We start from the raw sequence: 55,719 nt of genomic DNA, 5'->3' as shown, positions 1-55,719 counted from the left end.
GTCCCGCTGCTCGCCGAGAACGGGCTGGCCCCGCTCTACGACCGGGTGGTCGTGGTGGACGCCGACGAGGAGGTCCGGCTCGAGCGGCTGGTCCGGCTGCGCGGGATGACCGAGGACGAGGCCCGGGCCCGGATGGCCGCCCAGGCCACCCGCGAGCAGCGCCTCGCGGTGGCCGACCTGGTGGTGGAGAACAACGGCACCCCCGGGCAGCTGGCCGAACGGGTCAGTCGGCTGTGGGAGCGGTTGACGAAGGACTGAGCAGGTCCCAGCGGTTGCCGTAGAGCTCCTCGAAGACGGCGACCGTGCCGTACCGCTCGTGCCGCGGCTCCTGCGGGAAGCGGACCCCGGCGGCATGGGAAGTGCTCGGGCCGCTACGGCTTGCGGGCGACGGCGGACCAGATGGCGACCCGGCTGTCGGTCTCCTCGGCGGGCCGGTCGGGGCGCCACTGGGCGGCCGTGACCAGGCCCGGGTCGAGCAGCTGCAGGCCGTCGAAGAAGCCCGCCACGTCGTCCTTGCCGCGCAGGGCGAGCGGGGCCGAGGTGGCGCGGTAGATCGCCGGTCCCCGGCCGCGCTCACGCTCCGGCACGAAGTCGCCGGTCGCGTGCGAGAGCGCCAGGTAGCTGCCGGGGGGCAGGGCCTCGACCAGCCGGCGGACGATCGCCCGCGGGCCGTCCGCGTCCTCGACGAAGTGCAGCACCGCGAGCAGCAGCAGCGCCACCGGCCGCCCCTCGGCCAGCAGAGCTCGGATCCGCGGCTCGGTGAGGAGCGCCGCCGGGTCGCGCAGGTCGCCCGCCACCACCGAGGCGCGGCCCGGCGCGGACCCGGCGAGCAACGCCCGGCTGTGTGCCAGGACGATCGGGTCGTTGTCCACGTACACGACCCGGGCGTCCGGGTTCACCTCCCGCGCCACCTCATGGGTGTTCCCGGCGGTCGGGATGCCGGTGCCGATGTCCAGGAACCGGTCGACCCCCAGCTCGGCGAGCTGCCGCACGGCCCGCCGCAGGAACGCCCGGTTCGCCCGGGCGCTGATCCGCACCATCGGCCCGAGCGCCAGCACCCGCTCGGCGGCGGCCCGGTCGGCCGGGAAGTGGTCCTTGCCTTCGAGGTAGTAGTCGTACATCCGGGCCGGGTGCGGGATCTCCGGGTGCAGCTCGGCCGGCGGCGGGGTGTCGTCGTCCCATGACATCCAGTTCTGATGAAGCGTCAGCACAGTTTCCCCCCGTGGTGATTGACGTTCGGAACACGAGACTAGGGCCTGTCGGGCGCGGGCGGGAGGAGCTTGCGGGCACCTGGTCCGTCGGCACCCAGCACGTCCCGCGGGTTGTAGAGCGCGCAACTGCCCTGGGAGAGACAGCCGCAGCCGATGCAGCCCGTCAAGTGCTCACGCAGGGTGAACAGTTCGGCGATCTGCCGATCGATTCGGGCCTGCCAGGTGGTGGCCACCGCGCTCCACTCGGCGGCGTTGGGCGAGCGGTCGGCCGGCAGCCGGCCGAGGGTGTCGCGAACCTCCTCCAACGAGAGGCCGACCCGCTGGGCGGCCCGGACGAAGGCCACCCGGCGCAGCATCTGGCGCTGGTAGCGGCGCTGGCCGCCGGCCGTGCGCTCGGCGTGGATCAGTCCGAGCTCCTCGTAGTAGCGCAGTGCCGAGGTGGCCAGACCGCTGCGGGCCGCGAGTTCACCGATGGTCAGCCGGTCGTGCCGAGTGGGTGTCATGGGGCCTCAGCATAGGGCTTGACTTCAAGTCCGCTTGAAGTCGCAGACTCGTGCCATGATCTCCACCGAGACCGACCGGTACGGCTACCAGGACCTGGCGGGCCTGATGAGCCAGATGACCGGCGACGAGAAGCACGGCCCCGCCGCCACCTCCACCCTGGACGCGCTCTGGGTGCTCTACGACCGGGTGCTGCGGATCGACCCCGCCGCGCCCGGGGCCGCCGACCGCGACCGTTTCCTGCTCTCCAAGGGCCACGGCCCGATGGCCTACTACGCGGTGCTCGCCGCCAAGGGCTTCCTGCCGGTGGAGTGGTTGCCCGGCTTCGGCGGCTACCGCTCCCCGCTCGGTCACCACCCCGACCGGCTGCTGGTGCCCGGCGCCGAGATCGGCTCCGGCTCGCTCGGCCACGGCCTGCCGCTGGCCGTCGGCACCGCGCTCGGCCTGCGCGCCCAGGGCCGGCCCGGGCCCGCCGTGTGGACCCTGATCGGGGACGCCGAGTTCGACGAGGGCAGCAACCACGAGGCGCTGGCCTTCGCCGGGGCGGTCGCGCTGGATCGGCTGCACGTCCTGGTGATCGACAACTCCTCGGCCACGCACGGCTGGTCGGGCGGCATCGCGGAGCGCTTCGGCTCGGCCGGCTGGTCGACCGCCACCGTGGACGGCCGCGACCACGACGCGCTGTACGCGGCCTGCACCGCCGAGCACCCCGGCCGACCGCACGCGGTCGTCGCCCGGGTCGAGCCCAAGAGCTCCTGAGTACCAGCCGAACCGCCCAGCTCCGTGACGCCCCAGGGGGAACCACCGATGGACACCATGCGCGACCGCTTCACCACCGTCACCACCGAACTGCTCGGCGCCGACCCCAGGACCGCCCTGGTCCTCGCCGACATCGGCGCCACCCCGTTCGCCGCCGCGGCCCTGGCCCACCCCGACCGGGTGGTCAACGTCGGGATCCGCGAGCAGCTGCTGATCGGGGTGGCCGGCGGGCTGGCGCTGGCCGGCCTGCGGCCGATCGCCCACACCTTCGCCAGCTTCCTGATCGAGCGCCCCTTCGAGCAGGTCAAGCTGGACCTGGTGCACCAGGGCGTCGGCGCGGTGCTGGTCAGCGCGCTGGGCTCGTACGACTGGCCCGCGGGTGGCCGCACCCACATGTCCCCCGGCGACGTGGCGCTGCTGGACACGTTGCCCGGCTGGCAGGTGCACGTGCCCGGTCACCCCGACGAGGCCGAGCTGCTGCTGCGGCACGCGGTGGCCGACGGGGACAGCCTGCAGTACGTCCGGCTCTCGCTGCACCGGAACGCTGCCGCCCAGCCGGTCCGCCCGGGGGAGTTCCGGACGGTCCGGACCGGCCGGCGCGGCGTGGTGCTGGCCGTCGGCCCGATGCTGGACGGCGTGCTGGCGGCCACCGAGGGCCTGGACGTCACGGTGCTCTACGCCGCCACCGTCCGCCCGTTCGACGCCGCCGCGCTGCGCGCCGCCACCGAGGCGGCCCGGGCGGACGTGGTGCTGGTCGAGCCCTACCTGGCCGGCACCTCGGCGTCGCCGGCCGGCCAGGCGCTCGCCGACCTGCCGCACCGGCTGCTCGGCCTGGGTGTGCCGCGCGAGGAGCACCGGCACTACGGCTCGATGGAGGAGCACCTGGCGGGCTACGGTCTGGACCCGGCCGGCCTGCGCGAGCGGATCAGCGGCTTTCTGCGCTGACGTCCGGCCCGGCCAGGGCGATCACGCAGGAGCGCGGCCCGAGCCGCCCCGCCGCGTGCTCGCCGTACCCGGCCAGCACCCGCCCGGCGGGCAGGTCGTGCGGCTTGTCGGAGAGATTGACGCTGACCAGCAAGCGCCCCCGGTGGACGGTCAGTTGGCGCTCCTCCTCGTCGAACTCCACCCGCACGGCGGTCAGGTCGGGATCGGTGAGCTCCGGGTGGGCCCGCCGCAGCCGGATCAACGTCCGGTACCAGTCCAGCAGTTCCGCGTGCACCGGCTGCCGGGGTTCGCTCCAGTCGAGCACCGAACCGAGCACGGTCTGCGGCGCCTGCGGGTCCGGCACCTGCTCGGGGGTCCAGCCGTGGGCGGCGAACTCCCGCCGCCGGCCCTGTCGGACGGCCTCGGCCAGGCCCGGATCGGTGTGGTCGGTGAAGTACTGCCAGGGCGTGCTCGCCCCCCACTCCTCGCCCATGAAGAGCATCGGGGTGAACGGTGAGGTGAGCACCAGGGCGGCGGCCAGGGCGAGTTGGTCCGGGGTGAGCCGGTCGCCGAGCGCCCGGTTGCCGATCTGGTCGTGGGTCTGGCAGTAACCGAGCAGCCGGTGACCGTAGTCGAGGGGGAAGGGCCGCCCGTGGTGTCGCTCGCGGAACGAGGACCAGGTGCCGTCGTGGAACCAGCCCCGGGTCAGCGTCCTGGCGACCGCCGCCAGCGGCGCCCGGCCGAAGTCGGCGTAGTAGCCCTGTGCCTCGCCGGTCACCGCGGTGTGCAGCGCGTGGTGGAAGTCGTCACTCCACTGCGCGGTCAGGCCGAGACCGCCGGCCTGCCGGGGGGTGGTGGTCCGCGGGTCGTTGAGGTCGGACTCGCCGACCAGGAAGAGCGGCCGGTTGACCGCCGCGGCCAAAGCGTCGACGGCGGTGGCGAGTTCCTCCAGGAAGTGCAGCGCCCGGGTGTCGGCCAGCGCGTGCACCGCGTCCAGCCGCAGGCCGTCCACCCGGTAGTCGCGCAGCCAGGCCAGCGCGCTGCCGATCAGGTAGGCCCGCACCTCGTCCGAGCCGGGGGCGTCCAGGTTGACCGCCGCGCCCCACGGGGTCTGGTGCCGGTCGGTGAAGTACGGGCCGAATCGCGGCAGGTGGTTGCCGGACGGCCCGAGGTGGTTGTGCACCACGTCCAGGACCACGCCGAGCCCCTTGCGGTGCGCGGCGTCCACGAAGTGCTTCAGCCCGTCCGGGCCGCCGTACGGCTCGTGCACCGCCCAGAGCGACACGCCGTCGTATCCCCAGCCGTGCCGGCCCGGGAACGGGCAGACGGGCAGCAGCTCGACGAAGTCCACGCCCAGCTCGACCAGGTGGTCCAGGTGCTGTTCGGCGGCGGCGAAGGTGCCGGCCGGGGTGAAGGTGCCGACGTGCAGCTCGTAGATCACCGCGCCGGGTAGTGGGCGGCCCTGCCAGGGGGAGTCGGACCAGCGGAAGGCGGCGTGGTCGACCAGCCGGCTCAGCCCGTCCGGGCCGTACGGCTGGCGCGCCGAACGCGGGTCGGGCAGCGCCGGGCCGCCGTCCAGCCGGAACCCGTAGTCCAGCCCGGCCGGCGCCTCGCCCCGCCACCAGCCGCCGTCCTCCCGGGCCAGCGCGTGCGGAGCACCGTCGACCTCGACCTCCACGCGGTCCGCGATCGGGGCCCAGACCTGGTACTTCACGATGACTCCCGGATGAGCAGGGCGACGGTGTCGACGGGGCCCTCGTGCTGACGACCGGTCAGTACGTCGCGCCAGCGCCCCGGCAGGTCGAGGGTAACCCGCGCGCCACAGCGCGCCAGGGTGTACGGCAGCCGGGTCACCGCGACCGCGAGGTCCTCGCCGCGCTGGAACGCGACCAGGTGCTCGCTGGTCTCCAACGGCCGGTACGGGCCCAGTGGCCTGGGCAGACGCAGCGCGGCCCGGGTCAGCCGGAGCTTCTCGCGGGCCGTCCCGGAGAGCTCCTCGGGCGCCCGGCCGAGGGCCACCGGCGCCCGGTTGTCCGGATCGACCAGGGTGTACAACGTCAACTCGCTGCCCTGGTAGAGGTCGGGCACGCCGGGCACGGTGAGGTGCAGCAGCGCGGCCGAGAGGCTGTTGCTGCGGGCGAACGGCGCCAGGAAGTCGACGAACCGCCCGATCCGCGCGCTCAGCTCCGGGTCGGCCAGCACGGCCCGGGCGTAGTCGGTGACGGTGGCCTCGTAGCCCGGGTTCTGGTCGATCCAGCTGGTCGCCAGCTTGGCCTCGCGCAGCGACTTGACCAGCACGCCGGCCAGCCGTTCCGGGGCGATCGGCCAGGCGGCCACCAGGGTCTGCCAGAGCAGCCATTCGGCGTTCCGGTCGGCCAGCCCGCCGGCCAGCTCGGACCAGGCCGTGCACTCGGCCAGCCAGCGCTCGGGCAGCTCGGCCAGGACGGCGAGCCGGGCCCGGGCGTCGGCGCTGCGCTTGGTGTCGTGGGTGGAGAGCGCGGTCATGCTGAGCGGCCAGTGCGCCTCGACATGGGCGCACCACTGGTGGAAGTCGGCCGGCTCGACGCCCGGCGTCCCGGGGCTGCCGCCCACCTCGTTCAGGCTGAGCAGCGGGTACCAGCGGTAGAAGGCGGTGTCCTCCACGCCCTTGGCGGCGACCGCGGTGGCGGTCTGGGCGAACCGGGTGCGGAACTCGTCCTTGGCCGGGTCGCCCCCGAGCTCCCCGTGCGCCAGCAGCTCGACGAACCGCTCGGTGCTCTCCGGCGTGCTGACGGTCCGTTCGACCGGCTCGGGGTAGCGCCGGTAGACCGGGTAGTCGCTCAGCAGCTCGCACAGCGCGGCGCGCACCGCCGACGGCCGGTGGTCGGCCAGCGCGGGCTCGGCGGCGCAGATCCGGTCGGCCAGCCGGACCAGCCGGTTCAGCTCGGCGGACAGCTCGCCCTCCGGCGCGACCAGCTCGGCCCGGGCCCGCCGGGCCTGCTCGGCGGCGGTGGAGAGCAGGTCGGTGTAGCCGGCGTAGAGCGAGGCCAGCCGGCGGGCACCCGGGCCGTCGGTCAGCACGCCGTCGATCCGGCGCAGCGCGTCGTAGCCGGTGGTGCCGGCGCACGGCCAGTCGGCGGGCAGCCGCTCGTCGCCGGTGAGGATCTTCTCCACCACCAGGTAGGCACCACCGGTCGCCGCGCTCAGCCGGCGCAGATAGCCGCCCGGGTCGGCCAGCCCGTCCGGGTGGTCCACCCGGAACCCGTCCAGCACGCCCTCCGCGTGCAGCCGCAGCAGCACGCCGTGGGTGGCCTGGAAGACCTCCGGGTCCTCCACCCGCAGCGCGATCAGCTCGTTGATGGTGAAGAACCGGCGGTAGTTCAGCTCGCTCCGGGCGAGGCGCCACCAGGCCAGCCGGTACCACTGCCGCTCCAGCAGCTCGGGCAGCGGGAGCTGCTCGGTGCCGGCACGCAGCGGGAGGACGTGGTCGTAGTAGCGCAGCGCGTCCTGATCCACCTTCAGCTGGGGCAGCTCGGCGCCCAGCCGGTCGCCCAGCACCGGCAGCAGCACCCGGTCGCCCTGGGCCGCCCAGTCGATGTCGAACCAGTGCGCGTAGCGGGACCGCGGCCCGTCCCGGAGCACCTGCCAGAGCGGGTCGTTGAGCCGCTCCGGGACCGGGACGGCCATGTGGTTGGGGACGACGTCGGCGATCAGGCCGAGCCCGTGCGCCCGTGCGGTGGCGGCGAGTTCGCGCAGCGCCGGCTCGCCGCCCAGCTGCGCGCTGATCCGGGTGTGGTCGACCGTGTCATAGCCGTGCGTCGAGCCGGGGCAGGCCTCCAGCAGCGGGGAGAGGTGCAGGTGGGAGACGCCGAGGTCGGCCAGGTACGGCACCGCGCGGGTGGCGTCCGTCAGGGTGAAGGAGGGCTGCAGCTGGAGCCGGTAGCTCGCCGAGGGGACGGATCTCGATACGAAAGTCACACCACATGCCTACCCGGTGTAACCGGACCCTACGACCCAGGACCGGCGGACGGGCGAAGCGGCGGCAGCTCAGGCCGGTCGTTGCAGCACCAGCAGCGAACGGTCCGTCAGCCACAGCCCGTCGCCCGCCTTCACCCGCAGCCCCGTCCCCGGCGTGGGCAGCACCGGCTGGGTGGTGTCCACCACCACCTGCCACTCCTCGCCGTGCTCCTTGGGCACGGTGAACTGCAGCGACTCGCTGTGCGCGTTGAACAGCAGCAGGAACGAGTCGTCGATGATCCGCCCGCCGCGGCGGTCCGGCTCGGAGATCGCCGCGCCGTTCAGGAAGACGGTCAGTGACTTGGCGTAGCTGGTGCCCCAGTCCCGGTCGGTCATCTCGTCGCCGGACGGGGTGAACCAGGCGATGTCCGTCAGGTCGTCGTGCGTCCCGGCGACCGGGCGGCCGCGGAGGAACCGGCGGCGCCGGAAGACCGGGTGGTTGCGGCGCAGCCAGACCATGCCCTGGGTGAACTCCAGCAGCTCGGACCTCTCCGGCCAGGCCACCCAGGAGAGTTCGTTGTCCTGGCAGTAGGCGTTGTTGTTGCCGAGCTGGGTGCGGCCCAGCTCGTCGCCGTGCGAGAGCATCGGCACGCCCTGCGAGAGCAGCAGGGTGGCGATGAAGTTGCGCTGCTGGCGGGCCCGCAGCCGGAGCACCTCCGGATCGTCGGTCCCGCCCTCGGCGCCGCAGTTCCAGGAGCGGTTGAACGACTCGCCGTCCCGGTTGTGCTCGCCGTTGGCCTCGTTGTGCTTCTCGTTGTAGGAGACCAGGTCGCGCAGGGTGAAACCGTCGTGGCAGGTCACGAAGTTGATGGAGGCGAGCGGGCGGCGGCCGTCGTCCTGGTAGAGGTCGGCGGAGCCGGTCAGTCGGGAGCCGAACTCGGCGAGCGTGGCGTTCTCGCCACGCCACAGGTCGCGCACGGTGTCCCGGTACATGCCGTTCCACTCGGTCCACAGCGGGGGGAAGTTGCCGACCTGGTAGCCCCCCTCGCCGACGTCCCACGGCTCGGCGATCAGCTTGGCCTGGGAGACGATCGGGTCCTGCTGGACCAGGTCGAAGAACGAGGAGAGCCGGTCGACCTCGTGGAACTGCCTGGCCAGGGTGGCCGCGAGGTCGAACCGGAAGCCGTCCACGTGCATCTCGGTGACCCAGTAGCGCAGCGAGTCCATGATCAGCTGCAGCACGTGCGGGCTGCGCATCAGCAGGCTGTTGCCGGTGCCGGTGGTGTCCATGTAGTACCGCGGGTCGGTGGCCAGCCGGTAGTACGAGGCGTTGTCCAGGCCGCGCATGGAGAGGGTCGGGCCCAGGTGGTTGCCCTCGGCGGTGTGGTTGTAGACCACGTCGAGGATCACCTCGATCCCGGCCGCGTGCAGCGCCTTGACCATCGACTTGAACTCCTGCACCTGCGGGCCGCGGTCGCCCACCGAGGAGTACGAGCCGTGCGGGGCGAAGAAGCCGATGGTGTTGTAGCCCCAGTAGTTGGTCAGCCCGAGGTCGCGCAGTCGGTGGTCGCGGACGAACTGGTGCACCGGCATCAGCTCGATCGCGGTGACGCCGAGCTTGGCCAGGTGCTCGATCAGCGCGGGGTGGGCGAGCGCCGCGTAGGTGCCGCGGATCTCCTCGGGGATCCCGGGGTGCAGCCGGGTCAGCCCCTTCACGTGGGCCTCGTAGAGCACCGTGCGGTGGTACTCGGTGCGTGGGTGGCGGTCGTTGCCCCAGTCGAAGTACGGATTGATGACGACCGAGTGCATCGTGTGCGGGGCGGAGTCGAGGTCGTTGCGGCGCTCGGGTGCGCCGAAGTGGTAGCCGTAGACCGACTCGTCCCAGTCGATGGTGCCGCTCATCGCCTTGGCGTACGGATCCAGCAGCAGCTTGGCGCTGTTGTGCCGGCGGCCGCGGACCGGATCGTAGGGGCCGTGCACCCGGAACCCGTAGCGCTGGCCGGGGTGGACACCCGGGAGGTAGGCGTGCCGGACGAAGGCGTCGGTCTCGCGCAGCTCGACGGCGGTCTCGGTGCCGTCCTCGGCGAGCAGGCAGAGCTCGATCCGGTCGGCGCTCTCGGAGAACACGGCGAAGTTGGTGCCCACCCCGTCGTAGCTGGCACCGAGGGGGTACGGCTGTCCCGGCCAGACCTGCATGAGCGTTCAACTCCCTGGAATCACGGGAGCGGCTGCCCCCTGGGACGTCGGCGCACCGCTGGGTGCGGTATGCCCGGGTGGCGCGTACCACATGTGTACACGCCACCCATCGTGACGCACGGCACAGGACCGGGGTACGCGCTGTCATGGCATCGTTGCCGCTCCGACCCCTCCACTGACGCCCTTTCAGCCGTAGTTCGCCCGAACGGGTGTCCGTCCACCGCGACTCCGGGGCGTCGACCGGGACTCTTTCGGATGGCGTGCCGGCGCAACGGGCTGCCGGGGCGAGGGGCCGGGCAGTATCCTTGATCGTCACGCCCTCCGTGCGGGAGCGGCGCCGAGAGGTGAGGTATCGCATGGTGTTCCCCGCCGACGACTGGCCCGACGGGCTCGGCGGTGCGGCACCTGGCGGGCGGACGGAAGCCCCGACGGTCGTGCTGGGCTCGCCCGGTGGCGGCCGGCTGGTGCCCGCCCAGACCGCCCCCGACCCGGCCGCGCCGGGCTGGAGCAGCGAGCAGTGGCAGCGCGCCTACCAGCGGGTCCGGCTGACCGGCCGCGCCTACGTCTGGCTCAACCTGGTCGAACAGCGGCTGCGCTCGCTCCTGGACGACCTGCTGCGCCCGGTCTACGCCCCCGCGCACGGCGCGGACTGGGTGACCGCGGCGGCCGGCCCGGTCGGCGAGGAGTGGGTGCAACGGGCCACCGCCGTCCGCGAGGTGAGCCGCCGCAAGGGCTACCTGCTCGACCCGGCCGACGACGATCCGCTGGTCTTCCTGACGCTTCCTCAGCTGCGCGAGCTGATGGTGCAGCACTGGCCGTGCTTCGAGCCGTACCTGGACGACCGCCGGGAGATCGAGCTGGCGCTGGACGAGCTGGAGGTCGCCCGGCACGTGGTCTCCCGCAACCGCAGCCTCTCGCCGACCGTGCTGGCGCAGACCGAGCGGGCCGCCGCCCGGGTGCTCAGCCTGCTGGACGGGCGCTCGGCCATGGCGGCGGGCCTGCCGGCCGACGTGATCGAGGAGCTGGTCGCCGGCCGGTACGCGGACGTCGCGGCGGTGCACGCGGACCGGGTGCGGCTGCAGCGCGACCTGCCGGTGGAGGACCTGCTGGAGGGGGCCCGGCGGCTCGACGCGCTGGGCATCGGGCTGGGCATGCTCTGCCAGAACTTCACCGGCAAGCGGCTGGTCCGGTTGGCCGCCGACGGCTGCCGGGTGCGGCTGCTCTTCCTCAACCCGGCCAGCAGCGCGGTGCGCCGGCGGGAGCGGGAGCTGGGGCTGGGGCGGGGTGAGCTGTCCCGGTCGATCGAGATGAACATCATGCACGTCCGCCGGGTCCGGGCCCGGTTGCGCGATCAGGGCGGTTTCGAGATCCGGGTGTTCGACGAGACGCCGCGGTTCACCGCCTACCTGGTGGAGGGGCCGCGGGTGCCGGGCTCGCGGCGGCGCGGCGGTGACCTCGGGGTGGTGCAGCCGTACCTGCGGCGAGCGCGCGGGATCGAGTCGCCGGCGCTGGTGCTGCGGGCGGTGCCGGGCGGGGACGAGGAGGAGGAGCCGGGGCTGCTCGAGGTCTACCGGGAGGAGTTCGAGGGGGTCTGGGCCGATTCCCGGCCGGTGAGCTGAGCGGTTCCCGCCCGTGAGCTGAGCAGTCGTGCATCCGTTCGACAAGGCATGGCAAAGCCTCGGTATACCCCCGGCATGGACGCGCCCTGGGGGTGTGACTAAGGTGTGCCTAAGCTAAGCGCAGCCGGCGCTGGCCGAACGCATGCCCTTGCGATTGTTCTCAGGTATGACCGGGTGGGCCCGGGGAGGAGTGCACTGTCCATGCTGGACGATGCTTTTCCAAGCTTTCTGATCGGGCTCAGGGAGGGTCTGGAAGCCGGTCTGATCGTCTCGATCCTGGTCGCCACCCTGGTCCGGTCCGGCCAGAAGGCCCGCCTTCCGCAGGTCTGGACCGGCGTGCTCGCCGCGATAGGCCTCGCGCTCAGCTTCGGCGCGGTGCTCACCTTCACCGCCGCCAACCTCTCCGGGACGTCCCAGGAGGCCTTCGGCGGCGCGCTGAGCATCATCGCGGTCGCCTTCGTCACCGCGATGGTCTTCTGGATGCGCCGCTCGGCCCGCAACCTCTCCTCGGAGATCCGGGAGAAGGTCACCGCCGCCCTCGGCATGGGCGGTGGGGTGCTCGTCCTGACCAGCTTCCTGGCGGTGGGCCGGGAAGGGCTGGAGACCTCGCTCTTCCTGTGGACCACCGCGCGCTCGGCCGGTGAGGCGACCGGACCGGCGATCGGCGCGGGGATCGGCCTGGTGCTGGCGGCGGGGCTCTGCTGGGGCCTGTACCGGCGGGTGCTGAAGATCAACCTCACCCGGTTCTTCACCAACACCGGCCTGGTGCTGATCGTGATCGCGGCCGGGGTGCTCAGCTACGGGCTGGGCGACCTGCAGGAGGGCGGGGTGCTGCCCGGCGGGCACGCGTACGCCTTCGACCTGAGCGGGTCGGTGGACGCCGGGTCCTGGTACGCCACGCTGGTGCAGGGCGTGTTCAACCTGACCGTCAGCATGAGCTGGCTCCAGGTCGTGGCGTACGTGCTGTACCTGGCGGTCGTGCTGCCGCTCTTCGTGACGGGGGTGCGGGCGAGCGAGCCGAAGCCGGCCGCCGGGACCGCCGAGGTCGCCGAGGCCACGCCGGCCGCCGAGACTGCTGAGACCACCGAGCCCGCGCCGGCCGCCGAGGCCGCCGGGCCGTCACGCCCGCGCTGGCTGCTGCCCGCGGCCCTGGTCGCCGTCCCCGCCGTGGTGGCCGGTGTGGTGATCGCCGTCAGCGGTGGCAAGCCGGCCGCCGCCGGCACGGTCACCGTCTCCGACGCCCAGTCCGACTGCGGCAAGGGCTTCACCGCCCCGCAGCCCGGCCAGCAGACCTTCCAGATGCACAACGCCGGCGGCAAGACCTCCGAGGTCTACCTGGTCAACCCCACCACCAACGCGGTCTACGGTGAGGTCGAGGGCCTGGCCCCCGGCACCACCCGCCCGCTCACCGCCACCATCGGCAACGGCGACTACGCCTGGCGCTGCGTCCCCACCGGCGGCCCCGCGGTCACCTCGCAGACCGTGCACGTCACCGGGGGCCAGAACGCCGTCCCGGCCGTCCTCCCGGTCTCCGAGGACGACCTGAACGGGCCGCTCGCCGCCTACCGGACCTACGTCCAGTCCGGCCTGGCCACCCTGCTGACGCAGACCCAGAAGCTGCAGGCCGACGTGCACGGCGGCGACCTCGACGCGGCCCGCGCCGACTGGCTCACCGCGCACCTGCAGTACTCCTCGCTGGGCGCCGCCTACGGCACCTTCGCCGACTTCGACAAGAAGATCAACGGACGGGCCGACGGCCTGCCGGACGGCGTCGACGACAAGGACTTCAGCGGCTTCCACCGCCTGGAGTACGGCCTCTGGCACAACCAGAGCGCCGCCGACCTCGCCCCGGTCGCCGACCAGTTGGTCAGCGACGTGGACGGCCTCGGCAAGGCGTTCCCGAGCCAGGACTTCGACCCCACCGACCTGCCGCTGCGCACCCACGAGATCCTGGAGAACACCCTCCAGTTCGAGCTGACCGCCGACACCGACGAGGGCAGCGGCACCAACCTGGCCACCGCGCAGGCCAACCTGGCCGGTACCCAGGAGCTGCTGACGGTCCTGCAGCCGCTGATCCAGGCACGCAGCCCGCAACTGCTCGGCACCGTCAACGCGGACGTCAAGCGGGTGGCCGACCTGCTCGCCGCCCAGCACCACCCGGACGGCGGCTGGACCCCGGTCGAACAGCTCGACACCACGGTCCGCGCGCAGCTCAACGGCGCCACCGGCCAACTGCTCGAAGACCTCTCCCCGATCCCCGACCTTCTTGAGATCCGGAAGTCCGCCTGATGACCAGCCAGCACGAGACCATCGGGTCCTGCCCCTTCCCGCACCAGGCCCTCGCGGCCGACAAGGCCGAGGCGGCCCGAGCCGCCCTCGCCCGACAGGCCGAGGCCGCGGGCTGCCCGGCCGGGCCCGCCCGGCGTGGCTTCCTGGGTGCCGCGCTCGGCGTCGGCGCGGCCGGCGCGGCGCTGGTCGGTGCCGGCGGTCTGGTCCTCGGCAGCGGCGACCGGGCCGCCGCGGACACCGGGACCCCGGCCAGCGCGGCCATCCCGTTCGAGGGCGTCCACCAGGCCGGCGTCACCACCGCGCAGCAGACCGCCGCCGCGTTCGTCGCGTTCACCGTGATCGCGCCGGACCGCAACGCGCTGGAGGACCTCTTCCACACGCTGACCGACCGGATCCGGTTCCTCACCTCCGGTGGCACCCCGCCGGACCTGGGCGTCGGCGCGCCGCCGTCCGACAACGGGATCCTCGGCCCGACCGTGCCCAGCGACAACCTCACGGTGACCGTCGGGGTGGGCGCCTCGCTCTTCGACGGGCGGTACGGGCTGGCCAAGGCCAAGCCGGTGAAGCTCACCCCGATGCGGACCTTCCCCAACGACAACCTGCAGGCCGCCGAGCTGCACGGCGACCTGTCGCTGCAGATCTGCGCCAACAGCCAGGACACCGTGCTGCACGCGCTGCGCGACATCGCCAAGCACACCCGTGGCGCGATGCAGGTCAAGTGGCGGATCGACGGCTTCCAGAACGCGCCGCGGCCGACCGGCGCGCAGCGCAACCTGCTGGGCTTCAAGGACGGCATAGCCAATCCGGACGTCAAGTCGTCCCGCGAGATGGACCAGCTGGTCTGGCTCCAGGGCGGCGGCGGGGAGCCGGCCTGGGCGACCGGTGGCAGCTACCAGGTGATCCGGATCATCCGGATGCTGGTCGAGTTCTGGGACCGGGTCTCGCTCGCCGAGCAGGAGCAGATGTTCGGCCGGCGCAAGGACACCGGCGCGCCGCTGGACGGCGCCAAGGAGACCGACACCCCCGACTACGCCAAGGACCCGCAGGGCAACGCGATCCCGCTGGACGCGCACATCCGCCTCGCCAACCCGCGCACCCAGCAGACCGACGACTCGCGCATCCTGCGCCGTGGCTACAACTACGACCGCGGCATCGACGGCGTCGGCAACCTCGACATGGGGCTGGCCTTCTGCTGCTACCAGCAGGACGTCCAGCGCCAGTTCGAGGCCACCCAGACCCGGCTGATCGACGAGCCGCTGGTCGACTACATCTCGCCGACCGGTGGCGGCTACTTCTTCGTCCTGCCGGGCGTCCGCGACGCGAACGACTGGCTCGGCCGCGGGATGTTCGCCGCCGCCTGACGGGGGTTCGGCACGACCCACGGGCGGTCGGGGCGGTCACGCTCCCGACCGCCCGTGGCGTTCCCGCTCCGCGCACTGTCACAGGTGGCGGCGATGATGGGCCCATGCGACGCGGCAGCTGAACAGAAGGGCGCCGGCGATGGACGGAGCAGAGCGGGCCAGAGCGATGAACCACGACACCCCCACCCCCATACCGCCCACCCCCATACCGCCCACCCCCGTACCGCCCGCCCCCGTGCCCTCCGCCGGTCCCGCCTGGTGGCAGCGCGGCCTGGTCGGCTTCGACCTGGAGACCACCGGGACCGACCCCGCCGAGTCCCGGATCGTCACCGCCGCCCTGGTCGACACCCTCGGCGGTACCCCCACCCGGGCCCGACACTGGTTGCTCGCTCCCGGCGTCCCGATACCGCCGGAGGCCCAGGCGATCCACGGCATCAGCGACGAGCAGGCGCGGGCCGGCGGTCGTCACCCGGCCGAGGCGGTCGAGGAGATCGCGGCGGCGCTGTGCGTCCGGCTCGCCCAGGGCCACCCCGTGGTGGCCTTCAACGCCCCGTTCGACCTCTCGCTGCTCGACGCCGAGCTGCGCCGGCACGGCCGGCCCGCCCTCGCCGAGCGGTTGGCCGGCCGGCTGGTGGTGCCGGTGCTGGACGCGCTGGTGATCGACCGCGCGGTGGACCGTGACCGGCCCGGCCCGCGCACCCTGCAGCACGTCTGCGAGGTGTACGGGGTCCCGCTCGCCGACGCCCACACCGCCGCCGCCGACGCGCTGGCCGCCGTCCGGCTCGCCGTCGCCCTCGCCGAGCGCTACCCCCGCGAGGTCGGTGACCTCACCCTGGAGGCGCTGCACACCCACCAGATCGGCTGGTACCGCGGTTGGGCCGAATCCCGACAGGCCAGGCTGCGCGTGACCACCCCCGACGCGGTCATCGACCCGCGCTGGCCGTTGCGCTGAGGGCCGGGGCGGTCACTCGTTGATCGCGGAGGGGGCGCTGGTGCCGGAGGCCGAGGCGTGCGCGCGGGGCGACGCGGCGGTGCTCGCCGATGCCGATGCCGTCGCTGCTGCCGACGCCGACGCCGATGCCGATGCCGAAGCCGTCGCTGAAGCTGTCGCTGAAGCCGAAGCCGAAGCCGAAGCCGAAGCCGAAGCCGAAGCCGAAGCCGTCGCGGAGGCGGAGCTCGTCGCGGAGGCGGAGCTCGACGGGGAGGCCGAGGCGGCGGGGGAGGGGAACATCGCCGGGAGGGTGTAGACGTTGCCGGGGCTGATGACGTTGGTGATGGCCTGCCCGAAGAGGGTGGAGACCTCGTTGCCCTGGTAGCCGACGTCGGTGTTGGCGAGCACCACCAGGGAGGCGTCGGCGCTCGGGAGGTACACGGCCAGGGTCTGGTAGCCGGGCAGCGAGCCGTTGTGGCCGACCCAGCCGTTGTCGGTGAAGACACCGAGGCCGTAGCTGGTGCCCGGGGCGCCGGTGGACCGCTCCTGGAGGCGCTGGGCCTGGGTGGCGGGGGTGAGCAGGCTGCCGGTGGCGAGGGTCTTGGCCCAGCTCTGCAGGTCGCTGAGGTTGGAGATCATCGCCCCGGCGGCCCAGGCCCAGGAGGGGTTCCAGTTGGTCGCGTCGGCGATGGTGCCGTTTGACGTCTGGTTGGTGTAGCCGTGGGCGTGCGGAGCGGGGAAGGTCGCGTCGGTCGGGAAGACCGTGTGCGACAGCTGGGCCGGCATCAGCACCTGCTGCTGGAGGTAGCTGCCGAGCGGCTGGCCGCTCGCCTTCTCGACCGCGAGACCGAGCAGGATGGTATTGGTGTTCGAGTACTGGAACCGGCTGCCCGGCGCGAATCCCGCGGGGTGCTTGAAGGAGTAGCCGAGCAGCTGCTGCGGGGTGAACTGCTGGTTCGGGTTGGCGAGCAGTGCGTGCACGAAGTCCTGGTCGGCGGTGTAGGGGTACAACCCGCTGCGCATACCGGCGAGTTGGCGAAGGGTGATGTTGTCGCCGTTCGGCACGTCCGGGACGTACTTGGAGATCGGGTCGTCCAGGCCGACCTTGCCCGCGTCCACCAGCCTGAGCAGCGCGGTGACCGTGAAGCTCTTGGTCTCGCTGCCGATCCGCATGTTCATGTCGGTGGACATCGGGGTGTTGTTGCCGGTGTTGGCGACGCCGAAGGCCTTGGTGTAGCTGCCGTTGTTCGGGCTGGAGATGCCGACGATGACGCCGGGCACGTTGGCCTGCCGGAGCACCTGCTTGATCGCGCCGTCGACCTGCGCGCTGACCGCAGGGGTCAGCGTCACCATGCCGGAGGCGGACGCGGAGGTGGACGGGTTGGCGGCCACCGCGGAGTCGGTGGCACGGTCGGCGGCGCAGCCCGAGCCGAGCAGCAGGGCGAGGACCGTGAGGGAGGCGGCCAGGGTCCGGCGGTGGGGCGCGCGGGGGTACGGGCGCTCGACTCGGTCCGTCATGTCGGGGTGCCTCTCTCGGCGGTCGGCGGGGGATCTGGCGCCGGTGAGGCCGGGCCATGGCCAACGTAAGGTCCGGGCGGTCCGGGCGCGCGGCCGTGCGGGCGGGGACTGATCCGTTCGGGTCTGTCGGCCCGGGGCCCGGGGTCCCCGGGCCGGGGTTGGGAGGAGGGAAGGGCGGTCAGTTCTCGGGGAAGTCGAAGCCGTAGCCCTGCCGGATCAACCAGGGGAGGAGCCGGCTCACGGCGGTGACGGTCTGGCTGCGGTCGCCGCCGCCGTCGTGGAACAGCACGATCCCGCCGGGCTGGAGCTCCTGCTTGACGGTGGTGACGATGCTGTCGACGCCGGGGTCGGACCAGTCGACCGGGTCGACCGTCCAGCCGAGCGGGCGCATGCCGTGCTCCACCGCGGTCTTCACGTTGGCGGTGGTGAAGTCGCCGCCGGGGGCGCGGAACCAGGTGACGCGGGTGCCCGGGCCACCGGCCTCGATGATGGTCGCCTTGGCGTCGAGGACCTCCTGGGCCTGCTGGGCGGAGGAGAGCGTGAACATCGGCTGCGGGTGGGTGAGGGTGTGGTCGCAGAGCCGGTGGCCCTCGGCGAGGATCCGCCTGTCGATGTCCGGGTAGTTGACGATCTCCTCGCCGACCTGGCAGAAGGTCGCCTTGACGTGGTACTTCGCGAGCAGGTCGAGGATCTGGCCGGTGGCCGGGCCCGGGCCGTCGTCGAAGGTGAGCGCGACGGTCCGGCCGCCGCCGGCGGTGTGGTAGGTGACCGAGGAGTCGGGCGGCGCCGGCGGTTGCTGGGCGGGTGGCGGGGCTGACGGGGTGTTGTCCCCGGGGACGGGTTTGGGCCGGGCCTTCCCGGCGGCGTCGTTGCCGGGGCCGGCGCTCCTGGCGCCGCTCGGGCTCGCCTGACCGTGGGTGCGCGGGCCGCCCTGGCCGTCGCCGAGCCCGCAGGAGCAGGCCAGGACGAGGGAGAGCAGGGCGCTGCAACCGGCGGCGGTGCGGCGGAGAAGGGGACGGTGGGTGGTGCCACGTTCCGGCATGGCGGCGGCTCCTGACGTGCGACCAGCCGTCCGGGGTGGATGGCTGCTGCTACGACCATGAACCTGGATGGAGCCACTCCGATGCGCTCATCCTTTGATCATATTATCTCCACGATATGGAGAAGCTGTGCGCGGCGCCGGAGTTGAGCGTCGGTCGGGGTGCCGAAACTCATTTCTGAGGCGGGCGTGTCGTGAGCCCGCGGCGGCTCGGGGCGTGCTGGGGGAGGGGTGGCGGTGGGGGTTTCCTCGGGGTTTCTGTCAAGGCCGCTCCGACCTGGGTATTGAGCGGAACTCCACCCTGAGGGGGAGGAGTCTCCACCCGGAGCACGAGGTCGGCGAGGGGGTGGTCGGGTCAGGATGGTGGCGGGGCAGCCGGACCGTGCCCCGGATGGCATCCCGGAGATGGGGGCACTTGCCGGTCGGCAAGTAATCTCGCGTAGGATGCCTCCACGTTCACTTACCTGCCGACCGGCTAAGGCGTGCCGCCCGCCGGTCTCCCAGCCGTCGCCCGGCATCCCGTCCCCCCAGGGCTGCGGTGAACCATGCCCAGGAGGCATCGAGCATGTTCCACCGAATCGGACAATTCGTTGTCAAACGCGCCTGGTGGGTGATAGTCGCATGGATCGTCGCCGCCGTCGCCATCGTCGCCACCGCGCCGAAGCTGACCGCGCAGACGGACGAGAGCGCCTTCCTGCCCTCGCACTACGAGTCCATCCAGGCGTCCGACCTGCAGACGAAGGCCTTCCCGGCCAACTTCACGCCGTCGGCGATCCTGCTGTTCCAGCGCAACGACGGCGGCAAGCTGGACGCCGCCGACCAGGCCGCGATGAACAAGGTGGTCCAGGGGCTGACCGCCGAGAACATCCAGTACGTCCAGACCATCGTGCCGGTCGGTGCCCGGAGCATCTCGGCGGACGGCAAGGACGCGCTGTCCATGGTGGGCTTCACCAAGGACGCCCCGAAGCAGGGCACCGGGACCACGGACACCGCCAAGAAGCTGCGTGACGACAGCAAGGCGCTGGCCAGCGGCACCGACCTCAAGGTGCAGCTGGGCGGCTCCGCCGCGCAGGCGCTCGACCAGCAGGACTCCTCCCAGCTGGCCAACGCGCTGATCGGGATCGGCACCGTGGTGATCATCTTGCTCACGCTGCTGCTGATCTTCCGTAGTCCGATCATCGCGCTGCTGCCGGTCATGTCGATCGCGGTCTTCTCGATGGTCGCCAACGGGCTGATCGGCTACGCCAGCAAGTGGTTCGGCCTGCAGGCGGACAACTCGGTCTCGGCGATCCTGATCGTGGTGCTGTTCGGTGTCGGCACCGACTACTTCCTCTTCCTGATGTTCCGCTACCGCGAGCGGCTGCGGGCCGGGGACGACCGGAAGACCGCCGTGGTCAACGCGGTCGCCCGGGTCGGCGAGGCGATCTCCTCGGCGGCCGGCGCGGTCATCGTGGCGTTCAGCGTGCTGATCCTCTCCAGCCTCGGGATGTTCAAGAGCCTCGGCCCGTCGCTGGCCATCGCGGTCTTCGTGACGGCGCTGGCCTCGGTCACCCTGGTACCGGCGATCCTGTCGCTGATCCCGCAGAGGGTGCTGTTCTGGCCGGGCAAGGCCTGGCAGCGCGAGCCGAAGAACGCCCGCTTCGCCGCCCTGGGCGGCCTGGTGCAGCGCCGCCCGGGCGTCGTCGCCGCGGTCTCCGGCCTGCTGCTGGTGGGTCTCGCCTTCGGGGCCACCGGCTACAAGGGCACCTTCGACCTGGCCTCCGGCTCGATGCCGAAGACCAAGGAGTCCATGGTGGTCCAGACCGCCATGACCAGCGCGTTCTCGGCCGGTGCGGCCGAGCCGTCCCAGGTCTTCCTGACCTCGACCAACGGCAGCCCGCTGGACAAGGCCGAACTCGCGCCGTTCGGCGCGGCGCTCGCCAAGGTCGACGGCGTCGCCCAGGTGAGCCCGCAGCCGCAGCTGAGCAAGGACGGCCTGACCGCCAACTACAGCGTGACGCTCAAGGACTCGCCCGAGTCCAACGCGGCCATCGACGTCATCGGCCCGCTGCGCTCGGTCGCGCACGCCGACGCGCCGCAGGGCACCCAGGCCTACGTGGGCGGCATCACGGCGGTGTACAAGGACATCGACACCGCGATGACGCACGACTACGAGCTGGTCTTCCCGATCGCCGCGCTGCTGATCATGTTGATCCTCGGCCTGCTGCTGCGCAGCGTCGTCGCCCCCTGGTACCTGATGGCGGCGGTCGGCCTGGGCTTCGGCGCCACGGTCGGCGCGACCACGCTGGTCTTCGTGACCTTCGGCAGCCAGACCTCCGGGCTGATGTTCATGCTGCCGATGTTCATCTACCTGTTCGTGGTGGCGATCGGCACCGACTACAACATCCTGATGATCGCCCGACTGCGGGAGGAGGCCCAGGAGGGCCACGGTCCCCGGGAGGCGGCGAGCCTGGCCCTGCGGCACGGCGGTCCGACCGTCGCCGCGGCGGGTGGCATCCTGGCGGCGACCTTCGCCACCATGCTGCTGGCCGGGAACTCGCTCTTCAGCGAGATCGGCTTCTCGGTGGCCTTCGGCATCGTGGTGTCGGCCTTCGTGATGGCGATGTTCTTCACCCCGTCGCTGACCGCGCTGCTGGGCCGCAAGGCCTGGTGGCCGGGGCACGGCGACATCGCGGGCCACGGCCACGGCGGCGCGACCGCGGTGGCCGGGAGCCGGCACAGCGAGGGCGAGCCGGAGCCGGCGGGCCTGCGCTAGTCCGGGCGGCCCGGTGACGGCCGATAGCGAGCCGGTACCGGACCGGTAGTAGTGCCATGGCCCACTCCGCCGAGCTGCGGAGTGGGCCATGGTGCGAAAATAATCCGATCGTTCTGTCGCCTGCCGTGCTACAGTCGACGTAGTTGCAGTTTTGGTTCCCATGAACGTTTGTGTGCGCCTGCTGGTACCAACCAACAGGCGCATTTGTTTTGTCCGGTGTCATCTCCGGATGGGGATCGCGGCTACTTGAGGCTCGCGAGGTGCGGGTCTCGATGCCCCAGTTTTAGAGGAGACGGTTATGGCTACCGGCACCGTGAAGTGGTTCAACAGCGAAAAGGGCTTCGGCTTCATCGAGCAGGACGGTGGCGGCGCTGACGTCTTCGCCCACTACTCGAACATCCAGGCTCAGGGCTTCCGCGAGCTGGTCGAGGGTCAGAAGGTCGAGTTCGACGTGACCCAGGGCCAGAAGGGCCCGCAGGCCGAGAACATCCGCGTCATCTGACGTTTCCGGCACACTGCTGGAAGCACGCACGACGCAGCGAAGGCCCGTACCTCACGGTGCGGGCCTTCGCCCATGCCGCCGAACGGCCGGGGCGGCGCATCCCCTCCTGGCGGCCGACCCCTCGGGTCACCCTTCGACGGTGACCGCTCAGGATGGAGCATCCGTATGACCGAACAGGCCCGCCGATCCGAGCAGTCGCGTCGGGGAGACCAGGCGCGTCGGCCCGATCAGGCCCGCCGGGGTGGTGGCCGTGGTCAGGGCCAGGCCCGCCAGGGTGGGCAGGGCGGCTCGGGCGCGCCGCAGGGCGGTCAGGGCCGCGGTCGCGGCGCCGCCCGGCCGCGGGTCGCCGCGGCGCCCGCCGACTTCACGGTGGTCGTGGGCACCCCCGCCCGACCGCCGGCCGCGAGCTTCGCCGAGCTGGAGATGCCCAAGGCGCTGCTCGCCGCGCTCACCCGGGAGGGCGTCACCGAGCCGTTCCCGATCCAGGCCGCCACCCTGCCCGACTCGCTGGCCGGACGTGACGTCCTCGGCCGCGGCCGGACCGGCTCCGGCAAGACCCTGGCGTTCGGCCTGCCGCTGCTGGCCCGCACCGCCGGCCGCCGCGCGGACGCCCGCAAGCCGCTCGCTCTGGTACTGGTGCCCACCCGGGAACTCGCCCAGCAGGTCACCGAGGCGCTCACCCCGTACGCGACCGCCGTCAACCTGCGGATCGCCACCGTGGTCGGCGGCATGTCGATCACCCGGCAGGCCAACACGCTGCGCCGCGGCGCCGAGGTCCTGGTCGCCACGCCCGGCCGGCTCGACGACCTGATCGGCCGCCAGGACGTGCGGCTCGACGAGGTGGCCGTGACCGTCCTGGACGAGGCCGACCAGATGGCCGACATGGGCTTCCTGCCGCAGGTCAGCAAGTTGCTGGAGCAGGTGGCCGAGGGCGGCCAGCGGATGCTCTTCTCCGCCACCCTGGACCGCAACGTCGACCGGCTGGTGCAGCGCTTCCTCACCGACCCGGTCACCCACTCGGTGGACCCCTCGCAGGGCGCGGTGACCACCATGGAGCACCACGTGCTCCAGCTCGACCCGGCGGACAAGGCCTCCGCCACCGCGCACATCGCCTCCCGCGAGGGGCGCGTGATCATGTTCGTGCACACCAAGCACGGCGCGGACCGGCTGGCCAAGCAACTGCTGGCGACCGGCGTCCGGGCGGCCGCGCTGCACGGCGGCAAGTCGCAGCCGCAGCGCAACCGCACGCTGGACCAGTTCCGCGACGGTCAGGTCACGGCGCTGATCGCGACCAACGTCGCGGCGCGCGGTATCCACATTGACGGGCTTGACCTGGTCGTCAACGTTGATCCGCCGATCGACCACAAGGACTACCTGCACCGCGGTGGCCGCACGGCCCGGGCGGGCGAGTCCGGCACGGTGGTCACGCTGGTGCTGCCCGAGCAGCGGCGCGACATGACGAAGCTGATGTCGACGGCGGGCATCCGGCCGGTGACCACCAAGGTCCGTCCCGGCGACGCCGAGCTGACCCGGATCACCGGCGCGCGCACCCCGTCGGGGGTCGCGGTGACGCTGGCGCCGGCGGTCGTCGCGACGCCGGGTTCGGCCGCCGCTCCGACCGAGGGCGCGGGTACCACGGCTGGTGGCGCCAAGCGGCGTACCGGCGGGCCGCGTTCGTCGCGTCCGAAGGACGTCGACGTGAACGGCAACCCGCGCCGGCCGCGCCCCAAGCAGCGCCTCGGCGGTGGCACCGGCGGTGGCGGCAACCCCCGTACGGCGGCCGGGTTCCTGGGCAAGTCGAGCGGTGCCTCGAAGCCGGGCAGCGGCTCGAAGAGCGGCTCCAACTACGGCACCGGACGTCAGCGCCGCCCGGCCCGCTGACAGCAGCGGACCGGTTCCACGCACTGGAGCAGCGGGGGGGGGGGGGGGGGGGGGGGGGGGGGGGGGGGGGGGCGGGGGGGGGGGGGGGCGCCGGGCGGGGGGCGGGGGGGGGGGGGCGGGGGGGGGGGGGGGGGCGGGGGACCCCCCCCCCCCCCCCCCCCCCCCCCCCCCCCCCCCCCCCCCCCCCCCGCCCCCCGCCCGCCCCCCCCCCCCCCCCCCCCCCCCCCCCCCCCGCTGCTCCTTCGCATGACCGCCTCCCGGCGGCCCGCCGGGCAGGTCCGCCCTCGCCGCCCCGGCGTCCCGCGCCGCCGGCCGCGCGGATCCCTTCGCTTCCCGGCGCCCACCTCGGCGCCCGGGTCAGGCGGCGAGGGCCGTGCCCGGCCGAGCAACCTCGCCGTAGCGCTGGAGGAGGAGCGCCGCCAGTTCGGGGGCCGCACCGAGCACAGGCGCCACCAGGTCGGCACCGGCCTCGGCGGCCGCGGTGGCGATCCGGTCGGGCAGCACCCCGGGGGCCAGCAGGTACGGAGCCACCACGCTCCGCCGCAGGCCACGAGCGCGTAGGGCGGCCAGCGCGTCCGCCACCCGCGGACCGGACGCCGCAGCGTACGCGACCTCGACCGCCCCCCACCCGCGAGTGCGCTCCCAGTGGGCGGCCAGCGCGCGGGTGGCCGCGTCGGCAGCCGGATCCGAGGAACCCGCCGCGGCGAGCACCACACCGATGCCGCGCCGGGAGTCGGCGGGGATGACCTCGGGGGCGAGGGCCTCCGCGATCCGGCGGTCGAGGGCTTCGAGCAGGAGCGGGGAGGGGGCCAGCACCTCCGCGACCGGGAGGGCGGCGCCGGCGGCGCGCAGGGCCGCGGGGATGTCGTGCCTGGCGTGGAAGGCCCGGTTGAGCAGCAGGGGGACGGCCACCGCCGGTCGGCCGGCGAGGGTCGCGAGGGCCTGCGGGACGCGGGGTGCGCAGTGGTCCAGGTAGGCGGTGGCCGGCCGCAGCTCCGGGCGCAGCCGGCGGACCCGGTCGGCCAGGGCCGCGACGGTCGCGGCGTGCCGGGGGTCGCGGCTCCCGTGCGCGATGAGGAGGAGCACGGGTGCCGCGGGGGCCGGGTGGGGTCGGTGGGAAGTCATCGGGGGGCTTCCTCAGCGGGCGGTCTGGAGCAGGCCCCGGCCGCGCAGCACCCGGCGCTCGATCGGGGTGAAGATGAGGAGGTCGATGGCCACGCCGACGATGAGGATCAGGATGATGCCGAGCAGCACGCCGGGCATGTTGGACGAGTCCCGCTGGTTCTCCAGGTAGCGGCCGAGTCCGAGGCCCAGGTCCGGTGAGCTGGCGACGAGTTCGGCGGCCATCAGGGAGCGCCAGGAGAACGCCCAGCCCTGCTTGAGTCCGGCCAGGTAGCCGGGCAGGGCGGCGGGCAGCAGCACGTGACGGGCGCCGCGCAGGCCGGTGGCGCCGAGGGTGCGACCGGCGCGCAGGTAGAGCGGCGGTACCTGGTCGATCCCGGAGAGCAGGCCGTTGGCGATCGAGGGGACGGCGCCGAGCAGGATGACGGCGTACATCATCGAGTCGTTGATGCCCAGCCAGATGACGGCGGCGGGCACCCAGGCGACCGAGGGCAGCGACTGCAGCCCGGAGAGGACCGGCCCGAGCGCGGTGCGCACCGGCCTGACCCGGGCGACCAGCAGCCCGATCGGCGTGCCGATGGCGACGGCGGCGAGGAACCCGACGACCCCGCGCCAGACGCTGGTCCAGATGATCGAGAAGAGCGTGCCCTGGTACCAGAGGTCGGTCAGGCTGTTCCAGACGTCCAGCGGGCTGGGCAGCTTGTAGGAGGCGGTGACGTGCAGGCTGTAGGTGATCTGCCAGACCGCGAGCACCAGCACGATGCCGACGAGCGGCGGCAGGGCCTTCTGGCGGAGCAGTACGCCGATCGGGGCGCGCTGCGGCTGGACGGAGTCGAGCGCGTCGAGGCCGGCCTCCAGTCCCTGGAGATCGGTGTCGGGGGACGCCGGGGTGGTGTCAGTGCTGGCCATGGCGGCGGATCTCCCCACGCAGGTCTTCGGTGATCTCGACGGACAGGTCCGCGACGCACGCGGACTCGATGCGCCGCGGCTGTGGCAGGTCGATCCGCCACTCGCGGGCGACCCGCCCCGGCCGCGAGGAGAGCAGGACGACCCGCTGCGCGAGCCGGACCGCCTCGCGCACGTTGTGGGTGACGAACAGCACGGTGAGTCCGCGCTCGGACCAGATCCGGGTGATCTCGTCGTGCAGCACGTCGCGGGTGATCGCGTCGAGGGCGGCGAACGGCTCGTCCATCAGCAGGACGCTGCTGCCCTGGGCGAGTGCCCGGGCCATCGCGACGCGCTGGCGCATGCCGCCGGACAGCTCGTGCACCCGCTTGCCGTAGGAGCCACCGAGCCGGACCAGTTCCAGCAGCCGTTCGGCCTCGGCGCGGCGCTCGGCGCGCGGGACGCCGTTGAGCCGCAGGGCCAGTTCGATGTTGCGGCCGGCGGTGAGCCAGGGGAAGAGCGCGTGCTCCTGGAACATCAGCGCGGGGCGTCCGCCGGCCACCTCGATGCTGCCGGAGGTCGGCCGGTCGAGGCCGGCGACCAGGTTGAGCAGGGTGGACTTGCCGCAGCCGGAGGCGCCGAGCAGGCAGAGGAACTCGCCCGCGGGCACGTCGAGGGAGATGTCGTCGAGCACCGGGGCCGCGGTGCCCGGGCGGCCGAAGGCCTTGTGCACGTGCGAGAGCCGCACGGCGGGTGCGCCGGTGCGGGCCTCGCCGGCGGGGGCGTCGGGCGAGGTGGTCAGTGCCGTGCCCATGGCGGGCACCTCCTGGCGTGAGTGTGGCGAGCGAGCAGCTGGGGCCGGGTTCTGGGGCCGGGGCCCGCCCCCGCCCGGTTCCGCGATTGGGCATCGACCGGGGCGGGGCGGGGGTGGACCCCGGAGTTACGGGGTACGGCGGTACGGCGACTTGGCGGTCAGTGAGCCGGACTCAGGACGTGCCGAGCCCGTCGGCCTGGACGGCCGGCTGCCCGTCCGCCGTCAGCACCTTGTTCAGCAGGGTCAGGTCGTAGATCCCGGAGATGTCCGGCTGCTTGAGCAGCCCGGCGCTCACCGCGTGCTGGGCCTCGGCCCGCAGGGTGTCGGCCAGCGGGTCGTCCAGGAACTGGATGCTGCTCCAGGCCGGGTCCAGGACGTTGGCCGGCAGCGGGTTGCCGCCGGCCGCCTGGAGGGCCTTGTTGGCGTCCTGCTCGGCCTGCGCCGGGTTGGCCTTGATGAAGGCGTTGGTCGCGACCGAACCCCGCAGCACGGCCTCCACCACGTCCGGGTGCGCCTTGAGGAACTTCTGCGACACGATGATGTTGGTGACCACGAACTGCTTGTCGGGCCACAGGTCGCGCTCGTCGAGCAGCACCTTGGCGCCCTTGGCGACCAGCTGGGAAGCGGTCGGCTCGGGCACCCAGGCGCCGTCGATCGCGCCGGAGGCGTAGGCGTCCGGGGTGACCTTGTTGTCGGTGCGGACCACCTCGACGTCGCCGGCGCCGGACTGCGGGTCCTCCTTGAAGCCCTTGCCGGCGAGGTAGTTGAGCAGTGCCACGTCCTGGGTGTTGCCCAGCTGCGGGGTGGCGATCTTCTTGCCCCTGAGGTCGTCCAGGCTGTGGATCTTGTTGGGGTTGACCACCAGCTCGACCCCGCCGGAGGCCGAGCCGCCGATGATCTTCAACGACTGGCCCTGGGACTGCACGTAGCCGTTGATCGCGGGCGAGGGGCCGATCCAGCCGATGTCGATGGAGCCGGCGTTCAGTGCCTCGATCTCCGCCGGGCCGGCGTTGAAGATCTGGGTCTTGAGCTGAGTGCCGCCCAACTCCTTCTGGAACAGCCCGTCCTGGACGCCGACCAGCGCGGTGCCATGGGTCAGGTTGGCGAAGTAGCCGATCCTCACGGTGCCGGCGGAGAGCTTGGCGCCGGTGGCCGCGGCCGGGGCGGCGTCGCTCTTGACGGCCTTCGAACCGTAGCTGCAGGCGCTCAGCAGGCTGACGGTGGTCAGCCCGGCGACGGCGAGGAGGAGGGAGCGTCTGGCCCGGCCGGCGCCGTGGCGGGAGGGGGTATGGACGGGTGCCTGGGTGGAAGCCATCGAGGTGTCCTCTGCTGGAACGGTCGAGGGAAGGTGGTGCGGAGGCAGGAGCGGCGGCGGGGCGGCCGCTGCCCGACAGGGCGTCGAACAGCCCTGTCAGCACTCACATCGCGTCATGCCGCCCTGGCCGCTGCCGAGGACGCCGCTGCCGATGCGGCCGCCTTCCTTGTCCATGCCGGAGAACGCCTCGCCGGACATCAGACCCAGTCCTCCTGGTCCGGCGAAGTCGCCTCCGCCGCGGCGGTGTTGAAGGACTCGCCGGCCATGCCGGCGGTGAGGGTGGTGCCGTCGGCCGGGTCGATCAGCAGGAACGAACCGGTCCGGCGGTTGTCGGCGTAGTCGTCGAGGGCCAGCGGCTCGGCGGTGCGCAGCAGCAGCTGGCCGATGTCGTTGACGTGCAACTCGTCGGCGTCGCCGCGCCGTTCCAGCGTGTCGATGTCGATCCGGTAGCCGATCTCCTTGACCAGCGCGCGCACGGTCCGGGTGGTGTGCTTGAGCAGCACCTTGTCCCCGGCCCGCAGCGGGCGCTCGTGCAGGTGGCAGACGGTCGCCACGACGTCCTTGGTGGGGACGGTGGTCGGGCCGGCCGCCAGCAGGTCACCGCGGGAGACGTCGATGTCGTCGGTGAGGCGGACGGTCACCGACTGGGGGGCCCAGGCGATGTCGGTCGGCGTGCCGAGCGCGTCGATGCCGGCCACCGTCGTGGTGCGGCCGGCCGGCAGCACGGTGACGGTGTCGCCGGTGCGCAGCACGCCGGAGGCCAACTGGCCCGCGTAGCCCCGGTAGTCACGGAAGTCACCGGACTGCGGTCGGATCACGTACTGGACCGGGAACCGGGCGGGCTCGGCGCCGGGGTCGGTGCCGACCCGCACGGTCTCCAGGTGCTCCAGCAGGGTCGGGCCGCCGTACCAGTCCATCCGGGCGGAGGGCTCGACGACGTTGTCGCCGGCGAGTGCGGAGATCGGGATCGCCACGACGTCGCGCACGCCGAGCGAGGCGGCGTAGCCGGTGAACTCGGCGGCGATGGCGGCGAAGACGGGCTCGGCGTAGTCGACCAGGTCCATCTTGTTGACGGCCAGCACCACGTGCGGGACCCGCAGCAGGGCGGCGACGGCGGCGTGCCGGCGGGTCTGTTCGACGACGCCGTTGCGCGCGTCGACCAGGACGACGGCGAGTTCGGCGGTGGAGGCGCCGGTGACCATGTTGCGGGTGTACTGCACGTGCCCCGGGGTGTCGGCGAGGATGAACCGGCGCCGGGGGGTGGCGAAGTAGCGGTAGGCGACGTCGATGGTGATGCCCTGTTCGCGCTCGGCGCGCAGGCCGTCGGTGAGCAGCGCGAGGTCCGGTTCCTGCTGGCCGCGCCTGCGCGAGGCGTGCTCGACCGCCTCCAGCTGGTCGGCGAGCACCGACTTGGAGTCGTGCAGCAGGCGGCCGACCAGGGTGGACTTGCCGTCGTCGACCGAGCCGGCGGTGGCGAACCGCAGCAGGGAGGTGGTCGTTGCGGTGGTCATGTTAGAAGTACCCCTCGCGCTTGCGGTCTTCCATGGCGGCTTCGGAGAGCTTGTCGTCGGCTCGGGTCGCTCCCCGCTCGGTGAGGCGCGAGGCGGCGATCTCGGTGATCACGGCCTCGATGGTGGCCGCGTCCGAGTCGACGGCGCCGGTGCAGGACATGTCGCCGACCGTGCGGTAGCGCACCAGCCGGCGCTCCACCGTCTCGTGCTCCCTGGGGCCGCCCCAGTCGCCGGCGGTCAGCCACATGCCGTCGCGGGCGAAGACCTCGCGTTCGTGGGCGTAGTAGATCTCGGGCAGTTCGATGGACTCGCGCTCGATGTACTGCCAGACGTCCAGCTCGGTCCAGTTGGAGAGCGGGAAGACCCGGACGTGCTCGCCGACCGCGTGGCGGCCGTTGTAGAGCGACCACAGTTCGGGGCGCTGGCGGCGCGGGTCCCAGGCGCCGAACTCGTCGCGCAGCGAGAAGACGCGCTCCTTGGCGCGGGCCTTCTCCTCGTCGCGCCGGCCGCCGCCGAAGACCGCGTCGAACTTCCCCCGCTCGATGGCGTCCAGCAGCGGGACGGTCTGCAGGGGGTTGCGGGTGCCGTCGGGGCGCTCGCGCAGCCGGCCGTCGTCGATGAACTCCTGGACGGAGGCGACGTGCAGGCGCAGGTCGTGCTCGGCCACCACGCGGTCGCGGTAGGCGATCACCTCGGGGAAGTTGTGCCCGGTGTCCACGTGCAGCAGCGCGAACGGCACCGGCGCGGGCCAGAACGCCTTGAGCGCCAGGTGCAGCATGACGATGGAGTCCTTGCCGCCCGAGAAGAGGATCACCGGCCGCTCGAACTCGCCGGCCACCTCGCGGAAGACGTGCACCGACTCGGCTTCGAGGACGTCCAGGTGGGACAGGGCGGTCGTGGCCACCAGGCGGTCGGTCGCGGTCGTCACGCGAGGCCCCTCTCGGTCAGGAAGGCGTGCAGTTCGGCGGCGGACTCGGCCACCGTGCGGCCCTGGGTCTGGATGCGCAGCTCGGGGGAGGCCGGGGCCTCGTAGGGGTCGTCGACCCCGGTCAGGCCGGAGATCTCACCGGCCGCCTGCCTGGCGTACAGGCCCTTGACGTCGCGCTCGGAGCAGAGCTCGACCGGGGTGGCGACGTGGATCTCCAGGAAGTCGGTGCCCTCGGCCTCGTGCCGGGCGCGCACGGCGGCCCGCGAGTCGGCGTAGGGAGCGATCACCGGTGCCAGCACCTTGACCCCGTTCGAAGCCAACTTCTCGGCGACGAAGCCGATCCGGGTGACGTTGGTGTGCCGGTCCTCGCGGGAGAAGCCGAGGCCCCTGGAGAGGAACTCGCGGATCTCGTCGCCGTCCAGCACCTCGACCCGGTGGCCCTCGGCGGTCAGCCGCTCGGCCAGCGCGAAGGCCAGGGTGGTCTTCCCGGCACTGGGGAGCCCGGTCAGCCACACCGTGGCGCCGCGCTCGCAGGCGGCGCCCGCCGCGGCAGCCCCGGCGGCCGGGGTGGTGGTGGCTGTGGTCACGTCAGTACTCCAGTAGTCGAAGGCGGTCGGTCGAAAACGGTCGGAGAGCTCAGAGGTGGATGCCGCACTCGGTCTTGCCCGAGCCCGCCCAGCGGCCGGCCCGGGAGTCCTCGCCCTCGGCCGGCTTGCGGGTGCAGGAGAGCGGCGAGCAGCCCACCGAGGTGTAGCCCTCCCAGAGCAGCGGGTTGAGCAGCACCCCGTTGGCCTGGACGTAGGCGTCCACGTCCTGCTGGGTCCAGCGGGCGATCGGCGCGATCTTCACCTTGCGGCGCTTGGCGTCCCAGGCCACCACCGGGGTGTCGGCGCGGGACGGCGACTCGTCGCGGCGCAGGCCGGTGGCCCAGGCGTCGTACCCGGCCAGCCCGCGCCCCAGCGGCTCGACCTTGCGCAGCGCGCAGCACAGGTCCGGGTCGCGGTCGTGCAGCCGCGGTCCGTACTCGGCGTCCTGCTCGGCCACGGTCTGCCGCGGGGTCAGCGTGATCACGTTGACCGGCAGGGTGGCCGCCACCGCGTCCCGGGTGCCGATGGTCTCCGGGAAGTGGTAGCCGGTGTCCAGGAAGACCACGTCGATGCCGGGCAGCACGGTGGACGCCAGGTGCGCGACCACCGCGTCCTCCATCGAGGAGGTGACGCAGAGCCGCCTGCCGAAGGTCTCGGCGGCCCAGCGCAGCACCTCCTGCGCGGGCGCCCGCTCCAGCTCGCGGCCGGCCGCGGTGGCCAGTGCGGCCAGCTCGTCGGCCGTGCGACGGTCAGTGTCGCTGCTCATCCGGGGCTCCCCCGTTCGTGGCCGACAGCAGGCCGAGGAACTTCAGCTGGAAGGCCCGCCGGCAGGCCGCGCACTCCCAGGCGCCGTGGCCGCCGGCCTCCGAGGGACGCAGGTCCTCGTCCCCGCAGTAGGGGCAGAAGAAGGGGGCGGCGCGCTCGCTCACGACAACTGCTCCTCACTGGCCCGGGCCGTCCACTGGGCGAACCGCTCGCCCTCGGCGCGCTCCGCCTGGAAGCGCTTCAGCAGCCGCTCGACGTAGTCGGGCAGGCCGTCCTTGGTGACCTTCAGGCCGCGGACCTTGCGGCCGAAGCCGGCCTCCAGGCCGAGCGCGCCGCCCAGGTGGACCTGGTAGCCCTCCACCTGCCGGCCGTGCTCGTCGGTCACCAGCTGGCCCTTGAGGCCGATGTCGGCGACCTGGATCCGGGCGCAGGCGTTCGGGCAGCCGTTGATGTTGATGGTCAGCGGCTCGTCGAACTCCGGCAGCCGCGCCTCCAGTTCGTCGATCAGGGTGCGGCCGCGCTCCTTGGTCTCGACGATGGCGAGCTTGCAGAACTCGATGCCGGTGCAGGCCATCGTGCCGCGCCGGAACGGGGACGGGGTGACCCGCAGGTCCAGCGCGTCCAGGCCGGCCACCAGCGAGTCGACCCGGTCGGCCGGGACGTCCAGCACCAGCATCTTCTGCTCGGAGGTGGTGCGCAGCCGGTCGGAGCCGTGCGCGGCGGCCAGCTCGGCCACCTTGCCGAGCAGCGCGCCGTCCACCCGGCCGACCCGCGGCGCGAAGCCGACGTAGAAGTTGCCGTCCTTCTGCCGGTGCACGCCGACGTGGTCGCGCCAGGTGCCGCTCGGCTGCTCGGGCGCGGGGCCGTCGATCAGCTGGTACTTGAGGTACTCGTCCTCCAGCACCCGGCGGAACTTCTCGACGCCCCAGTCGGCGACCAGGAACTTCAGCCGGGCGCGGTTGCGCAGTCGGCGGTAGCCGTAGTCGCGGAAGACGCCGATCACGCCGCCGAAGACGTCCGGGACCTCGTCCAGCGGGACCCAGGCGCCCAGTCGGACGCCCAGCTTGGGGTTGGTGGAGAGGCCGCCACCGACCCAGAGGTCGAAGCCGGGGCCGTGCACGGGGTGCACCACGCCGACGAACGCGACGTCATTGATCTCGTGCGCGACGTCCAGCAGCGGCGAGCCGGAGACCGCCGACTTGAACTTGCGCGGCAGGTTGGAGAAGTCCGGGTTGCCGACGAAGCGGCGGTGGATCTCCTCGATGGCGGGGGTGCCGTCGATGATCTCGTCCTCGGCGACGCCGGCCACCGGTGAGCCGAGGATGACCCGCGGGGTGTCGCCGCAGGCCTCGGTGGTGGAGAGGCCGACCGCCTCCAGCTTCCGCCAGATCGCGGGGACGTCCTCGATCCGGATCCAGTGGTACTGGATGTTCTGTCGGTCGGTCAGGTCGGCGGTGCCACGGGCGTACTGCTGGGAGACCTCGGCGATCGCCCGCAGCTGGGCCACGGTGAGCCGGCCGCCGTCGATCCGGACCCGGAGCATGAAGTACTCGTCGTCCAGCTCGTGCGGGTCCAGGATCGCGGTCTTGCCGCCGTCGATGCCGGGCTTGCGCTGGGTGTACAGGCCCCACCAGCGCATCCGGCCGCGCAGGTCCGCGGGATCGATCGAGTCGAAGCCGCGGTGGGCGTAGATCGTCTCAATGCGTGTCCGCACGTTGAGACCGTCGTCGTCCTTCTTGAACTGCTCGTTGGCGTTCAGCGGGGTGTGGTGCCCCATGCCCCACTGGCCCTCGCCACGATGGCGGGTCACCTTGCGGGGGCCCCCGGCCGTCGGCCGGGAGGTGCCCTCGGTCCGCTCGACGCGCGCGTCGGCGGGTCGCGGCTCGACCGGGTCGGAAGTGGTGGCCATGTGTCGTCCTTCGGGCAGGTGGCTCTGGTGCGGGGCACGGGTGTTGCAGCCATGGGCCTGCTCTGACCTGCGGGTTCACGACAGGTGGCGGGAAGCAGTGACCTTGGCCGGCAGGCGCTCGCCCACCCGCCGCGGCGGGGACGGCGGTTCGGGATGGCGCCAGTGCGGTGGTGGCGGGGGTGGAGCCTCAGGTCACCGGACAGATGGCGCTGGACACGCGGAGGAGATCGACGTGAAGTCGACCTACTAGGGTGGTTCCGGCGCTCGGCATGGCAAGAGATTCGCACGCCGAGCGAGGCGCGGTCCACTATCATCCAGGATGCGGACGAGTTTGTTTCGAATACTGAGATGAACGGGTTTCGCCGCAGTCCGCCGGGGGCACGCTCGGCCGGACCGGGCCCGGTGGGGGCGCCGCCCGATACCGTAGGGGTGTGCAAGCAGCAGGTGGGACCAGCAGAGCGGACGCGGAACGGCCGTCCCGGCGGCGCGGCAAGGGCGCCCGGCGGGCCGCCCGCAGGTCGAGCTGGCGTGCCACGGTGTGGGCGCTGATCAAGGACACCACCAACACCTGCGTCGAGTACCGGGTCACCGGACTGGCGGCCGAGGCGGCGTTCTTCACCCTGCTCTCCATCCCGCCGCTGCTGCTCTGCCTGGCCGGCACCCTCGGCTACCTGGACGACCTGCTCGGCGCCGGGACCATCCAGAAGCTCCAGCAGGACATCCTCTCCGCCGCCGGGACGGTGCTCTCGCCGTCCTCGATCGAACAGACCGTCAAGCCGCTGCTCAACAGCGTCTTCGAGAACGGCCGCCCGGACCTGATCTCGATCGGCTTCCTGTTCTCGCTCTGGTCCGGCTCGCGGGCGCTCTACATCTTCATCGACACCATCACCGTGATGTACGGGCTGGACGGCAAGCGCGGGATCGTCGCGACCCGGGCGATGTCGATCGGGCTCTTCCTGGGCGCGCTGGTGATCGGCTCGCTGGTGCTGCCGCTGCTGGTGGCCGGGCCCGGGCTGGTGGTGGCCGCGGTGCCGAACCTGGCCGGCCTGGTCGGCGCGCTCTACTGGCCGGTGGCGATCCTGCTCACCGTGGTCTTCCTGACCACCCTCTACCACCTCGCCGTGCCCGCCTCCACGCCCTGGCGCGAGGACATCCCCGGGGCGCTGGTGGCGCTCGGGGTGCTGGTGATCTGCAGCGTGGTGCTGCGGGTCTACCTGGTCCACTCGGTCGAGGGCCCGACCGTCTACGGCTCGCTGGCCGCGCCGGTCGCGGTGCTGCTGTGGATCTTCGTGGTGGCACTCGCGGTGCTGATCGGCGCGGCGATGAACGCGGCCATAGACCGTCGCTGGCCGAGCGTGGAGACCGCCGACGCCCGGGCCGAGAACGAGCGCGCCAGTGAGCAGGCCGCGGCCGCGCTGGTCCGCGAGGCCGGCGCCCGGCGGGCCGCCGAACGGGCCCGGCGGGTCCGCGAGCTGGGCCTCGCCGACGGGGTGGAGGACGAGGAGGACGAGGACGACGACCTGGTGCCGTCCGAGTACCCCGAGCGCTGGGCCGACATCCTGCCGCCGACCAGCCTGCGGGCCCGGCTGTCCGGTCGCGGCCGGCGCCGGGAGCCCCCGCCGCCACCGGACAGCGACCGGCCGACCGGCCGTCCGGGCCCGCAGGGCGGCGGCCGGCCGCCGGCGGTGGGCGAGCCGGAGCACCCTGCGCAGCCCTGGGGCTCCGACGGGCGGTTCCCCGGGGCGCTCGGGCCGGTGGACTCCGCGCTGCCCAGCCACCCGCCGCGCGCGCCCTGGGAGGGCGGGCCCTGAGCCGGTGTCAGCGCCGCTGCCGGGGCTGGGGGATAACCGGTTGTGCGGGCCGTGCGCCTGTCGTACGTTGAGCCCGTACCGCACGTCAGGGCCGCGATCCGCGCGGCCCGGGAGAAGGAGCAGGAGGTGAGCCCCATGGCTGTCGCCATGCTGACGGCTGCCCTCGGCAGCCACCGCCGCCACCTCGACCTCCCGGCCATCGGCTGACGTTCGTTCGCTCAGCCCCGGGACCAGCCTCCTCCCGAAGGGCTTCACCGCGTTGTCCGACGCCGTCCTCATCGACGCCGCTTCTCCCGCTTCACCCCTGTCCGGCTACGGCTGGACCCCGGAGCTCGACCAGCTCTTCGCCCCGCTCGCCGAAGCGGGCCTCACCCCGGGCCGGCTCGCCCGGGTCGACCGCGGCCAGGCCGACGTGATCGTCGCCGACCCGGCGACCGGCGGGGCGCTGACCGTACGGGCCGACACCCGCCCGCTGCTCGGCGGTGAGGCGATCCACGCCCCCTGCACCGGGGACTGGGTCGCCGTCGACCTGGCGGCCACCCCGCTGCCCGCGCTCGCCGCGCTGCTGCCGCGCGGCAACGCGATCATCCGCAAGGGCGCCGGCAAGCGCTCCGATGGCCAGGTGCTGGCGGCCAACGTCGACCAGGTGCTGGTCGCCGTCTCGCTGGCGGCCGAGCCGGACCTCGGCCGGATCGAGCGCTTCCTGGCCCTGGCCTGGGAGAGCGGTGCCCCGCCACTGGTCGTGCTGACCAAGGCCGACCTGGTCGACGACGCCGGGTTCGTCCGCGAGGACGTCGAGCGGATCGCGCCCGGCGTCACCGTCCTGGTGGTCAGCGCCGAGACCGGTGACGGCCTGGACGTGCTGCGCGCCCGCACCCCCGGCACCTCCGCGCTGATCGGCCAGTCCGGCGCGGGCAAGTCCACGCTGACCAACGCGCTGGCCGGCGCCAAGCGGATGGCCGTCCAGCAGACCCGCGACGGCGACCAGAAGGGCCGGCACACCACGACCACCCGCGAGCTGATCCCGCTGCCGGACGGCGGCGTGCTGATCGACACCCCCGGGCTTCGGGAGGTCGGCCTCTACGGTGGCGAGGGCCTCGACCTGGCCTTCTCCGAGATCGAGGAGCTGGCGGCGGAGTGCCGGTTCCACGACTGCGCGCACGAGTCCGAGCCGGGCTGCGCCGTGCTGGCGGCGATCGCGGACGGCGTGCTGCCCGAACGCCGGATGGCGAGCTACCGCAAGCTCCGGCGCGAGAACGAGTGGATCGCCTCGCGCACCGACGCCCGGCTGGCGAGCGAGCGGGCCAGGCTGTGGCGGGCCCGCAGCCGGGAGGCCCGGGGGCGGATCCGCCCCTGAGCCCGGTGCTCGGCGCGCTCAGGGTGACGTCCGATTTCCGCCAGTCCTGGCCTCGGCGGAGGCGCAGACTGGACGGCGTGATCGACGATGAGACCCGCTACCGCGCGGTGGACAGCCGGGACGCCCGCTTCGACGGGGTGTTCTTCACGGCGGTGACGACCACCGGGATCTACTGCCGGCCCAGCTGCCCGGCCGTCACGCCCAAGCGCGCCAACTGCACCTTCTACCCGACGGCCGCCGCCGCGCAGGGCGCCGGTTTCCGGGCCTGCCGGCGCTGCCGGCCCGACTCGGTCCCGGGCTCGCCCGAGTGGAACCACCGCGCCGACCTGGTCGGCCGCGCGATGCGGCTGATCGGCGACGGCGTGGTGGACCGCGAGGGCGTGGCCGGCCTGGCCCGGCGGCTCGGCTACAGTGCGCGCCAGGTCCAGCGCCAGCTGACCGGCGAACTCGGCGCCGGCCCGATCGCGCTGGCCCGGGCCCAGCGGGCACAGGCCGCCCGGCTGCTGCTGCAGACCACCGAACTGCCGGTGACCGAGGTGGCGTTCGCGGCCGGGTTCGCGTCCGTGCGGCAGTTCAACGACACCGTGCGCGAGGTCTACGACCGGACGCCGAGCGGGCTGCGTGCGGAGGTGTCCGGCCACGGCCGCCGTCCGGTGGTGCGGGAGGCGGGGACCGGGGGCGGCCCGGGCGCGCCGCGCGGCGTGCTGAGTCTGCGGCTCGCCTACCGCGGGCCGATCGACACCGAGCGGCTGCTGGACTTCCTCGCGCTGCGGGCCGTGCCGGGGGTCGAGGAGGTCACGGGCGCCTCGTCCGGCCGGCGGTCCGGCGTGCGGACCTACCGGCGGACGCTCGCGCTGCCGCACGGCCCCGGCGTCGCCGAGGTGGACGGGCTCGGGCCGGGCGTCCCGGCGGACCGGGGCTGGCTGGACTGCCGGCTGCTCCTGACCGACCTGCGCGACCTGACCACCGCGGTGCACCGGCTGCGGGCGCTGTTCGACCTGGACGCCGACCCCGCGGCGGTGGCCGAGCAACTGGCCGCCGACCCGGCGCTCGGCCCGGTGGTCGCCCGGCGGCCCGGCCTGCGCTCGCCCGGGCACGTGGACCCGCACGAGCTGGCGGTCCGCGCGGTGCTCGGCCAGCAGATCGGCGTCGGCGCTGCGCGCACCCTGGCCGGCCGGCTGGTGCTGGCGTACGGCAGGCCGCTGCCCGAGCCCAGCGGGGGCCTCACCCGGCTCTTCCCCACCGCCGCCGCGCTGGCCGACGCCGCCGACGGCGATCTCGCGATGCCGGCCGCCCGGCGGAGCGCGCTGCGCGGCCTGTGCACGGCGCTCGCCGAGGGCACGCTCCGGCTGGACGCCGGCGTGGACCGCGAGCAGGCGGCCACCGAACTGCTGGCGCTCCCCGGGATCGGCCCGTGGACGGTGGGATACCTGCGGATGCGCGCACTGGCCGACCCGGACGTCTTCCTGGCGGGAGACGCGGGGGTGCGGCACGGCCTGCGCCGGCTCGGGCTGCCCGGCGACGCGGGGTCCGCGGCCGCCCTGGCGACCGGCTGGGCGCCGTGGCGCTCGTACGCGGTGCACCAGCTGTGGCGCACCGCCGTGGAGGCGTCGGCGGCGGAGGCGTCGGCGGGGGAGCGCACCGCGGGCGCCGGCGTCGGTTAGGCGGTGGTCTCGGGTGGGGTGGTGGCGGCCAGGGCCTGGGCGAGGTGGTCGAGGCCGGGGAGGGCGGCCATCACCGCGGCGTGGTCGGCGGAGGAGAGGGTGGCCAGGGCGTTGGCGATCCGGCGCTCGTGGGCCCGCCGCCAGTCGTCCAGCTGGCGCTGGCCCGCCTCGGTGAGCGCGATCCGGGCGGTTCGGCGGTCGCCCGGGTCGGCCTGGCGGTCGACGAAGCCGGCCTCCAGCAGCTTGCCGACCAGGCCGCTCACGGTGTTGGGGGCGAGCCGCTGGCGGGCCGCCAGTTCGCCGACCCGCAGCGGCGCGGCGGCCAGCGTCTGGAGCAGCTCGACCTGCGCCATCGGCAGCGACTCCCACGGGTACTCGGTGCGGATGCTGCTGCGCAGCGCGCGGCGCAGCCGGGTCACCACGTCGGTCAGCCGCTGGGCCCGTTCGATCGCCAGCGCGTCGTCGGCGGGCGCGGCGTCAGGGCCGGTCAGGTCGGGGCTGGGCAGCGGCGGCATGGCGGACAGCGTAGCCGGTCAGCGGGCCGCCACCGGCCCTTCGACGGACGGACGACGACGGGGGCGGGCCCGACCGGTAGGTCGGACCCGCCCCCGCGCTCGCGCGTCGGCCCGTCAGTCCGGGAGCGGCTGGGCGCCCCGCTCGGCCAGCATCGTCGTCATCAGCTGGATCTCCGAGGTCTGACTCGCCACCATCGACTGGGCGAGCGACTTCTCCGCGGCGTTCTTCGCCACGTCGACGTAGCCCTGGGCCATCGCCGCACCGCCCTTGTGGTGCTGGATCATCAGCTGCAGGTAGAAGATCTCGGCGGCCTTGCCGCTGAGGCTCTGCAACTGGGCCAGCTGCGTGTTGGTCGCCATGCCGGGCATCAGCGAACCGTCGTGCGGCTGGTACTGCTGGTCCATGTGCATCCAGGCCATCGGCGGGTTCGGCGAGGCCTGGGTGAGCCCCCACTGGGCGAGCCAGCCCATCAGCATCCCGCGCTGGTTGGCCTGGGTGTTGATGATGTCGAAGGCCAGGCCGCGGACCTCGGCGTTGTCCGTCCGGTCGCGGATGATGAACGACATGTCGATCGCCTGCTGGTGGTGGGTCGCCATGTCGCGTGCGAACCCGGCCTCGGGCGAGTCCGTCGACGGCGCGGCGGACACCGTGCTGGAGGCCGAGGTGCCGCTCGCCACCAGGGCGGGGACGCCCAGGCAGAGCGCGACCGCCGCGGCCAGCGCGGCCGGCCACCAGACCGTCCGGCGGCGCCGGGGGAGGGCGCCGGACGGCTCGTCGATCTCGTCCATCGGGGTGTCGGCCACTACATCGCTCCGTCGCTGCACGAGGCGCCCGGCTCCTGGGTCTGCGGACCCTGGACGTACTTGGTGAAGAACTCGTTCACCCGCGGGTCGTTGGCGCTGTCCACGATCAGCTGGGTGCCCCAGGCGGTGAGCGTGATGGTGCCCTTCTCGGTCGGGTAGGGGCTCATCAGCGAGTACGGGGTGTTCTTGACCTTGTCGGAGAGGGTCTTGATGTCCGCCGGGGTCGCCTTGTCGTTGTAGGTGACCCAGACCGCGCCGTGCTCCAGCGAGTGCACCGCGTTCTCGTTGTGCACAGGCTGGGTGTAGACGTTGCCCATGCAGGTCTGCCAGACCGGGTTGTGGTCACCGCCCACCGGCGGGGTCTGCGGGTAGTTGACCGGCGTGGTCACGTGGTTGCGGGAGAGGTTGCTCCAGGTCTGCACGCCCGGGATCGGCGCCTTGGCGGCCTCCTGCTGGGCGTGCTTCTTGTCGTCCGCGTTCTTGACGATGTAGACGCCGGCGCCGATGGTGCCGGCGACCAGGACGCCCGCCGCCACGAAGGAGACGATCTTGACGCGACGCTCGCGGCGCTGCTCCTCGGCCCGCAGCTTCGCGATCCGCTCGCGGCGGTCGGCGGTGGTCTGCTTGCCGCCGCCCTTGGCCTTGGCGGTCGGTTTGGCGTTGGGCTGCTTGGAACTGGTCGGCTTGGAGGCGGAACCCACGGAAGTCGTCCTTGTCCCCGCCGGGCGGCCTGCGCACGGCGGAATGAGCTGAAGAGGGGAGGCGCGACCGACGGCCCCTCCGGGTGCGGAGCACCTGGGAGCGGGCCGGCGGGGGGTCCGCCTAGGTCCGGTTGACCTGGAGCAGATGGAGATCGGGGGCCGGGCCGGAGTCCGGGGCCGCGGCGCTCGGCGCGAGGACCGGCCCGGGGCCGGGGATGACCAGCACCGGCGCGGTGGCCGGCTCGGGCTGCGGCGGCGCGTTCGGCAGTTGGGCTTCCTGGCCGTTGCAGCTGTGGCTGGAGCAGCCGTCGCCGGGGGCGGGCGGCGGGTCGCCGGGCGAGCAGAGGAAGAGCGACGCCGGGAGGGCCGGGACGGCGGAGACCGCCTCACCGGACGCGGGTGCGTGGGCCGGGGTGTGTGCCGCCGCACGCGGTACCGCGGCCGCGGGTGCCGGCCGGGGCGCGACGGTCCCGGGGGTCGCGTCCGGCCCGGCCAGCTGGGCGCCGGCGCTCGCGGGGGTGGCGGCCCGGGCGGTGCCCGCGCAGGGCAGCACGGTCAGCAGACCGATCAGCAGCAGGGTCCAGAGAGCGACCAGCGGACGGGTGGCCGAGACGGCACTCCCGGGCAGTGGTCGTCTGGCTCCTGGCGCGGTCATGCGCACATATTAATCAGCCGAATGGGTGGAGCGGTCCCCCTGTTCGGGCCTCTCTTTCGGATTCCTCCGGTGCCGGACCACCGAGCCCGGCCCGACTCGGGCAACCTGACCCGATCGGCCCGATCGGCCCGGCTTCGTGCGGAAAGTCCGGACACGGGCGATCGTCGTGGGCAGAATGACGGGCGGGTCGGACGACCAATGACCAATCCAGTCCCGGCAGGTGACGGCAGATACGGACGAGGAGCCGGCAGATGAGCGATCAGGGCGCCCGCGCGCAGCGACGGACCGAGGACGGTTGGTGGGGCCGGGTCTACCAGGGCCCGACCGGCGCGCTCCCCGACACCCCGGACGCCGGGCCGGGGGAGGGGTCGGTGGACGACTGGTTCGACTCGGTCGCCTCGATCGTGGCACCGGAGGACGGCGGCGGGACGGCCGCGGGGACCCCGGAGGCCGTGACTCCGCCGCCAGCCGCGCCACCAGCCCCACCAGCCCCGGAAGTCGCAGAGGTCGCTGAGGTCGCTGAGGTCGTGGAGGTCGTGGAGGTCGTGGAAGTCACGGCGGTCGCGGACCCCGCGCCCACCATCACCATCCCCGCCCAGCCCGTCGCCCAGCGCCCGCCCAGTTACGGCCCGGAGCCCACCCTCCTCCCGGCCGCCGTGCCGGAGCGGATCACGGCCGTCGTCCCCGACACCGTGCTGGAAGGCGCCCAGTACCCCGGCTTCACGCTCCGGGCCGCCTCCGTGCGCGGCGACTCCCCACGCCACCGTGGCGAGCCGCGCACCGACGCGCTGCTGGTGACCCGGTTCGGAGAGGCACCGGACGGCCTGCTGCTCGCCGTCCTCGGCGGCCGGGCCCGGATCCCCGCCGACCCGCGGGCCGAGCCGGACCCCGAGCGTCAACTGACCGACGACACCATCCGCCAGGCCTGCGCGCACCTCGCGGAGGCGATCGGCCGCAGCCACGCGGAGCTGGCCGCCGACCTGCGCGAGGGCGCCCGCGACCGGCTGCGGTACGGCCTGCAGCGGCTCACCGCCCGGGCCGCCGTCGGGCTGCGCGCGCTCGCCCCCGAGGCCGGCTCGCTGCACTGCCTGCTGGTCCCGCTCGACCCGGCCGCCGGTCACCGGGCGGCCTTCGGTCTCGGCCCGGGCGGTCTCTACCTGCTGCGGGCCGGGCACTGGATCGACGCCTACGCGGCCCGGCTGCTGCACCATCCGGACGGTCCGGGCGAGGCGCCGGAGCCGCGCCCGTTCCGGTTCCGGCTGGTCCCGGCCGGCCCCGGGGACATCCTGCTGCTCTGCTCGCCGGGGCTGGCCGAGCCGATCGCCGGGGAGCCCGCCGTCGCGCAGTTCCTGGCCACCCACTGGGCGCACCCGCACCCGCCGGGAACGGTCGACTTCCTCCGCCAGGCCCAGGTCCGGGCGAAGGGCTTCGCCGAGGACCGCACGGCGGTCGCACTCTGGACGGACTGAGCGGTCCGGGCCGGCCGGGGGTCCGGGCCGAGCAGCGGTCAGGCCCGCCCCAGCAGGGCGGTCGCCGCCGCGCTCACCCGGGCCAGCGACTCGGGGCGGCGGACGCCCGGCAGGCCGATCGCCAGCGGGACCGAGAAGCCGTCCAGCACCGCCCGCAGCTGCACGGCCAACTCGTCGGCCGAGGTGTGGCCGGTGAACTCGCCGGCCGCCGTGCCGGACCGGATCAGCGCCTCCAGGTCGGCCTGCCAGGGGGCCTCGATCTCCAGCTGCCCCTGGCGGATCTCCGCGCTGGACGGCGAACGCCCCCAGACCTCGACCCAGAGGATCCAGCGCGGATCGCCCGGCCCGTCCGGGAGGTAGAGGTGGGCGTAGGCGGTGAAGCGCTCCCAGGCGCTCAGGCCGGGACGGTCCAGCGCGGTCCGTCGCCGCTCGCCGAGCTGCTCCTCGCTCCAGCGCAGGGTCTCCAGCAGCAGCTGGTCCTTGCTGCCGAAGTAGTAGAGCAGGTGCCCGGCGCTCATCTGGAGCTGCTTGCCCAGCCCGGCCATGGTCAGCTTGGCCAGTCCGTGCTCGGCGATCGCCGCCATCGCGGCGGCCAGCACCTCTTCCCGCGGCCGCGCCGGGCGTCGGGTGCGGACCTGCGCCATCTGCGGCTCCTCAGGGGCAATCGGGGGGATCGATCGGGTGGGGGATGCGGGAGACAGGGGGGTGACCGCCCAGCTCCTCACCCTAGCGGCACCGGTCGAGGCGGTCCGGGCGTCAATTCCATTGCACCGCATTCACTCGGTGGAATTGGATTTTCACAGAGAGTGACAAGTGCTCCCGAACTCCCGCTACCCTGACGGGACTTCCCCCTCTCAACAAAGGAGGACGGTCCCGTGCAACTGGTCACCCGGGCCGACTGGGGCGCCCAACCTCCCAGGCAGGACTGGACGTACGTGGCGAGCACCCAGGGTGTGAAGATCCACTACGAGGGCAGCGAGGTCCCGGCCGACCTGCCGGACCATCACGAGCGGTGCGCCGGCCGGGTCCGCGCGATCCAGGCCGCGCACCTGGCCGATCCCACCGAGGGATGGATCGACATCGCCTACAACGCCATGGTCTGCCCGCACGCCTACGTCTTCGAGGGGCGCGGGCCGCACCACGAGACCGGGGCCAACGGCAACCAGTCGCTCAACCTCGCGCACTACGCGGTCTGCGGGATGGTCGGCGACTCCGGCCTCACCCAGCCGACCGACGCGATGCTCAACGGGCTGCGCGACGCGGTGGAGTGGCTGCGGCAGCAGGGTGGGGCGGGTCCGGAGATCGAGGGCCATCGCGACGGCTATCCGACCGACTGCCCCGGCGGCCCGCTGTACGCCTGGGTGCGGGCCGGCGCCCCGCGCCCCGGCGGCGGCGCCACGACGACGAACGGCGTCGCCAACAGGGCCGCCGCGCCGCCCTGGCCCGGGGAGTACCTCCGGCTGGAGAACCCGATGCTGCACGACGACAACGTGCGCGCCTGGCAGCAGCGGATGCGCGACCGCGGCTGGGCGCTCACCGTGGACGGCTGGTACGGCGAGCGGAGCCGGAGCATCTGCGAGCGGTTCCAGCGGGACTCCACCGCCAACGGCTGGCCGCTGACCGCGGACGGCGTCGTCGGCCCGGACACCTGGCACGCCGCCTGGGCACGCCCGGTGTCCTGACCGTCCCGACCGGCCGGAGCCTGGGTCAGACCCGCGGCTGCTGCTGGGTGATGCAGTGGATGCCGCCGCCGTTGGCGAAGATCTCCCGGGCGTCGACCAGTTCGACCTTGCGGTCGGGGAAGGCGGCGCCGAGGATGGCGGCGGCCTCCTGGTCGCGCGGGTCGTCGAAGGCGCAGAGGATCACCGCGCCGTTCGCCACGTAGTGGTTGATGTAGGAGTAGTCGACCGGCTCACCGTCCTCGTCCCGCAGCACGGTCGGTGCCGACACCTCGATGACCTCCAGGGTGCGGCCGGCGGCGTCGGTGGAGGCGCGCAGGACGGCGACCAGCTCCTGGCAGACCGCGTGGTCCGGGTGGCTCGGGTCGGGCTGCACGTGGGCCAGCACGACACCGGGGCGGACGAAGGAGGCGACGATGTCGATGTGCCCGCGGGTGCCGAACTCGTCGTAGTCGCGGGTGAGTCCACGCGGCAGCCAGATCGCCTTGGTGGTGCCGAGGTGGGCGTGCAGCTCGGCCTCGACCTCCTCCTTGGTCCAGTCGGAGTTGCGCCCCTCGCCCAGCTGGACCGTCTCGGTGACCAGCACCGTGCCCTCGCCGTCGACGTGGATGCCGCCGCCCTCGTTGATCAGGCGGGAGGCGAAGCGCCGGGCCTCGGTCAGCTCGGTGATCCGCTCGGCGATGTGCTGGTCGTGCTCCCAGCTGGCCCAGGACTGCGCGCCCCAGCCGTTGAACACCCAGTCGGCGGCGGCGAGTTCACCCTCCGGCCCGGCGAGGAAGGTGGGGCCGATGTCGCGCATCCAGGCGTCGTCGAGCGGCCGCTCGACCAGCTCGATCCCCTCCGCGACGTACTCCCGGGCGGCGGCGGTCTCACCGATGTTCACGATCATCGTCACCGGCTCGTAGCGGACGATGGTGTTGGCCACCGCGGCCCAGGCGAGTCGGGCCTGGTGCAGGTGCTCGGGGGTGTCGAAGGTCTGGTTGTCGGTCGGGAAGGCCATCCAGGTGCGCTCGTGCGGGTGCCATTCGGCGGGCATCGAGTAGCCGAGCGAGGCGGGGGTGGTCATGAGGCGACGTCCTTGGGGGAGGGGTCGAGGAGGGAGGGGTGGGGGCTACAGGAAGTAGAGGCGGCTGAGCGAGACGCTCTCGCTCGGCTCGGAGCGCAGCGGCGAACCGTCCAGCGAGACCAGGCCGGTGTCGGCCGCCACGGTGACCGAGCCGGTCCGGGCGTTGCGCACCATGTCGCGCGGGCCGATGCCGCGGGTCCCGCGCACGCCCACCCGCCGTCGCCGGGTGGGCAGTTGGTCGGCGGCCACGTCCAGGTAGGAACCGTCGGCGGCGGCCTGGGCCACGAAGGCCACCGAGATGTCCGCCGCGGTCGCCCCGTGCGCGCCGAACTGCGGCCCCAGCACCAGCGGTTCGCAGCGGTCGGTGGTGGCGTTCGGGTCGCCGACCACGCCGTACGCCGGGAACCCGGACTTGAGCACCAACTGCGGCTTGGCGCCGAAGTGGTCGGGCCGCCAGAGCACGATGTCGGCGAGCTTGCCGACCTCGATCGAGCCGACCTCGTGGGCGAGGCCGTGCGCGATGGCAGGGTTGATGGTGAGCTTGGCGACGTAGCGGAGCACCCGCTCGTTGTCGTCGCCGCTCTCCCTGGTGCCGTAGGAGCCGGTGCCGTCCAGCGGCCCGAGTTCGGCCTTCATCTTGCCGGCCATCGCGAAGGTGCGTCGGACGGTCTCGCCGGCCCGGCCCATGCCCTGCGCGTCGGAGGAGGTGATGCCGATCAGGCCGAGGTCGTGCAGGATGCCCTCGGCGCCCATCGTGCCGGCGCGGATCCGGTCGCGGGCCATCGCGGCGTCGCCGGGCAGGTCGAGCTTGAGGTCGTGGGCCGAGACGATCATGCCGGCGGCCTCGGCCAGCGCGTCCCGGCCGAACGGCAGGGTGGGGTTGGTGGAGGAGCCGATCACGTTCGCGACACCGGCCATCTTCAGCACGTTGGGGACGTGTCCGCCGCCGCAGCCCTCGATGTGGAAGGCGTGGATGGTGCGGCCCTCCAGAACGGCGATGGTGTCCTCGACGGAGAGGCACTCGTTCAGGCCGTCGGTGTGCAGGGCGACCTGGACGTCGTACTCTTCGGCCACCCGCAGCGCGGTGTCCAGCGCGCGGGTGTGCGCGCCCATGTCCTCGTGCACCTTGAAGCCGGACGCACCGCCCTCGGCCAGCGCCTCGACGAGCGGTGCCGGGTCGGAGGACGAACCGCGGCCCAGGAAGCCGATGTTGACCGGCCAGGCGTCGAAGGCGTTGAAGGCGTGCCGCAGCGCCCAGGGCGAGTTGACGCCGACACCCCAGACCGGCCCGAACTCCTGGCCGATGATGGTGGTCACCCCGGAGGCCAGCGAGGCCTCCATGATCCGCGGCGAGAGCAGGTGGACGTGGGTGTCGATGGCGCCGGCGGTGGCGATCAGGCCCTCGCCGGAGACGATCGTGGTGCCGGTGCCGACCACCACCTCCACGCCGTCCATGGTGTCCGGGTTGCCGGCCCGGCCGATCGCCGCGATCCGGCCGCCGATCAGACCGATCGAGGTCTTCCGGATGCCCTGCATCGCGTCGATCACCAGCACGTTGCTGATCACCACGTCACAGGTGTCGCGGACGGCGGCGGCCTTGAGGTGCAGGCCGTCCCGGGCGGTCTTGCCGAACCCGGCCAGGAACTCGTCACCGGGGGCCTGCGAGTCGGACTCGACCCGGACGATCAGCCCGGAGTCGCCGAGGCGGATCCGGTCGCCGGTCCGCGGACCGTGGACCGAGATGTAGTCGTGCGGGGAGATGGCGGTCACGACTCGACCTCCGTGTCGTCGAAGCTGGTGAGGTAGCCGGTGGCACGGGCCTTGGCCAGCGCGGCCTCCTTGGCACCCGGGGCGTCGAGCGGTCCGTCGACCAGCCCGGCGAAGCCGACGGCGACCCGCTCGCCGGCGATCGGGGTCAGTCCGACCTCGACCACCGCGCCCGGGTCGAAGCGCACCGAGGAGCCGGCCGGGACGGCCAGCCGGGTGCCGTAGGCCGCCGCGCGGTCGAAGGCGAGCCGTGGATTGGCCTCGAAGAAGTGGAAGTGGGAGGTGACCGAGATCGGCACCGCCGAGGTGTTGTGGACCGGCAGCACGACGGTCTCCTCGGTCGGGTCGTAGCCCTCGCCGGTGCCGGGCAGAGCCGCGCCGGGCCCGTCCTCGCCGAGTGAACCGGCGCCGCGGAAGGGGTCGTTGATCACCGCGAGCCGGGTGCCGTCGTCGAAGACCGCCTCGACCTGGATCACCGTGACCACGTCGGGCACGCCCGGCAGCACGTCGTCGGCGGTCAGCACCGAGCGGCCGGCCTCGATCGCGTCGGCCAGCCGGCGCCCGTCGCGGGCGGCCTCGCAGACGGTGTCCGCGATCAGCGCGGTGGCTTCGGGGACGTTCAGCCGGACGCCGCGGGCGCGCCGGGCGCGGGCCAGCTCAGCCGCTGTGAAGATCAGCAGCCGGTCCCGTTCGGTGGGGGTGAGTCGCACGGTTCCTCGCTCGCGGGTCGCTCGGTGAGGTCTGGGGGGCTGGCAGACCCGGCCGGTCCAGCAGGTCCGGCGGGTCGAAAGAGTTAGAACGCCGTTCAAACATCTGCTGGCCATTGAACCCGGATCGGGTCGCCGTGTCCAGCCTTTCCCGGCTCGCGTCGTCCCGCGCGCCGGGTCGGGCCGGGTCGGGGGCCGGTTCGACGGGCGTGGGGGAGGTCGGGCGACGGCGCGATCCGCGGGCTTGAGCTGACAGGCTGTCAGCAGCGCGCGCCGGTCAAACCTCGGCTTGGATCACACGGCGCACCTCGAGCCCCCGTTCGCCTCGGCAGGCGGTGCACGCCCTGTTGCGGTGTCCGGTGAGCGGCACTCACGATGGTGACAGCGGCCGGTGTGCGCGGGTGGGGGTGTCCGTGCGGTGGCCGGGACGAGGGCGGGGGCGAAATCTGATGGATGGTCAACAGCGGGTCCCTTCTGCGACGGCCGGGCGCCGTCCGGAGCATCGCCTGCGGGCCGTGCTCCGGCCGGCCGAGCTGGCCGGGATCGGTCCGGTGCGCCACCGGCTCCGCGCCGCGCTGCGCGCCTGGGGGGTGCCGCAACTCGCCGACACGGCCGAGCTGCTGGTGTCGGAGCTGGTCACCAACGCGCTGCTGCACACGGCGTCCGGCGCGGTGCTGGAGGCGGCGCTGGGCGCGGACCGGCGGCTGCGGGTGGAGGTCCGGGACACCAGTGGCCGGCTGCCGCGGCCGCGCCGGCCCGGCGACACCGCGACCTCGGGGCGTGGGCTGGTGCTGGTCGAGGCGCTGGCGGACGCCTGGGGCGTGCAGTCGGGTGGTGACGGCAAGACCACCTGGTTCGAGCTGTCGGCACTCTGAGTGACGATCCTGCGGGGGTGCGGCTGATCGGGGAGTCCGGGCCGGTCGCGGCCCGGCAGCATTGCCGCTTTGCCGAACATTCGACAGGATAGTGAGAATGTGTGTCCGGACCAGGGGCCCGAGCCTGAGGGCTGGTCCGCCGAGCACACCCCATCCACCGATCGGGAAGCGGCAGGAGAACCATGGCGACTGAGCCCGAGCCGCAGGGGCCGACCCGCCTGTCGAAGCCCTCCGGCGGCCCGTCCGTCCAGCCCCTGGCACCCCCGCAGCCCGGCGTGCCGGGGCCGCCGCCGCAGGGTGGCCGCCGGACGACCGCGCGGACCGCGGGTACGGGCCGGCCGGCCGGCCCGGCCGTGCTGGCGTCCGTCCAGGGGGGCGACGGGCACGGTCTGTCCGCCCGGGCCGGCGACTCCACCCCGGAGTGGCTGGAGCCGGCGATGGCCGCCAACGGGATCGGCTCCTTCGACTGGGACATCCGCCGTGACGTGCTCGCCGGCGACGCGCGGGCCTGCGCGATCCTCGGTCTGGAGAACGGTGCCTTCGACGGCACGTCGGCCGCCTTCCTGGCGCTGCTGCACCCCGAGGACGCCCCGGTGGTCCGCCGCCGGGTCGAGCGCGCGGTGGCCGAGCTGGGCCAGTGCGGCGCGTACTACCGCACGGTCTTCCCGGGTGGCGAGCTGCACGCGGTGCGGTTCCGCGGCCGGGTGCTGGCCGACGCCTTCGGCCGCCCGTCCCGGATGGTCGGCTTCGTCTGGGACGCCACCGTCGAGCTGCGCAAGCGGGAGAATGCCGGACGGCAGGCCGCGCTGCGCGAGGAGCGCTCGCGGTTCATCAAGGAGGCCGCCCGGGCGCTCTCGGAAGCCGTCACGGTCCGTGACGTGGCCCGGGTCTTCACCGAGCTGCCGCTGCCCGGCCTGCCGCCGGACGGGCTGGTCCTCGTCGCGCTGGAGACCGGCCGGTTGCAGGTCCTGGGCGCCAGCGGCTACACCCCCGAGGCGGTGGCCGCCTACGACCGCACCCCGCTCGACCCGTACCAGCCGACCGCCGAGGCGATCCGCCGCCGGGTGCCGGTCTTCATCGCCAGCCAGGCCGAGTACCAGCGGCGCTACCCCGAGGCCTGGCCCCGGGCGATCGGCACCGGGCGCAGCGCCTGGGCCTTCCTGCCGCTGGTGGCCAGCGGCCGGGCGATCGGCGTCTGCGTGGTCAGCTTCGACGAGTCGCGCGAGCTGGACGCGGACGAGCGCACGCTGCTCTCCACACTGGGCGGCCTGGTCGCCCAGTCGCTGGCCCGGGCCCGGCTGCACGACGCCGAGCACGAGCTGGCGGCCGGGTTGCAGCGGGTGATGCTGCCGCGGACCGTGCCGGCGGTGCCCGGGGTGACCACCGCGGTGCGCTACCTGGCCGCCGGCTCGGGCCTGCAGATCGGCGGCGACTGGTACGACGTGGTGCCGCTGCCCGGCGGGCACGTCGGTCTGGTGATCGGCGACGTGCAGGGCCACGACGTGCACGCGGCGGGGATCATGGGCCAGCTGCGGATCGCGCTGCGCGCCTACGCCGCCGAGGGCCATCCACCGGCCGCGGTGATGGCCCGGGCCTCCCGCTTCCTGGCGGACCTGGACACCGACCACTTCGCCACCTGCACCTATGCCGAGGTCAACGTCGACTACGGCGTGGTCTACGCGGTCCGGGCCGGCCACCTGGACCCGGTGGTGCGCCGCGCGGACGGCACTGCCTCGGTGGTCTCCGTGGTCGGCGGCCTGCCGCTGGGCGTCGCGCCGGACCAGGAGTACCAGGTGACCAGGTTCAGCCTGGATCCGGGCGAGACCGTGGTGCTCTGCACCGACGGGCTGGTGGAGTCCCGGACGACGGACCTGGACAGCGGCATCGCCCGGCTCTGCGCGGCCGCCGCCGGCGACCTCGGGCCGTTCGTGCACGGTGGCCCGGGCCCGCTGGAGGAGCTGGCCGACAAGATCACCGCCCGGGCGGCGGCCGACTCCACCGAGCGCGAGGACGACATAGCGCTGCTGCTGCTCCGCTGGGACGGTCCGCAGGGTGGCCAGGCCGCCCAGCAGCTGCGGCGCCGGATCGGGCAGGCCGACCTGGCCCGGGTGGCCGAGCTGCGCGGCGAACTCCGCGACGCGCTGCGCCGCTGGGGCGTGGCCGAGCTGATCGACACCGCCGAGCTGCTCGCCTCCGAGCTGGTCACCAACGCGATCCGGCACACCGACCGGGACGCCATGTTCACCGCCCGGCTCTACCGTGGGGACGGCCGCGAGCCGCGGCTGCGGATCGAGGTGGAGGACGAGTCGGACCTCTGGCCCAAGCGCCGGACCCCCGGTGAGCAGGCCTCCTCCGGCCGTGGCCTGATGCTGGTCGAGGCGCTGGCGGACGCCTGGGGGGTCGAGCCGCGCGGCTCCGGCAAGCGGATGTGGTTCGAACTCAGCGCCGCCGCCCAGGAGTAGCGGCGGCGGGGGGGGGGGGGGGGGGCGCCCCCCCCCCCCGGGGCGGGGGGGGGGGCCCGCCCCCCCCCCCGGCGGGCTGATTTAGTGCGCCCCCAGCCGGACGGCGGCGGGCGGCGGGCGGGCGGGGCGGGGCCCCCCCCCGCGGGGCCCCCCCCCCCGCGGCGCGTCACCCCCCCCCCCCCCCCCCGCCCCGGCGCCCCCCCCCCGGGCCCGGGGGTGGTCACCCCCGGGCCCGGTGCGGAGGCGTCAGCCGAACTGCTTCTCCAGGTCCTTCAGCTTCTGCTCCAGCGAGTCCAGCCGGGGCAGTGCCATGGTGTCGTCGTCGGGCGTCAGGTCGATCGTCCGGCGGGCGGGCCGGGCGGGCAGGCCCGGTGGGGGAGCGGGGTCCCCGCCGGCTATCGCAGGCTCCGCGCCGCCGGGCTCCAACCGCCGGGCGGCGACCGCCGCCCGGGAGCGGCCCCAGCCGCCGTGCTGGCGGTTGATCGCCCGGATCTCGGCCCGCTCGCGCCGGCTGGCCAGCCGCTGGCGCTCCCGGTTGACCACCGCCTCGCGCTTGGTGTCGCGGACCTCCTCGACCGCCTCTTCCAGGCTGCGCACCCCCTCCAGCAGCATCAGCGACCAGGCCGCGTAGGTCTCCAGCGGGGCGCGCAGCCAGCGGACGATCCGGATCTGCGGCAGCGGTCGGGGCACCAGCCCCTGCTCGCGCAGCGCGGCCCGGCGGGTCTGCTTGAGCGCCCGGTCGAAGAGCACCGCGGCGGAGAGCGACATCCCGGAGAAGAACTGCGGGGCGCCCGCGTGGCCCATTCCGCGCGGGGCGTGCACCCAGTTGAACCAGGCGGAGGCCCCGGCGAAGAGCCAGACCAGCAGGCGGGAGCCGAGCGCGGCGTCACCGTGGCTGGCCTCGCGGACGGCCAGCACCGAGCAGAACATGGCGGCGCCGTCCAGGCCGAACGGGACCAGGTACTCCCAGCCGCCGGAGAGGCCGAGGTTCTGCATCCCGAAGCCGACCAGGCCGTGGAAGGAGAGCGCGGCGGCGACCGCCGCGCAGCAGAAGAGCAGGGTGTAGGAGGCCGCACCGTAGAGCGACTCCTTGCGGCGGCGGCGCTCCTCGGTGCGCTCCCAGCTGTCCGAGCCGGCGAGGCCGCTCGTTGCCCCGCGGGCGCGCAGGAAGGCCACCAGGACGGCGACGAGGACCAGGGTGGCCACGCCCGCGACGGCCCAGCCCAGTGGTATGTCCGACAGTCTCATTGTCCTGAACCAGCCTCGCTTTCCGTCGATCGCGGTGGCGGGAGCCACCGGGACGTCCATCATGGCGGATGGTCGGCGGACGTACGGGTGCTTTGCCGCCAATTGCCTTGGAGCACAGACTTTCTGACGGTATGTCGATAGGACGTTCTGGTCAGGAACAGGTGCGCGGACAGCTGAAGCAGGAGCCTGCCGAGCGGACGGTGTAGGCCAGGCAGCAGCTCACCCTGGTGCGGGTGGGGGCCGGGTCGGGAACGGGCTCCGAGGTCGCCCCGCGGCCCCCGGCGCCCACCCGCCTGCTCCCGCTGTCCCGCCTGCTCCCGCTGTCCCGCCTGCTCCCGCTGTCCCAACTGCCTTCGCCCGCCTGCTCGTCCGCGCTCACCCGGCTCTTCCCCGGGGCGGCCGGTTCGGTCCAGCGGAAGGCCGCCGCGCCCGTGAACGGTGGGGTGCCGCCGGGGAGCAGCGCGGCCAGCGCGTCGGCGGCGCGCCGTTCCTCGCCCAGCAGGCCGGCGGTGTACCGGAGGCCCTCGACCAACTCGTCGGTGGCCAGGCCCCACAGGGTGCGCGGGCCGCGGCGCAGCGCGGGCCGGAGCGCGTCGAGCACCGGTGCCAGGTGCTCGACGGCGGCCGCGCGCAGCTCGGCGCGGAGCGCCGCCTCGTCGGGTACGGTTCGCGCGCCGGGAAGGCCGGCCGCGGGATCGTCCGGCAGACAGGCGAAGTCGGCGGGCCGGACCTTCAGTTCGGCCGGCCCGCCGGTGGTGGCGGGCCGGAAGGCGACGGCCGTCACCGGAAGTCGGGGTACCCGACGTTCCAGGAACCAGGGCAGGGTGAAGAGCAGGCCGGCCGGCCAGAGGTAGCGGTGCAGCCAGAACCCGGCGGCCACGTCGGGCCGGAGTGGTTCGCCGTAGCGGAACCGGTCCCGGCGGCCCTCGGCGGCGAGCAGCCGGGCGCGGAACGCGGGATCGCCGAGGAGGCGGGGGGTGGGCACCCAGCCCCGGCCGGCGCGGAGTTCGCCGAGCCGGATCCGCAGCTCGGGAAAGACGGCGCCGACCCGGGCGTACGCCCCCGCGCACGGGAACACGGTGGACGGGTGGGTCCGTTGCCGCCGGCCGTCCTGGTGCTCGGGCGCGGTGTCCGGCTGCCGCCGCCGGTTGCCCCGGGGTGCGGGCGGATCCGGCTCGGTGGTGCGCACGGTCATGGCGGGCCCCATCGGGTGCGGCGGATGCCCGCGGGGCAGGGAACCGCCGGGTGGCAGCCCCGGGATGTCCCTGCCCCATCAGGTTAGCCTCACCTTACCTGATGGTCCCTCGGCTGTCCCCTCCCGTTCGCCCGTCCGGGGGAGTGCGGAGGCGTCCGCCCGGCGTCCCGTTCGTCCGCGCGCCGGCAACCCCCGGTCGGGCGCCGGGCGGTGCGCCGCGCGGGGCGCCCGGCGGTCCCGTCGGCGCCTCGCCCGTCTCCAGTCGCCCCACCAGCCAGACCGGTACCCCACCCAGTGACTGCACCAGCCGGGCCGCCTCGGCGCGCAACCGGTCCGCCTCCGCCGGCTCGGCCACCTCGGCCAGCGCGGCTAGTGCCGGCGCCACCCCCACCATGAACCCCAGCTCCTCGCGCAGCCGCAGCGAGGCGGCGAAGCCCTCGCGGGCCCGCCCGCGATCCCCGCCGGCCAGCGCCAGCGCCGCCAGATGCCGCCAGGTCGAGGAGGCCAGCAGGGTGTCACCACGGGCCAACGCGGCGTCGTGGGCCCGCCGGTAGGCGATCCAGGCGGCGGTCTGGTCGCGCAGCAGGTTCTCCGCGACCAGACCGCGCCGGAAGTCCAGCAGTGGCCGACCGGGCGCGTCCGGCGCCAGCAGCGCGGAGGTCCGGCCGAGTGCGGCCTGCGCCTCGTCCAGCCGGTCCCGCGGGCCGAGCACGCTGGCCAGGTAGGCCAGGAACCCGCGCGCGCAGGAGGCGGCCGCGCGCTGCTCGGTACTGGTCACCCCGGCCTCGGCCAGCCGCAGCGCGGCCTCCGCGGTGTCCCAGTGGTCGGCGGTGAACAGGCACTGTTCGATGAGGAGTTCGGCCCGGCAGAGGGCGGCCCGTGGGTCGTGTTCGGCGGCCGGCTGGAGCAGCTCGGCGGCCTCCTGCCAGCAGGCGCGGGAGCGTAACCGCCAGACCGTGCCGCTGGTGATCTCGTCGAGGGAGCCGCCGCTGCCGGGGTGCAGCCCGCCTCCGTGCGGCGGTACGCCCGGCGGGCCGCCGGGTGAGTGGCGGGCGTTCCCCCGCCGACCGCGCGTCCCCCCGCTCAGCGGGGCCGTTCCGTGTTCAGACAACGCCACCTCCTTGTGTGCGGTGCCCACGGCCATGGCCGCCGTGCCGGCAATTCAACACCGGGGGCGAGCTTGTGCACCAGATCACGAGCGTGACGTGTTTGTGCCCCGCGGGCGCAAAGCTGGATCAAGCGTTCTCGTCCGATTCTTTCTGTTCGAATGCGGGCGGAAAGGTCACCGCTACGCCAGAAGGGGTAGTTAATCCGGTTATCACACGCCACATTGGCAACTCTGGTCACGTTATTCCCGGAATTGCCGACTTCTGCTCATCAGAAGCCACAAAAATCCCGTACACCGCTTGTTTCAAAACGTGTATTCACGTCAACATATTTCTCCTGTCGCGTAGTCGCCGCCCACCCCTCGAAAGGACGACCGCCCGTGGCAACCGAGCAGTCCGTACCGACCTCCACCGCCGTCCCCACCGCCGATGTCGCCATCGCCGACCCGGCCCCGCTCGGGCTGGCCAGCTTCGCCCTGACGACCTTCGTCCTCAGCTGCTTCAACGCCAACCTCATCGACGCGAAGCTCAGCGCGGTGGTGCTGCCGCTCGCCCTCGCCTACGGCGGTGTCGCCCAGCTGCTGGCCGGAATGTGGGAGTTCCGCAAGGGCAACACCTTCGGCGCCACCGCCTTCGGCTCCTTCGGTGCCTTCTGGATCGCCTACTACTTCCTGGTCAAGGACGCCCTGCCGGCGCTCGCCGGCGATCCGCACGCGAACCGCGCGGTCGGTCTCTTCCTCCTCGCCTGGGCGATCTTCACCGCCTACATGGCGGTGGCGGCGGTGCGGGTCAGCGGGGCGGTGCTGGCCGTCTTCGTCGCGCTGACCGTCACCTTCGCGCTGCTCGCGGCGGGTGCGTTCGGGTCGAGCGAGAGCATCACCAAGACGGGCGGCTGGATGGGCCTGATCACCGCGATGGTGGCCTGGTACGCCTCGTTCGCCGGGGTCACCGCCTACACCTTCAAGCGCCCGGTCCTGCCCACCTGGCCGGCGCGCTGACGCACCGCGGTGGGGGCTCCGGAACACCGCTCCGGAGCCCCCACCGCATGCGCGGTCAGGACGTCCAGCCGGTCTCCAGCAGCGACTCGGCGGCGCCGTTCACCGGTTGCGGCAGGCCGCCCTCGTCCAGCGTGAACAGGGCCACCAGCAACTGCTCGCCGCGCACCGTCGCCTGGTGCGAGTAGCCGGCCGTGGTGAACATCGCGGCGGCCATCTCCTCGGCGTGCAGGGTCTGCAGCCACAGGCACTCGACGCTGCGGATGTCGGCCACCTCCGGCCAGCTGTCCACCTGGGCGACCATCCGGTGGCCCAGCAGCGTCACCGCGTCGCGTTCCTGGGCCTCGGTCAGCTCCAACTCGCCGAAGCCCAGCCACTCCAGGTA

The 55,719-nt window shown here is 73.5% G+C and carries 49 protein-coding genes and 1 pseudogene (2 of these 50 running past the window's edge); 19 read left to right on the top strand and 31 right to left on the bottom strand.

Annotation, left to right across the window (positions count from 1 at the left end; translation table 11 throughout):
- A protein-coding gene (coaE, locus tag ACIGXM_RS16850) for a dephospho-CoA kinase (protein WP_396561463.1) crosses the window boundary here: on the top strand, positions 1-258 show its 3' portion. 333 nt of this gene lie to the left of the window's left edge; 258 of the gene's 591 nt are visible here — the last part of the coding sequence; its start codon lies off the left edge, out of view; the stop codon is at positions 256-258.
- Here coaE and ACIGXM_RS16845 read toward each other — a convergent pair.
- The 3 genes and pseudogenes from ACIGXM_RS16845 to soxR all read right to left on the bottom strand — a co-directional run.
- A pseudogene (locus ACIGXM_RS16845) lies at positions 224-352 on the bottom strand (VOC family protein); the annotation flags it as partial. The gene coaE and the pseudogene ACIGXM_RS16845 sit on opposite strands and share 35 nt — an antisense overlap.
- 19 nt (positions 353-371) lie before the next feature.
- Positions 372-1,187 (bottom strand): SAM-dependent methyltransferase, encoded by an 816-nt coding sequence (locus tag ACIGXM_RS16840; RefSeq protein ID WP_396561461.1) that lies wholly within the window; start codon positions 1,185-1,187, stop codon positions 372-374.
- 62 nt (positions 1,188-1,249) lie between these two features.
- Positions 1,250-1,714, bottom strand: coding sequence for a redox-sensitive transcriptional activator SoxR (gene soxR, locus ACIGXM_RS16835; protein ID WP_396561459.1), 465 nt, complete (start codon positions 1,712-1,714; stop codon positions 1,250-1,252).
- A 55-nt stretch (positions 1,715-1,769) separates the two neighbouring features.
- Here soxR and ACIGXM_RS16830 point away from each other — a divergent pair, with 55 nt between their 5' ends.
- Complete coding sequence (locus ACIGXM_RS16830; RefSeq protein WP_396561457.1) at positions 1,770-2,471, top strand: transketolase; 702 nt, start codon at positions 1,770-1,772, stop codon at positions 2,469-2,471.
- A gap of 48 nt (positions 2,472-2,519) precedes the next feature.
- Complete coding sequence (locus tag ACIGXM_RS16825) at positions 2,520-3,416, top strand: transketolase family protein (protein ID WP_396561455.1); 897 nt, start codon at positions 2,520-2,522, stop codon at positions 3,414-3,416.
- Here the strand turns inward: ACIGXM_RS16825 and treZ are convergent.
- From treZ to glgX, 3 genes are all read right to left on the bottom strand, one after another.
- A complete protein-coding gene (treZ, locus tag ACIGXM_RS16820) occupies positions 3,397-5,109 on the bottom strand; it encodes a malto-oligosyltrehalose trehalohydrolase (protein ID WP_396561453.1) in 1,713 nt (570 codons plus the stop codon). The two genes, ACIGXM_RS16825 and treZ, sit on opposite strands and share 20 nt — an antisense overlap.
- The gene (gene treY, locus ACIGXM_RS16815; RefSeq protein WP_396561451.1) at positions 5,106-7,352 is read right to left on the bottom strand and encodes a malto-oligosyltrehalose synthase; all 2,247 of its coding nucleotides are present in this window, start codon (positions 7,350-7,352) and stop codon (positions 5,106-5,108) included. Before treY ends, treZ begins: the two co-directional genes overlap by 4 nt.
- Before the next feature lie 69 nt (positions 7,353-7,421).
- Positions 7,422-9,527: a glycogen debranching protein GlgX gene (glgX, locus tag ACIGXM_RS16810; RefSeq protein ID WP_396561449.1), complete on the bottom strand. Its 2,106-nt coding sequence runs from the start codon at positions 9,525-9,527 to the stop codon at positions 7,422-7,424.
- Positions 9,528-9,883: 356 nt separating this feature from the next.
- Here glgX and ACIGXM_RS16805 point away from each other — a divergent pair, with 356 nt between their 5' ends.
- The 4 genes from ACIGXM_RS16805 to ACIGXM_RS16790 all read left to right on the top strand — a co-directional run bounded on the left by ACIGXM_RS16805 (position 9,884) and on the right by ACIGXM_RS16790 (position 15,748).
- Positions 9,884-11,146: an SAV2148 family HEPN domain-containing protein gene (locus tag ACIGXM_RS16805; protein WP_396561447.1), complete on the top strand. Its 1,263-nt coding sequence runs from the start codon at positions 9,884-9,886 to the stop codon at positions 11,144-11,146.
- A 201-nt stretch (positions 11,147-11,347) separates the two neighbouring features.
- Positions 11,348-13,435 carry an iron uptake transporter permease EfeU gene (gene efeU / locus ACIGXM_RS16800; RefSeq protein ID WP_396561445.1) on the top strand — a complete coding sequence of 696 codons (2,088 nt, stop codon included), beginning with the start codon at positions 11,348-11,350 and terminating at the stop codon, positions 13,433-13,435.
- Entirely contained in the window at positions 13,435-14,796 is a 1,362-nt protein-coding gene (efeB, locus tag ACIGXM_RS16795) for an iron uptake transporter deferrochelatase/peroxidase subunit (RefSeq protein WP_396561443.1), read from the top strand. Before efeU ends, efeB begins: the two co-directional genes overlap by 1 nt.
- A gap of 139 nt (positions 14,797-14,935) precedes the next feature.
- On the top strand, positions 14,936-15,748 hold the full coding sequence (locus ACIGXM_RS16790) for an exonuclease domain-containing protein (RefSeq protein WP_396561441.1): 813 nt from the start codon (positions 14,936-14,938) through the stop codon (positions 15,746-15,748).
- A gap of 12 nt (positions 15,749-15,760) precedes the next feature.
- Here ACIGXM_RS16790 and ACIGXM_RS16785 read toward each other — a convergent pair whose 3' ends face one another.
- Together ACIGXM_RS16785 and ACIGXM_RS16780 are read right to left on the bottom strand one after the other, a co-directional pair.
- On the bottom strand, positions 15,761-17,245 hold the full coding sequence (locus ACIGXM_RS16785) for a serine hydrolase domain-containing protein (protein WP_396561439.1): 1,485 nt from the start codon (positions 17,243-17,245) through the stop codon (positions 15,761-15,763).
- Between the two features lie 178 nt (positions 17,246-17,423).
- Entirely contained in the window at positions 17,424-18,287 is an 864-nt protein-coding gene (locus tag ACIGXM_RS16780) for a polysaccharide deacetylase family protein (protein WP_396561437.1), read from the bottom strand.
- Between the two features lie 562 nt (positions 18,288-18,849).
- Here ACIGXM_RS16780 and ACIGXM_RS16775 point away from each other — a divergent pair.
- From ACIGXM_RS16775 to ACIGXM_RS16765, 3 genes are all read left to right on the top strand, one after another.
- Positions 18,850-21,039, top strand: a complete 2,190-nt coding sequence (locus ACIGXM_RS16775) for an MMPL family transporter (RefSeq protein ID WP_396561435.1) — start codon at positions 18,850-18,852, stop codon at positions 21,037-21,039.
- 298 nt (positions 21,040-21,337) lie between these two features.
- Positions 21,338-21,541, top strand: coding sequence for a cold-shock protein (locus tag ACIGXM_RS16770; RefSeq protein ID WP_396561433.1), 204 nt, complete (start codon positions 21,338-21,340; stop codon positions 21,539-21,541).
- Positions 21,542-21,706: 165 nt separating this feature from the next.
- Positions 21,707-23,422 (top strand): DEAD/DEAH box helicase, encoded by a 1,716-nt coding sequence (locus ACIGXM_RS16765; RefSeq protein ID WP_396561431.1) that lies wholly within the window; start codon positions 21,707-21,709, stop codon positions 23,420-23,422.
- Between the two features lie 357 nt (positions 23,423-23,779).
- On the opposite strand, the gene ACIGXM_RS16760 is transcribed toward ACIGXM_RS16765, so the two are convergent.
- The 11 genes from ACIGXM_RS16760 to ACIGXM_RS16710 form a co-directional block, all read right to left on the bottom strand.
- The gene (locus ACIGXM_RS16760) at positions 23,780-24,547 is read right to left on the bottom strand and encodes a sirohydrochlorin chelatase (RefSeq protein WP_396561429.1); all 768 of its coding nucleotides are present in this window, start codon (positions 24,545-24,547) and stop codon (positions 23,780-23,782) included.
- Between the two features lie 12 nt (positions 24,548-24,559).
- Positions 24,560-25,453: an ABC transporter permease gene (locus ACIGXM_RS16755; RefSeq protein WP_396561427.1), complete on the bottom strand. Its 894-nt coding sequence runs from the start codon at positions 25,451-25,453 to the stop codon at positions 24,560-24,562.
- Entirely contained in the window at positions 25,440-26,243 is an 804-nt protein-coding gene (locus tag ACIGXM_RS16750) for an ABC transporter ATP-binding protein (protein ID WP_396561425.1), read from the bottom strand. The genes ACIGXM_RS16755 and ACIGXM_RS16750 overlap by 14 nt, the downstream gene beginning before the upstream one ends.
- Before the next feature lie 172 nt (positions 26,244-26,415).
- A complete protein-coding gene (locus tag ACIGXM_RS16745; RefSeq protein WP_396561423.1) occupies positions 26,416-27,558 on the bottom strand; it encodes an aliphatic sulfonate ABC transporter substrate-binding protein in 1,143 nt (380 codons plus the stop codon).
- Between the two features lie 197 nt (positions 27,559-27,755).
- A complete protein-coding gene (locus tag ACIGXM_RS16740; protein ID WP_396561421.1) occupies positions 27,756-29,069 on the bottom strand; it encodes a sulfate adenylyltransferase subunit 1 in 1,314 nt (437 codons plus the stop codon).
- 1 nt (position 29,070) lies between these two features.
- Entirely contained in the window at positions 29,071-29,997 is a 927-nt protein-coding gene (cysD, locus tag ACIGXM_RS16735; protein ID WP_396561419.1) for a sulfate adenylyltransferase subunit CysD, read from the bottom strand.
- Positions 29,994-30,584, bottom strand: a complete 591-nt coding sequence (cysC, locus tag ACIGXM_RS16730; protein WP_396561417.1) for an adenylyl-sulfate kinase — start codon at positions 30,582-30,584, stop codon at positions 29,994-29,996. The genes cysD and cysC overlap by 4 nt, the downstream gene beginning before the upstream one ends.
- A 49-nt stretch (positions 30,585-30,633) precedes the next feature.
- Positions 30,634-31,350 carry a phosphoadenylyl-sulfate reductase gene (locus ACIGXM_RS16725; RefSeq protein WP_396561415.1) on the bottom strand — a complete coding sequence of 239 codons (717 nt, stop codon included), beginning with the start codon at positions 31,348-31,350 and terminating at the stop codon, positions 30,634-30,636.
- Complete coding sequence (locus ACIGXM_RS16720) at positions 31,334-31,513, bottom strand: hypothetical protein (RefSeq protein ID WP_396561413.1); 180 nt, start codon at positions 31,511-31,513, stop codon at positions 31,334-31,336. Before ACIGXM_RS16720 ends, ACIGXM_RS16725 begins: the two co-directional genes overlap by 17 nt.
- The gene (locus tag ACIGXM_RS16715; RefSeq protein WP_396561411.1) at positions 31,510-33,258 is read right to left on the bottom strand and encodes a nitrite/sulfite reductase; all 1,749 of its coding nucleotides are present in this window, start codon (positions 33,256-33,258) and stop codon (positions 31,510-31,512) included. The genes ACIGXM_RS16720 and ACIGXM_RS16715 overlap by 4 nt, the downstream gene beginning before the upstream one ends.
- A 187-nt stretch (positions 33,259-33,445) precedes the next feature.
- Positions 33,446-33,529, bottom strand: coding sequence for a putative leader peptide (locus ACIGXM_RS16710; protein ID WP_310593185.1), 84 nt, complete (start codon positions 33,527-33,529; stop codon positions 33,446-33,448).
- Between the two features lie 160 nt (positions 33,530-33,689).
- Here ACIGXM_RS16710 and ACIGXM_RS16705 point away from each other — a divergent pair, with 160 nt between their 5' ends.
- The 4 genes from ACIGXM_RS16705 (at position 33,690) to ACIGXM_RS16690 (ending at position 38,090) form a co-directional block, all read left to right on the top strand.
- Positions 33,690-35,069 carry a YihY/virulence factor BrkB family protein gene (locus ACIGXM_RS16705; protein WP_396561409.1) on the top strand — a complete coding sequence of 460 codons (1,380 nt, stop codon included), beginning with the start codon at positions 33,690-33,692 and terminating at the stop codon, positions 35,067-35,069.
- Between the two features lie 42 nt (positions 35,070-35,111).
- Complete coding sequence (locus ACIGXM_RS16700) at positions 35,112-35,276, top strand: hypothetical protein (RefSeq protein WP_396561407.1); 165 nt, start codon at positions 35,112-35,114, stop codon at positions 35,274-35,276.
- 52 nt (positions 35,277-35,328) lie between these two features.
- A complete protein-coding gene (rsgA, locus tag ACIGXM_RS16695) occupies positions 35,329-36,426 on the top strand; it encodes a ribosome small subunit-dependent GTPase A (RefSeq protein ID WP_396561405.1) in 1,098 nt (365 codons plus the stop codon).
- 80 nt (positions 36,427-36,506) lie between these two features.
- On the top strand, positions 36,507-38,090 hold the full coding sequence (locus ACIGXM_RS16690; protein ID WP_396561952.1) for an AlkA N-terminal domain-containing protein: 1,584 nt from the start codon (positions 36,507-36,509) through the stop codon (positions 38,088-38,090).
- Here the strand turns inward: ACIGXM_RS16690 and ACIGXM_RS16685 are convergent.
- The 4 genes from ACIGXM_RS16685 to ACIGXM_RS16670 form a co-directional block, all read right to left on the bottom strand.
- On the bottom strand, positions 38,087-38,605 hold the full coding sequence (locus tag ACIGXM_RS16685) for a MarR family winged helix-turn-helix transcriptional regulator (protein ID WP_396561403.1): 519 nt from the start codon (positions 38,603-38,605) through the stop codon (positions 38,087-38,089). The genes ACIGXM_RS16690 and ACIGXM_RS16685 overlap by 4 nt on opposite strands.
- A gap of 114 nt (positions 38,606-38,719) precedes the next feature.
- Positions 38,720-39,409, bottom strand: coding sequence for a DUF305 domain-containing protein (locus ACIGXM_RS16680; protein ID WP_396561401.1), 690 nt, complete (start codon positions 39,407-39,409; stop codon positions 38,720-38,722).
- Complete coding sequence (locus ACIGXM_RS16675) at positions 39,409-40,110, bottom strand: DUF3105 domain-containing protein (protein ID WP_396561399.1); 702 nt, start codon at positions 40,108-40,110, stop codon at positions 39,409-39,411. Before ACIGXM_RS16675 ends, ACIGXM_RS16680 begins: the two co-directional genes overlap by 1 nt.
- Before the next feature lie 121 nt (positions 40,111-40,231).
- On the bottom strand, positions 40,232-40,765 hold the full coding sequence (locus tag ACIGXM_RS16670) for a hypothetical protein (protein ID WP_396561397.1): 534 nt from the start codon (positions 40,763-40,765) through the stop codon (positions 40,232-40,234).
- A gap of 251 nt (positions 40,766-41,016) precedes the next feature.
- Here ACIGXM_RS16670 and ACIGXM_RS16665 point away from each other — a divergent pair, with 251 nt between their 5' ends.
- Entirely contained in the window at positions 41,017-42,234 is a 1,218-nt protein-coding gene (locus tag ACIGXM_RS16665; RefSeq protein WP_396561395.1) for a hypothetical protein, read from the top strand.
- 38 nt (positions 42,235-42,272) lie between these two features.
- Here the strand turns inward: ACIGXM_RS16665 and ACIGXM_RS16660 are convergent, their stop codons facing one another.
- Positions 42,273-42,878, bottom strand: a complete 606-nt coding sequence (locus tag ACIGXM_RS16660; RefSeq protein ID WP_396561393.1) for a TetR/AcrR family transcriptional regulator — start codon at positions 42,876-42,878, stop codon at positions 42,273-42,275.
- 231 nt (positions 42,879-43,109) lie between these two features.
- Between ACIGXM_RS16660 and ACIGXM_RS16655 the strand changes: the two genes are divergently transcribed.
- A complete protein-coding gene (locus ACIGXM_RS16655) occupies positions 43,110-43,916 on the top strand; it encodes an N-acetylmuramoyl-L-alanine amidase (protein WP_396561391.1) in 807 nt (268 codons plus the stop codon).
- A 25-nt stretch (positions 43,917-43,941) separates the two neighbouring features.
- Here ACIGXM_RS16655 and ACIGXM_RS16650 read toward each other — a convergent pair whose 3' ends face one another.
- Genes ACIGXM_RS16650 through ACIGXM_RS16640 form a run of 3 tightly spaced genes read right to left on the bottom strand, consistent with a single transcriptional unit; the run spans position 43,942 to position 47,456 of the window.
- Positions 43,942-44,979: an agmatine/peptidylarginine deiminase gene (locus ACIGXM_RS16650; RefSeq protein WP_396561389.1), complete on the bottom strand. Its 1,038-nt coding sequence runs from the start codon at positions 44,977-44,979 to the stop codon at positions 43,942-43,944.
- A 45-nt stretch (positions 44,980-45,024) separates the two neighbouring features.
- Positions 45,025-46,749: an urease subunit alpha gene (locus ACIGXM_RS16645; RefSeq protein ID WP_396561387.1), complete on the bottom strand. Its 1,725-nt coding sequence runs from the start codon at positions 46,747-46,749 to the stop codon at positions 45,025-45,027.
- On the bottom strand, positions 46,746-47,456 hold the full coding sequence (locus tag ACIGXM_RS16640) for an urease subunit gamma (protein WP_396561385.1): 711 nt from the start codon (positions 47,454-47,456) through the stop codon (positions 46,746-46,748). Before ACIGXM_RS16640 ends, ACIGXM_RS16645 begins: the two co-directional genes overlap by 4 nt.
- A 512-nt stretch (positions 47,457-47,968) precedes the next feature.
- Here ACIGXM_RS16640 and ACIGXM_RS16635 point away from each other — a divergent pair.
- Together ACIGXM_RS16635 and ACIGXM_RS16630 are read left to right on the top strand one after the other, a co-directional pair.
- On the top strand, positions 47,969-48,328 hold the full coding sequence (locus tag ACIGXM_RS16635) for an ATP-binding protein (RefSeq protein ID WP_396561383.1): 360 nt from the start codon (positions 47,969-47,971) through the stop codon (positions 48,326-48,328).
- A 182-nt stretch (positions 48,329-48,510) separates the two neighbouring features.
- Entirely contained in the window at positions 48,511-50,790 is a 2,280-nt protein-coding gene (locus ACIGXM_RS16630) for a SpoIIE family protein phosphatase (protein WP_396561381.1), read from the top strand.
- A gap of 246 nt (positions 50,791-51,036) precedes the next feature.
- Here the strand turns inward: ACIGXM_RS16630 and ACIGXM_RS16625 are convergent, their stop codons facing one another.
- From ACIGXM_RS16625 to ACIGXM_RS16615, 3 genes are all read right to left on the bottom strand, one after another.
- Positions 51,037-52,038 carry a DUF2637 domain-containing protein gene (locus tag ACIGXM_RS16625; RefSeq protein ID WP_396561379.1) on the bottom strand — a complete coding sequence of 334 codons (1,002 nt, stop codon included), beginning with the start codon at positions 52,036-52,038 and terminating at the stop codon, positions 51,037-51,039.
- A gap of 151 nt (positions 52,039-52,189) precedes the next feature.
- A complete protein-coding gene (locus ACIGXM_RS16620) occupies positions 52,190-53,233 on the bottom strand; it encodes an iron-sulfur protein (RefSeq protein ID WP_396561377.1) in 1,044 nt (347 codons plus the stop codon).
- Positions 53,234-53,327: 94 nt separating this feature from the next.
- A complete protein-coding gene (locus ACIGXM_RS16615) occupies positions 53,328-54,350 on the bottom strand; it encodes a hypothetical protein (protein ID WP_396561375.1) in 1,023 nt (340 codons plus the stop codon).
- A 369-nt stretch (positions 54,351-54,719) separates the two neighbouring features.
- On the opposite strand from ACIGXM_RS16615, the gene ACIGXM_RS16610 reads away from it, so the two are divergent.
- Complete coding sequence (locus tag ACIGXM_RS16610; protein WP_396561373.1) at positions 54,720-55,337, top strand: acetate uptake transporter; 618 nt, start codon at positions 54,720-54,722, stop codon at positions 55,335-55,337.
- A 55-nt stretch (positions 55,338-55,392) separates the two neighbouring features.
- On the opposite strand, the gene ACIGXM_RS16605 is transcribed toward ACIGXM_RS16610, so the two are convergent.
- Positions 55,393-55,719, bottom strand: the final stretch of a protein-coding gene (locus ACIGXM_RS16605) for a hypothetical protein (protein ID WP_396561371.1). 609 nt of this gene lie beyond the right edge of the window; 327 of the gene's 936 nt are visible here — the last part of the coding sequence; its start codon lies beyond the right edge, outside the window; its stop codon occupies positions 55,393-55,395.

The sequence above is a fragment of the Kitasatospora sp. NPDC052896 genome (assembly GCF_044547075.1).
Classification (GTDB): domain Bacteria; phylum Actinomycetota; class Actinomycetes; order Streptomycetales; family Streptomycetaceae; genus Kitasatospora.
The sequence above is the reverse complement of the archived record's forward strand: the minus strand, read 5'-3'. Positions and strand labels throughout refer to the sequence as shown.

What these genes read in the sequence shown, in the direction of transcription:
- ACIGXM_RS16840 (WP_396561461.1), bottom strand. Translation starts at nt 1,187, where the DNA reads ATGTCATGGGACGACGACACCCCGCCGCCGGCCGAGCTGCACCCGGAG.
- soxR (WP_396561459.1), bottom strand. Translation starts at nt 1,714, where the DNA reads ATGACACCCACTCGGCACGACCGGCTGACCATCGGTGAACTCGCGGCC.
- ACIGXM_RS16830 (WP_396561457.1), top strand. Translation starts at nt 1,770, where the DNA reads ATGATCTCCACCGAGACCGACCGGTACGGCTACCAGGACCTGGCGGGC.
- ACIGXM_RS16825 (WP_396561455.1), top strand. Translation starts at nt 2,520, where the DNA reads ATGGACACCATGCGCGACCGCTTCACCACCGTCACCACCGAACTGCTC.
- glgX (WP_396561449.1), bottom strand. Translation starts at nt 9,527, where the DNA reads ATGCAGGTCTGGCCGGGACAGCCGTACCCCCTCGGTGCCAGCTACGAC.
- ACIGXM_RS16805 (WP_396561447.1), top strand. Translation starts at nt 9,884, where the DNA reads ATGGTGTTCCCCGCCGACGACTGGCCCGACGGGCTCGGCGGTGCGGCA.
- efeU (WP_396561445.1), top strand. Translation starts at nt 11,348, where the DNA reads ATGCTGGACGATGCTTTTCCAAGCTTTCTGATCGGGCTCAGGGAGGGT.
- efeB (WP_396561443.1), top strand. Translation starts at nt 13,435, where the DNA reads ATGACCAGCCAGCACGAGACCATCGGGTCCTGCCCCTTCCCGCACCAG.
- ACIGXM_RS16790 (WP_396561441.1), top strand. Translation starts at nt 14,936, where the DNA reads ATGGACGGAGCAGAGCGGGCCAGAGCGATGAACCACGACACCCCCACC.
- ACIGXM_RS16785 (WP_396561439.1), bottom strand. Translation starts at nt 17,245, where the DNA reads ATGACGGACCGAGTCGAGCGCCCGTACCCCCGCGCGCCCCACCGCCGG.
- ACIGXM_RS16780 (WP_396561437.1), bottom strand. Translation starts at nt 18,287, where the DNA reads ATGCCGGAACGTGGCACCACCCACCGTCCCCTTCTCCGCCGCACCGCC.
- ACIGXM_RS16775 (WP_396561435.1), top strand. Translation starts at nt 18,850, where the DNA reads ATGTTCCACCGAATCGGACAATTCGTTGTCAAACGCGCCTGGTGGGTG.
- ACIGXM_RS16770 (WP_396561433.1), top strand. Translation starts at nt 21,338, where the DNA reads ATGGCTACCGGCACCGTGAAGTGGTTCAACAGCGAAAAGGGCTTCGGC.
- ACIGXM_RS16765 (WP_396561431.1), top strand. Translation starts at nt 21,707, where the DNA reads ATGACCGAACAGGCCCGCCGATCCGAGCAGTCGCGTCGGGGAGACCAG.
- ACIGXM_RS16760 (WP_396561429.1), bottom strand. Translation starts at nt 24,547, where the DNA reads ATGACTTCCCACCGACCCCACCCGGCCCCCGCGGCACCCGTGCTCCTC.
- ACIGXM_RS16755 (WP_396561427.1), bottom strand. Translation starts at nt 25,453, where the DNA reads ATGGCCAGCACTGACACCACCCCGGCGTCCCCCGACACCGATCTCCAG.
- ACIGXM_RS16750 (WP_396561425.1), bottom strand. Translation starts at nt 26,243, where the DNA reads ATGGGCACGGCACTGACCACCTCGCCCGACGCCCCCGCCGGCGAGGCC.
- ACIGXM_RS16745 (WP_396561423.1), bottom strand. Translation starts at nt 27,558, where the DNA reads ATGGCTTCCACCCAGGCACCCGTCCATACCCCCTCCCGCCACGGCGCC.
- ACIGXM_RS16740 (WP_396561421.1), bottom strand. Translation starts at nt 29,069, where the DNA reads ATGACCACCGCAACGACCACCTCCCTGCTGCGGTTCGCCACCGCCGGC.
- ACIGXM_RS16725 (WP_396561415.1), bottom strand. Translation starts at nt 31,350, where the DNA reads ATGAGCAGCGACACTGACCGTCGCACGGCCGACGAGCTGGCCGCACTG.
- ACIGXM_RS16715 (WP_396561411.1), bottom strand. Translation starts at nt 33,258, where the DNA reads ATGGCCACCACTTCCGACCCGGTCGAGCCGCGACCCGCCGACGCGCGC.
- ACIGXM_RS16710 (WP_310593185.1), bottom strand. Translation starts at nt 33,529, where the DNA reads ATGCCGAGCGCCGGAACCACCCTAGTAGGTCGACTTCACGTCGATCTC.
- ACIGXM_RS16685 (WP_396561403.1), bottom strand. Translation starts at nt 38,605, where the DNA reads ATGCCGCCGCTGCCCAGCCCCGACCTGACCGGCCCTGACGCCGCGCCC.
- ACIGXM_RS16670 (WP_396561397.1), bottom strand. Translation starts at nt 40,765, where the DNA reads ATGACCGCGCCAGGAGCCAGACGACCACTGCCCGGGAGTGCCGTCTCG.
- ACIGXM_RS16665 (WP_396561395.1), top strand. Translation starts at nt 41,017, where the DNA reads ATGAGCGATCAGGGCGCCCGCGCGCAGCGACGGACCGAGGACGGTTGG.
- ACIGXM_RS16660 (WP_396561393.1), bottom strand. Translation starts at nt 42,878, where the DNA reads ATGGCGCAGGTCCGCACCCGACGCCCGGCGCGGCCGCGGGAAGAGGTG.
- ACIGXM_RS16650 (WP_396561389.1), bottom strand. Translation starts at nt 44,979, where the DNA reads ATGACCACCCCCGCCTCGCTCGGCTACTCGATGCCCGCCGAATGGCAC.
- ACIGXM_RS16630 (WP_396561381.1), top strand. Translation starts at nt 48,511, where the DNA reads ATGGCGACTGAGCCCGAGCCGCAGGGGCCGACCCGCCTGTCGAAGCCC.
- ACIGXM_RS16625 (WP_396561379.1), bottom strand. Translation starts at nt 52,038, where the DNA reads ATGAGACTGTCGGACATACCACTGGGCTGGGCCGTCGCGGGCGTGGCC.
- ACIGXM_RS16620 (WP_396561377.1), bottom strand. Translation starts at nt 53,233, where the DNA reads ATGACCGTGCGCACCACCGAGCCGGATCCGCCCGCACCCCGGGGCAAC.